This window comes from Pseudomonas sp. NPDC098740 (genome assembly GCF_044760065.1).
Classification (GTDB): Bacteria; Pseudomonadota; Gammaproteobacteria; order Pseudomonadales; family Pseudomonadaceae; genus Aquipseudomonas; species Aquipseudomonas rossensis.
In genome coordinates this window covers 57,029-113,590 of record NZ_JBIWAM010000016.1, presented here as the reverse complement: position 1 = coordinate 113,590, position 56,562 = coordinate 57,029, and the positions used below count along the sequence as shown (strand labels likewise).

The 56,562-nt window shown below is 60.1% G+C and carries 53 protein-coding genes and 1 pseudogene (1 of these 54 running past the window's edge); 27 read left to right on the top strand and 27 right to left on the bottom strand.

The genetic code is table 11. The features are described 5' to 3' along the window. Positions 1-155 precede the first annotated feature (155 nt). Genes ACIQU2_RS20170 through lnt form a run of 4 tightly spaced genes read left to right on the top strand, consistent with a single transcriptional unit; the run spans position 156 to position 4,024 of the window. Positions 156-1,160 (top strand): PhoH family protein, encoded by a 1,005-nt coding sequence (locus ACIQU2_RS20170; protein ID WP_347803390.1) that lies wholly within the window; start codon positions 156-158, stop codon positions 1,158-1,160. After that, positions 1,153-1,647, top strand: a complete 495-nt coding sequence (ybeY, locus tag ACIQU2_RS20165) for an rRNA maturation RNase YbeY (protein WP_403143550.1) — start codon at positions 1,153-1,155, stop codon at positions 1,645-1,647. The genes ACIQU2_RS20170 and ybeY overlap by 8 nt, the downstream gene beginning before the upstream one ends. Positions 1,648-1,652: 5 nt before the next feature. Next, entirely contained in the window at positions 1,653-2,492 is an 840-nt protein-coding gene (locus ACIQU2_RS20160; RefSeq protein WP_347803392.1) for an HlyC/CorC family transporter, read from the top strand. A gap of 8 nt (positions 2,493-2,500) precedes the next feature. Beyond that, positions 2,501-4,024 carry an apolipoprotein N-acyltransferase gene (gene lnt / locus ACIQU2_RS20155; RefSeq protein WP_403143548.1) on the top strand — a complete coding sequence of 508 codons (1,524 nt, stop codon included), beginning with the start codon at positions 2,501-2,503 and terminating at the stop codon, positions 4,022-4,024. A 113-nt stretch (positions 4,025-4,137) separates the two neighbouring features. Here the strand turns inward: lnt and ACIQU2_RS20150 are convergent, their stop codons facing one another. Together ACIQU2_RS20150 and ACIQU2_RS20145 are read right to left on the bottom strand one after the other, a co-directional pair. Beyond that, positions 4,138-4,899, bottom strand: a complete 762-nt coding sequence (locus tag ACIQU2_RS20150) for a YdcF family protein (protein ID WP_403143546.1) — start codon at positions 4,897-4,899, stop codon at positions 4,138-4,140. A gap of 108 nt (positions 4,900-5,007) precedes the next feature. Continuing rightward, on the bottom strand, positions 5,008-5,328 hold the full coding sequence (locus tag ACIQU2_RS20145) for a hypothetical protein (RefSeq protein ID WP_095130744.1): 321 nt from the start codon (positions 5,326-5,328) through the stop codon (positions 5,008-5,010). 279 nt (positions 5,329-5,607) lie between these two features. Here ACIQU2_RS20145 and leuS point away from each other — a divergent pair, with 279 nt between their 5' ends. From leuS to ACIQU2_RS20120, 5 genes are all read left to right on the top strand, one after another. Continuing rightward, positions 5,608-8,214: a leucine--tRNA ligase gene (gene leuS / locus ACIQU2_RS20140; RefSeq protein ID WP_403143544.1), complete on the top strand. Its 2,607-nt coding sequence runs from the start codon at positions 5,608-5,610 to the stop codon at positions 8,212-8,214. Between the two features lie 88 nt (positions 8,215-8,302). Beyond that, on the top strand, positions 8,303-8,908 hold the full coding sequence (lptE, locus tag ACIQU2_RS20135) for an LPS assembly lipoprotein LptE (protein ID WP_403143543.1): 606 nt from the start codon (positions 8,303-8,305) through the stop codon (positions 8,906-8,908). A gap of 39 nt (positions 8,909-8,947) precedes the next feature. After that, the gene (holA, locus tag ACIQU2_RS20130; protein WP_008152842.1) at positions 8,948-9,985 is read left to right on the top strand and encodes a DNA polymerase III subunit delta; all 1,038 of its coding nucleotides are present in this window, start codon (positions 8,948-8,950) and stop codon (positions 9,983-9,985) included. Positions 9,986-10,169: 184 nt separating this feature from the next. After that, entirely contained in the window at positions 10,170-10,334 is a 165-nt protein-coding gene (arfA, locus tag ACIQU2_RS20125; protein ID WP_403143540.1) for an alternative ribosome rescue factor ArfA, read from the top strand. 62 nt (positions 10,335-10,396) lie between these two features. Further along, positions 10,397-11,719: a lytic murein transglycosylase gene (locus ACIQU2_RS20120; RefSeq protein ID WP_403143538.1), complete on the top strand. Its 1,323-nt coding sequence runs from the start codon at positions 10,397-10,399 to the stop codon at positions 11,717-11,719. A gap of 125 nt (positions 11,720-11,844) precedes the next feature. Here ACIQU2_RS20120 and ACIQU2_RS20115 read toward each other — a convergent pair whose 3' ends face one another. The 13 genes from ACIQU2_RS20115 to ACIQU2_RS20055 form a co-directional block, all read right to left on the bottom strand. After that, complete coding sequence (locus ACIQU2_RS20115; protein WP_403143536.1) at positions 11,845-12,795, bottom strand: LD-carboxypeptidase; 951 nt, start codon at positions 12,793-12,795, stop codon at positions 11,845-11,847. A gap of 163 nt (positions 12,796-12,958) precedes the next feature. Next, positions 12,959-13,984: a lipoyl synthase gene (gene lipA / locus ACIQU2_RS20110; protein WP_010467371.1), complete on the bottom strand. Its 1,026-nt coding sequence runs from the start codon at positions 13,982-13,984 to the stop codon at positions 12,959-12,961. 1 nt (position 13,985) lies between these two features. Beyond that, on the bottom strand, positions 13,986-14,633 hold the full coding sequence (gene lipB, locus ACIQU2_RS20105) for a lipoyl(octanoyl) transferase LipB (RefSeq protein WP_403143534.1): 648 nt from the start codon (positions 14,631-14,633) through the stop codon (positions 13,986-13,988). Further along, entirely contained in the window at positions 14,633-14,908 is a 276-nt protein-coding gene (locus ACIQU2_RS20100) for a DUF493 domain-containing protein (protein WP_129440902.1), read from the bottom strand. Before ACIQU2_RS20100 ends, lipB begins: the two co-directional genes overlap by 1 nt. Before the next feature lie 80 nt (positions 14,909-14,988). Further along, entirely contained in the window at positions 14,989-16,146 is a 1,158-nt protein-coding gene (locus ACIQU2_RS20095) for a D-alanyl-D-alanine carboxypeptidase family protein (RefSeq protein ID WP_347803399.1), read from the bottom strand. A gap of 181 nt (positions 16,147-16,327) precedes the next feature. Continuing rightward, positions 16,328-17,341, bottom strand: a complete 1,014-nt coding sequence (locus tag ACIQU2_RS20090) for a septal ring lytic transglycosylase RlpA family protein (protein WP_347803400.1) — start codon at positions 17,339-17,341, stop codon at positions 16,328-16,330. Then, positions 17,341-18,351 carry a lytic murein transglycosylase B gene (gene mltB / locus ACIQU2_RS20085; protein ID WP_403143531.1) on the bottom strand — a complete coding sequence of 337 codons (1,011 nt, stop codon included), beginning with the start codon at positions 18,349-18,351 and terminating at the stop codon, positions 17,341-17,343. Before mltB ends, ACIQU2_RS20090 begins: the two co-directional genes overlap by 1 nt. Positions 18,352-18,368: 17 nt before the next feature. Continuing rightward, complete coding sequence (gene rodA / locus ACIQU2_RS20080) at positions 18,369-19,472, bottom strand: rod shape-determining protein RodA (protein WP_283184636.1); 1,104 nt, start codon at positions 19,470-19,472, stop codon at positions 18,369-18,371. 31 nt (positions 19,473-19,503) lie between these two features. Further along, positions 19,504-21,399 carry a penicillin-binding protein 2 gene (mrdA, locus tag ACIQU2_RS20075; protein ID WP_347803402.1) on the bottom strand — a complete coding sequence of 632 codons (1,896 nt, stop codon included), beginning with the start codon at positions 21,397-21,399 and terminating at the stop codon, positions 19,504-19,506. 10 nt (positions 21,400-21,409) lie between these two features. Beyond that, positions 21,410-21,877 (bottom strand): 23S rRNA (pseudouridine(1915)-N(3))-methyltransferase RlmH, encoded by a 468-nt coding sequence (rlmH, locus tag ACIQU2_RS20070; protein WP_007937439.1) that lies wholly within the window; start codon positions 21,875-21,877, stop codon positions 21,410-21,412. A 9-nt stretch (positions 21,878-21,886) separates the two neighbouring features. Beyond that, on the bottom strand, positions 21,887-22,381 hold the full coding sequence (rsfS, locus tag ACIQU2_RS20065) for a ribosome silencing factor (RefSeq protein ID WP_046055550.1): 495 nt from the start codon (positions 22,379-22,381) through the stop codon (positions 21,887-21,889). Positions 22,382-22,453: 72 nt separating this feature from the next. After that, the gene (gene nadD, locus ACIQU2_RS20060; protein WP_259696405.1) at positions 22,454-23,143 is read right to left on the bottom strand and encodes a nicotinate-nucleotide adenylyltransferase; all 690 of its coding nucleotides are present in this window, start codon (positions 23,141-23,143) and stop codon (positions 22,454-22,456) included. A gap of 1 nt (position 23,144) precedes the next feature. Beyond that, the gene (locus tag ACIQU2_RS20055) at positions 23,145-24,416 is read right to left on the bottom strand and encodes a glutamate-5-semialdehyde dehydrogenase (protein ID WP_403143529.1); all 1,272 of its coding nucleotides are present in this window, start codon (positions 24,414-24,416) and stop codon (positions 23,145-23,147) included. 189 nt (positions 24,417-24,605) lie between these two features. Here ACIQU2_RS20055 and ACIQU2_RS20050 point away from each other — a divergent pair, with 189 nt between their 5' ends. Further along, positions 24,606-25,301, top strand: coding sequence for a DNA-3-methyladenine glycosylase (locus ACIQU2_RS20050; protein WP_403143528.1), 696 nt, complete (start codon positions 24,606-24,608; stop codon positions 25,299-25,301). 123 nt (positions 25,302-25,424) lie between these two features. Then, positions 25,425-26,741 carry a bifunctional DedA family/phosphatase PAP2 family protein gene (locus tag ACIQU2_RS20045; protein WP_347803405.1) on the top strand — a complete coding sequence of 439 codons (1,317 nt, stop codon included), beginning with the start codon at positions 25,425-25,427 and terminating at the stop codon, positions 26,739-26,741. Between the two features lie 93 nt (positions 26,742-26,834). Here ACIQU2_RS20045 and ACIQU2_RS20040 read toward each other — a convergent pair whose 3' ends face one another. The 3 genes from ACIQU2_RS20040 to ACIQU2_RS20030 are packed head-to-tail and all read right to left on the bottom strand — an operon-like array spanning position 26,835 to position 28,511. Further along, positions 26,835-27,425, bottom strand: a complete 591-nt coding sequence (locus ACIQU2_RS20040) for an LON peptidase substrate-binding domain-containing protein (RefSeq protein WP_347803406.1) — start codon at positions 27,423-27,425, stop codon at positions 26,835-26,837. 10 nt (positions 27,426-27,435) lie between these two features. Then, a complete protein-coding gene (locus tag ACIQU2_RS20035) occupies positions 27,436-28,152 on the bottom strand; it encodes an LrgB family protein (RefSeq protein ID WP_403143525.1) in 717 nt (238 codons plus the stop codon). Further along, complete coding sequence (locus ACIQU2_RS20030; RefSeq protein ID WP_129440876.1) at positions 28,149-28,511, bottom strand: CidA/LrgA family protein; 363 nt, start codon at positions 28,509-28,511, stop codon at positions 28,149-28,151. The genes ACIQU2_RS20035 and ACIQU2_RS20030 overlap by 4 nt, the downstream gene beginning before the upstream one ends. A gap of 195 nt (positions 28,512-28,706) precedes the next feature. Here ACIQU2_RS20030 and ACIQU2_RS20025 point away from each other — a divergent pair, with 195 nt between their 5' ends. The 3 genes from ACIQU2_RS20025 to ACIQU2_RS20015 all read left to right on the top strand — a co-directional run bounded on the left by ACIQU2_RS20025 (position 28,707) and on the right by ACIQU2_RS20015 (position 31,662). Next, positions 28,707-29,162, top strand: a complete 456-nt coding sequence (locus ACIQU2_RS20025; RefSeq protein WP_008152797.1) for a MaoC family dehydratase — start codon at positions 28,707-28,709, stop codon at positions 29,160-29,162. A gap of 112 nt (positions 29,163-29,274) precedes the next feature. Next, positions 29,275-30,993 (top strand): C13 family peptidase, encoded by a 1,719-nt coding sequence (locus tag ACIQU2_RS20020; protein ID WP_403143524.1) that lies wholly within the window; start codon positions 29,275-29,277, stop codon positions 30,991-30,993. A 27-nt stretch (positions 30,994-31,020) separates the two neighbouring features. Then, positions 31,021-31,662 carry an oxidoreductase gene (locus tag ACIQU2_RS20015; RefSeq protein WP_403143522.1) on the top strand — a complete coding sequence of 214 codons (642 nt, stop codon included), beginning with the start codon at positions 31,021-31,023 and terminating at the stop codon, positions 31,660-31,662. An 85-nt stretch (positions 31,663-31,747) separates the two neighbouring features. On the opposite strand, the gene ACIQU2_RS20010 is transcribed toward ACIQU2_RS20015, so the two are convergent. The 4 genes from ACIQU2_RS20010 to ACIQU2_RS19995 all read right to left on the bottom strand — a co-directional run bounded on the left by ACIQU2_RS20010 (position 31,748) and on the right by ACIQU2_RS19995 (position 36,034). Continuing rightward, the gene (locus tag ACIQU2_RS20010) at positions 31,748-32,032 is read right to left on the bottom strand and encodes a YceK/YidQ family lipoprotein (protein ID WP_046055560.1); all 285 of its coding nucleotides are present in this window, start codon (positions 32,030-32,032) and stop codon (positions 31,748-31,750) included. After that, positions 32,025-32,657, bottom strand: a complete 633-nt coding sequence (gene ubiX / locus ACIQU2_RS20005; protein ID WP_046048695.1) for a flavin prenyltransferase UbiX — start codon at positions 32,655-32,657, stop codon at positions 32,025-32,027. The genes ACIQU2_RS20010 and ubiX overlap by 8 nt, the downstream gene beginning before the upstream one ends. After that, positions 32,654-34,003, bottom strand: a complete 1,350-nt coding sequence (gene mpl, locus ACIQU2_RS20000) for a UDP-N-acetylmuramate:L-alanyl-gamma-D-glutamyl-meso-diaminopimelate ligase (RefSeq protein WP_046055562.1) — start codon at positions 34,001-34,003, stop codon at positions 32,654-32,656. The genes ubiX and mpl overlap by 4 nt, the downstream gene beginning before the upstream one ends. 117 nt (positions 34,004-34,120) lie before the next feature. Further along, entirely contained in the window at positions 34,121-36,034 is a 1,914-nt protein-coding gene (locus tag ACIQU2_RS19995; RefSeq protein WP_403143520.1) for a sigma-54-dependent Fis family transcriptional regulator, read from the bottom strand. A 382-nt stretch (positions 36,035-36,416) separates the two neighbouring features. On the opposite strand from ACIQU2_RS19995, the gene ACIQU2_RS19990 reads away from it, so the two are divergent. The 13 genes and pseudogenes from ACIQU2_RS19990 to ACIQU2_RS19930 all read left to right on the top strand — a co-directional run bounded on the left by ACIQU2_RS19990 (position 36,417) and on the right by ACIQU2_RS19930 (position 47,712). Further along, positions 36,417-37,937 (top strand): aldehyde dehydrogenase family protein, encoded by a 1,521-nt coding sequence (locus ACIQU2_RS19990; RefSeq protein WP_033054129.1) that lies wholly within the window; start codon positions 36,417-36,419, stop codon positions 37,935-37,937. Positions 37,938-38,053: 116 nt separating this feature from the next. Then, positions 38,054-39,502 carry an ethanolamine permease gene (eat, locus tag ACIQU2_RS19985; protein ID WP_074871226.1) on the top strand — a complete coding sequence of 483 codons (1,449 nt, stop codon included), beginning with the start codon at positions 38,054-38,056 and terminating at the stop codon, positions 39,500-39,502. 51 nt (positions 39,503-39,553) lie between these two features. After that, on the top strand, positions 39,554-40,948 hold the full coding sequence (locus ACIQU2_RS19980) for an ethanolamine ammonia-lyase subunit EutB (RefSeq protein ID WP_403143517.1): 1,395 nt from the start codon (positions 39,554-39,556) through the stop codon (positions 40,946-40,948). 8 nt (positions 40,949-40,956) lie between these two features. Further along, positions 40,957-41,781 carry an ethanolamine ammonia-lyase subunit EutC gene (gene eutC / locus ACIQU2_RS19975; RefSeq protein ID WP_347803413.1) on the top strand — a complete coding sequence of 275 codons (825 nt, stop codon included), beginning with the start codon at positions 40,957-40,959 and terminating at the stop codon, positions 41,779-41,781. A gap of 118 nt (positions 41,782-41,899) precedes the next feature. Continuing rightward, complete coding sequence (locus ACIQU2_RS19970; RefSeq protein WP_347803414.1) at positions 41,900-42,361, top strand: GNAT family N-acetyltransferase; 462 nt, start codon at positions 41,900-41,902, stop codon at positions 42,359-42,361. Positions 42,362-42,594: 233 nt separating this feature from the next. Then, complete coding sequence (locus ACIQU2_RS19965) at positions 42,595-43,251, top strand: DedA family protein (protein ID WP_403143515.1); 657 nt, start codon at positions 42,595-42,597, stop codon at positions 43,249-43,251. Between the two features lie 6 nt (positions 43,252-43,257). Continuing rightward, entirely contained in the window at positions 43,258-44,070 is an 813-nt protein-coding gene (locus tag ACIQU2_RS19960; RefSeq protein WP_403143514.1) for a zinc-dependent peptidase, read from the top strand. A 113-nt stretch (positions 44,071-44,183) separates the two neighbouring features. After that, positions 44,184-44,711 carry an inorganic diphosphatase gene (ppa, locus tag ACIQU2_RS19955; RefSeq protein WP_028620880.1) on the top strand — a complete coding sequence of 176 codons (528 nt, stop codon included), beginning with the start codon at positions 44,184-44,186 and terminating at the stop codon, positions 44,709-44,711. A 222-nt stretch (positions 44,712-44,933) separates the two neighbouring features. Next, the gene (locus tag ACIQU2_RS19950) at positions 44,934-45,686 is read left to right on the top strand and encodes a S24 family peptidase (RefSeq protein WP_403143512.1); all 753 of its coding nucleotides are present in this window, start codon (positions 44,934-44,936) and stop codon (positions 45,684-45,686) included. Positions 45,687-45,854: 168 nt separating this feature from the next. Further along, a complete protein-coding gene (locus ACIQU2_RS19945; protein WP_403143510.1) occupies positions 45,855-46,073 on the top strand; it encodes a hypothetical protein in 219 nt (72 codons plus the stop codon). Between the two features lie 106 nt (positions 46,074-46,179). Next, positions 46,180-46,431, top strand: a complete 252-nt coding sequence (locus ACIQU2_RS19940) for a type II toxin-antitoxin system RelB/DinJ family antitoxin (protein ID WP_403143508.1) — start codon at positions 46,180-46,182, stop codon at positions 46,429-46,431. A 220-nt stretch (positions 46,432-46,651) separates the two neighbouring features. Further along, positions 46,652-47,061 (top strand): annotated as a pseudogene (locus ACIQU2_RS19935) (DUF1016 N-terminal domain-containing protein); the annotation flags it as partial. Between the two features lie 30 nt (positions 47,062-47,091). Continuing rightward, positions 47,092-47,712, top strand: a complete 621-nt coding sequence (locus ACIQU2_RS19930) for a YhcG family protein (protein ID WP_403143563.1) — start codon at positions 47,092-47,094, stop codon at positions 47,710-47,712. 63 nt (positions 47,713-47,775) lie between these two features. On the opposite strand, the gene ACIQU2_RS19925 is transcribed toward ACIQU2_RS19930, so the two are convergent. The 5 genes in view from ACIQU2_RS19925 to ACIQU2_RS19905 are tightly spaced (at most 3 nt apart) and all read right to left on the bottom strand, a layout consistent with a single transcriptional unit that may run on beyond the window. Continuing rightward, positions 47,776-48,579 (bottom strand): YfaP family protein, encoded by an 804-nt coding sequence (locus ACIQU2_RS19925; RefSeq protein ID WP_403143506.1) that lies wholly within the window; start codon positions 48,577-48,579, stop codon positions 47,776-47,778. 3 nt (positions 48,580-48,582) lie between these two features. Then, positions 48,583-50,202: a DUF2300 domain-containing protein gene (locus ACIQU2_RS19920; RefSeq protein ID WP_403143504.1), complete on the bottom strand. Its 1,620-nt coding sequence runs from the start codon at positions 50,200-50,202 to the stop codon at positions 48,583-48,585. Between the two features lies 1 nt (position 50,203). After that, a complete protein-coding gene (locus ACIQU2_RS19915; protein ID WP_403143561.1) occupies positions 50,204-54,778 on the bottom strand; it encodes an alpha-2-macroglobulin family protein in 4,575 nt (1,524 codons plus the stop codon). Beyond that, complete coding sequence (locus ACIQU2_RS19910; RefSeq protein WP_403143502.1) at positions 54,775-55,425, bottom strand: DUF1175 domain-containing protein; 651 nt, start codon at positions 55,423-55,425, stop codon at positions 54,775-54,777. The genes ACIQU2_RS19915 and ACIQU2_RS19910 overlap by 4 nt, the downstream gene beginning before the upstream one ends. Beyond that, positions 55,410-56,562: the 3' portion of a DUF2138 domain-containing protein gene (locus ACIQU2_RS19905; protein WP_403143501.1), read on the bottom strand. 560 nt of this gene lie beyond the right edge of the window; the window shows 1,153 of its 1,713 coding nt (coding positions 561-1,713); its start codon lies beyond the right edge, outside the window — the gene reads right to left on this strand; it ends in the stop codon at positions 55,410-55,412. Before ACIQU2_RS19905 ends, ACIQU2_RS19910 begins: the two co-directional genes overlap by 16 nt.

Here is a 56,562-nt window from a genome sequence, read left to right as displayed (position 1 = left end):
ACAACTTAAATGTTGAATGTCAGACCGTCATCGCGAGCAAGCTCGCTCCCCAGGGGCAGGTGTTCAACATTGGTCTGTATAAGACCTTTCGCACCCAGGCCACTGGCGTTATCCTTAATTTCATCTTAATTGCCCCAGGGCGGCTAAATACGACCTTGAACGCACCCATAGAACCACATCGTTTTATCCTCGAGCCTTTTGAAGCTCGCCGCTTCGCCAATCTGTGCGGGCAATTCGACGAGCATCTGCGCTTGATCGAACAGCGCCTGACCATCGAGATCCGTAACCGCGGAAACCAGTTCGAACTGATCGGCGACCCCAAGCACACCACCTCCGCGGAAAACCTCCTGCGCCGTCTGTACCGGGAAACCAAGGGTACCGAGCTGTCGCCGGACATGGTTCACCTGTTCCTGCAGGAATCGGCCGTCGAAGAGCTGGACAACGTCTCCCCCTCCGAACCTTCCGTCGCCCTGCGCACCAAAAAAGGCATGATTCGCCCTCGCGGCTTGAATCAGTTGCGCTACGTGAAGGAAATCCTCGGAAACGACATCAACTTCGGCATCGGCCCGGCCGGTACCGGCAAGACCTATCTGGCCGTTGCGTGCGCGGTAGACGCGCTGGAACGCGAGCAGATTCGCCGCATCCTGCTGGTGCGTCCGGCGGTTGAGGCGGGCGAAAAGCTCGGCTTCCTGCCCGGCGACCTGTCGCAGAAGATCGACCCGTACCTGCGCCCGCTCTACGACGCACTCTACGAAATGCTCGGCTTCGAACACGTCGCCAAGCTGATCGAGCGTCAGGTGATCGAAGTTGCACCGCTGGCCTACATGCGCGGTCGCACCTTGAACAACAGTTTCATCATCCTCGACGAAAGCCAGAACACCACCGTCGAGCAGATGAAGATGTTCCTGACCCGGATCGGCTTCGGCTCCACGGCAGTCATCACCGGTGACATCACCCAGGTCGACCTGCCGAAAGGCACCAAGTCCGGGCTGCACCATGTGATCGAAGTGCTCAAAGACGTGCCGGGAATCAGCTTCACTCATTTCAAGCCCAAGGACGTTGTGCGCCATCCGCTGGTGCAACGCATCGTCGAAGCCTACGAGCGTTACGAAAACCGGGTGACCGATGAAGCGCCAAAGGATAGCCGCCGCGATGCTTGAGCTTGATCTGCAACTGGCTACCGAAGCGCCTGCCCCAAGCGAAGCCGAGTTCCGCCAATGGTGCGAACTGGCGCTGCGCCAGCGCACAGCCGACTCCGAAATGACCATCCGTTTGGTCGATGAAGAGGAAGGTCGCGAGCTGAACCACACCTGGCGGCAAAAGGATTACGCCACTAACGTCTTGTCGTTTCCTGCCGATGTGCCCGACGAGTTTCTCGACATCCCGCTGCTGGGCGATCTGGTGATCTGCGTGGCGGTGGTCGAGCGCGAAGCAGCCGAACAAGGCAAGGCACTCAAGGCCCATTGGGCTCATCTGGTCATTCACGGCTGCTTGCATCTGTTGGGTTACGACCATATAGATGACGATGAAGCCGAAGAAATGGAAGCACTGGAACGAACGTTGCTTGCAGAGTTGGGCCATCCCGACCCGTATGCGGACGACGAAACAGACACATCCCCTATCGTTACAACAAAGGATTCAGAGTAATCGCTATGAGCGAAGATCGATCGAGCAACGGGCAAAAGTCATGGCTGGGTAAGCTCACCCAGGCTTTTGCCCACGAGCCGAAGAACCGCCAGGAGCTGCTGGAGCTGCTGCGCGATGCACACCAAAACAAGTTGCTGGACAGCGAAGCGCTGGCCATCGTCGAAGGCGCCATCCAGGTTGCTGACCTGCAAGTACGGGACATCATGGTCCCGCGCTCGCAGATGATCAGCATCAAGGCGACCCAGACACCCCGCGAGTTCCTGCCTGCCGTGGTCGACTCGGCCCACTCCCGCTACCCGGTGATCGGCGAAAGCCACGATGACGTGATGGGCGTGTTGCTGGCCAAGGATTTGCTGCCGTTGATCCTCAAGGAGAACGGCGACAGCTTCAACATCAAGGACCTGCTGCGCCCGGCCACCTTCGTGCCCGAGTCCAAGCGTCTGAATGTGCTGCTGCGCGAGTTTCGCGCCAACCACAACCACATGGCCATCGTCATCGACGAATACGGCGGTGTGGCGGGTCTGGTGACCATCGAAGACGTGCTGGAACAGATCGTCGGCGACATCGAAGACGAGCATGACGTCGAAGAAGACAGCTACATCAAGCCGCTGCCCAGCGGTGACTTCCTGATCAAGGCCCTGACGCCGATCGAGAACTTCAACGAGTTCTTCGACAGCCAATTCTCCAACGACGAATTCGACACCGTCGGCGGTCTGGTGATGAGCGCGTTCGGGCACTTGCCAAAACGCAACGAAATCACTGAAATCGGTCCGTATCGCTTTCGCATTTTGAACGCCGACAGTCGTCGAATTCATCTGCTGCGTTTAACACCTATTGCCCGTTAAGGATTGACATGCTCCGCGCAACCCGCCCCGGCTGGCCCGGTAACCTGCTGGCCGTGGTGGCCGGTGCAATCACCACCCTGGCCCTGGCGCCGTTCGATATCTGGCCGTTGGCGTTGCTGGCGGTCGGTTTCTTCTATGCCGGCTTACGCAAGCTGAACCCACGTCAGGCCCTGGGCCGTGGCTGGTGTTTCGGTTTCGGCCTGTTTGGCGCTGGTACCAGTTGGATCTACTACAGCATTCACCACTTCGGTGGTGCTTCGGTGCTGCTGGCCGGTTTCCTGATGCTGATCTTCACGGCGGCGATTGCCTGGTTCTTCGCCCTGCCCGCCTGGATCTGGGCGCGCTGGCTGCGCCGTAACGAAGCACCGTTGGCCGACGCCCTGGCGTTCGCGGCGTTGTGGGTCGGTCAGGAAGCCTTTCGCGGCTGGTTCCTGACCGGTTTCCCCTGGCTTTATTCCGGCTACAGTCAGCTCAACGGCCCGCTGGCCGGGCTCGCGCCAGTCGGCGGAATGTGGCTGATTTCCTTCACCCTGGCCCTGACGGCCGCGCTGATCTATAACGCTTTGCGTCTGGTGCGCACCGGCCGCAAAGGCTTCATCGCCGCGGGTGTGTTGCTGCTGGTCGGACCTTGGGTGGCCGGCATGGCGCTCAAGGAGCATGCCTGGACCAGCCCGGCGGGCGCACCGCTGAGTGTCGCGGCGATTCAGGGCAACATCGAACAGAGCATGAAGTGGGACCCGGCGCAGCTCAACGCGCAGTTGGCGCTGTACCGCGACATGAGCTTCAGCTCGAAACCGGTCGACTTGCTGATCTGGCCGGAAACGGCCATTCCGGTGCTCAAGGAGTCCGCCGAGGGCTACCTGAACATGATGGGAAACTTCGCCGCAGAGCGTAAGTCCGCGCTGATCACCGGCGTACCGATTCGCCAGGAAGTCCATCACGAGAAGCGCTTCTTCAACGGTATTACCGTGGCGGGTGAAGGCGATGGCACTTACCTCAAGCAGAAACTGGTGCCGTTTGGCGAATACGTTCCGTTGCAGGAAGTGTTGCGGGGGCTGATCGCTTTCTTCGACCTGCCGATGTCGGACTTTGCTCGTGGCCCTTCCGATCAGCCGATGCTGCAAGCCAAGGGTTATCAGATTGCGCCGTTCATCTGCTACGAAGTGGTTTACCCGGAATTCGCCGCCAGCCTTGCGGCGCGTAGCGATCTGCTGCTGACCATCAGCAATGACACCTGGTTCGGCACCTCCATCGGCCCGCTGCAACATTTACAGATGGCGCAGATGCGCGCGCTGGAGGCTGGTCGCTGGATGATCCGCGCCACCAACAACGGCGTGACCGGTTTGATCAACCCGTTCGGTCAGATCACCGTGCAGATCCCTCAGTTTGAACGTGGCATTTTGTACGGTGAAGTGGTGCCCATGCACAACCTGACGCCTTATCTGGAATGGCGTTCGTGGCCGCTGATCATTGTTTGCGTGTTGTTGTTTGGTTGGGCGCTGGTGGCTAGCCGGATGGCCAAGACCGTTTAGGTATTGCGGCGCCAGTAAAAAGATCGCAGCCTCGTTTCACTCGACAGCTCCTACAGAGTACGCAATCCCCTGTAGTAGCTGTCGAGTGAAACGAGGCTGCGATCTTTTGATCTTCAGCGGTAAAACAACGAATACCCCACCTGCCCCACCGCCTCATTCAACAACTGCCCGCTCTGCCAGATCGACTTGAATTCCGGCATCCAGCCGCCCAGTGGCCGGGCGTTGTCCACGCCTAAAAACCCCACCGGTGCTGGCACCACTTCAAATCCTGCCTTTTTGAAGCTCCAGACGGCTCGTGACATGTGCCAGGCCTGAGTCACGACGACCACGCGTTTGATCCCTTCCGGCAACAACACCTCGGCGCTGAACTGCGCGTTCTCCTGGGTTGTGCGGCTGCGCCCTTCCTGCCAACGCACGGCCACGCCGAAATCATCGCGCAACGAGTCCGCCATCAACTTCGCTTCGGTCGGCGGGGTGCCGTAATGCAGGCCTCCGCTGGTCAGAATCGGCAAACCGGAGGCCTTGGCCAGCCTCGCCGCATAGCGCTCGCGCTCCAGGCCCACGCCCGTTGGCTGGTCAGCGCCCCATGCCAAATCGCCCCGCTCACGTCCCGAACCGAGCACCACGATCGCATCGGCGCGCTGACTCAGCGTTGCCCATTCATCGCGAGCCAGCGGCGCTTCACGCTCCAGCGCCTTGGCGCCCCACTGCACCACCACCGGCAGACTCATCAGCCAGAAGCCGCCCACGCCCAACGCAAAGCAGAATCCGGCAAGGCGCGGCCTTGAGCGGCGCAACCACCAGGCAAGCACCAACAGCAGCAAAAGAATGCCGGGCGGCAACAGGAGTTGTTTAACGAAATATCGAAAAGGCATCGAGCATCTCCAAAAAGATGCCCGAAGCCTAAGTGGGTTGACGCAATGCGACAACAAATACGGAAGGACTATGCTTCACAAATACATCAGACATTGCTTCCAGTGTCCTTACTTGAATTGCAAAGACCGGACCTTTACCGCGTCCCTGCCGGGAACCTTGTCCTTGAGCCAGATGATCTTGGCCGAACGTGGTGCGTCGAGTTGCTTCACTGCTTCAGACAGGCATCCGTGTGTCTCACGTTCACTGCGATCGAGATACGCCTTGACCAGTGCAAACTCTGCGGGGCTCAGGCCACGCAATTCCAGCTCCAGCGGACGCTCATCGCGTAACCGGTCAGCGGTTTTGGCCGCGTCCAGGGCCATTCCCAGACGATCGATCAATCTTTCGTACAGCTCCGGTTTTGTAACTTTTTGCCGTGACTCAACCATCCCTCACCTCATTGAAGATAAGACTCACTCCCCATTTAGAGCTTAGCTTCCATGAACAAACCGGCTGAGCGCTGCGACCAACGGCCCTCGCAGCGGTTTTTGGGCGACCCGCAGCAGCAATCAGGGTTTCCCTCGGTAGAGTGCGGTCATGTATGCTACGGCGCTTCCTGTAACTCCACTTCCAGCTCGTCTGGGCACCGAAACGCCGATTTGGCGTGATCACCGTCCAGCGTTGCATTGAAGAGGATTAGGCCACCCCTATTCAGTTCAAAAGTAGCCATGCACGAACAATATCAGCCCCGTGAAATCGAAGCCGCCGCCCAGTCGTTCTGGGACGAGCAAAAGTCCTTTGAAGTCAGTGAACAGCCAGGCAAGGAGACTTTCTACTGCCTGTCGATGTTCCCTTACCCCAGCGGCAAGCTACACATGGGGCACGTGCGCAACTACACCATCGGCGACGTGATCTCCCGCTACCAGCGCATGCAAGGCAAGAACGTCCTGCAACCCATGGGTTGGGACGCCTTCGGCATGCCGGCGGAAAACGCCGCGATGAAGAACAACGTAGCGCCCGCCAAGTGGACCTACGAAAACATCGCCTACATGAAAACCCAGCTACGCAGCCTGGGTCTCGCGGTGGACTGGTCCCGCGAAGTCACCACCTGCAAGCCTGATTACTACCGCTGGGAACAATGGCTGTTCACTCGCCTGTTCGAAAAAGGCGTGATTTACAAGAAAAGCGGCACCGTGAACTGGGACCCGGTCGATCAGACCGTCCTGGCCAACGAGCAGGTGATCGACGGTCGCGGCTGGCGTTCCGGCGCGCTGATCGAAAAGCGCGAAATCCCGATGTACTACTTCAAGATCACCGCTTACGCGGATGAGCTGTTGTCGAGCCTCGACGATCTGCCGGGCTGGCCTGAACAGGTCAAGACCATGCAGCGCAACTGGATCGGCAAGTCCCGCGGCATGGAAGTGCAGTTCCCGTATAACGTCGATTCCATCGGCGAAAGCGGTGTACTGAAAGTCTTCACCACCCGTCCGGACACCTTGATGGGCGCGACCTACGTTGCCGTAGCCGCCGAACACCATCTGGCGACCCTGGCCGCGCAGAACAACCCTGAGCTGCAAGCGTTCATCGCTGAATGCAAGGGCGGCAGCGTCGCCGAAGCCGACGTCGCCACTCAAGAGAAAAAAGGCCTGCGCACTTCGCTGTTCGTCGAGCATCCGCTGACCGGTGAGAAACTCCCGGTGTGGGTCGCCAACTACGTGCTGATGCACTACGGCGACGGCGCGGTAATGGCCGTTCCGGCGCACGACGAACGTGATTTCGAGTTCGCCACCAAGTACAGCCTGCCAATCAAATCGGTAGTGCGCACCAGCTCCGGCGACACCAACCCGTCCCCGTGGCAAGACGCCTACGGCGAGCACGGCACGCTGATCAATTCCGGCGAGTTCGACGGCCTCGACTTCGAAGGCGCCTTCGATGCCATAGAAGTCGCGCTGATCAAGAAAGAACTCGGTGCCTCGCGCACTCAGTTCCGCCTGCGCGACTGGGGCATCAGCCGTCAGCGCTACTGGGGCTGCCCGATCCCGATCATCCACTGCAATGCCTGCGGTGATGTGCCGGTGCCGGAAGATCAGTTGCCAGTCGTATTGCCGGAAGACGTCGTACCGGACGGCGCTGGTTCGCCACTGGCGCGCATGCCCGAGTTCTACGAGTGCAGCTGCCCGAAATGCGGCGCACCGGCCAAGCGTGAAACCGACACCATGGACACCTTCGTCGAGTCCTCGTGGTACTACGCCCGTTACGCCTCCCCGCACTATGAAGGCGGTCTGGTGGAAAAAGCGGCGGCCGACCACTGGTTGCCGGTTGATCAGTACATCGGCGGTATCGAACACGCGATTCTTCACCTGCTCTACGCGCGCTTCTTCCACAAGCTGATGCGCGATGAAGGCCTGGTGAGCTCCAACGAGCCGTTCAAGAACCTGCTGACCCAAGGCATGGTGATCGCCGAGACTTACTATCGTCGCGAAGCCAACGGCGCCTATACGTGGTTCAACCCGGCGGACGTCGAACTCGAACGCGACAGCAAAGCCAAAGTAATTAGCGCCAAGCTGATCGCAGACGGCCTGCCGGTGGAAATCGGTGGCACCGAGAAGATGGCCAAGTCAAAGAACAACGGCGTCGACCCACAGTCGATGATTGACCAGTTCGGCGCGGACACCTGCCGCCTGTTCATGATGTTCGCCTCGCCACCCGACATGAGCGCGGAATGGTCCGACTCCGGAGTAGAAGGCTCGCACCGCTTCCTAAAGCGTGTCTGGCGTCTGGCTCAAGCGCACGTCACTCAGGGCCTGCCGGGCAAACTGGACGTCGCCAGCCTGAATGACGAGCAGAAAGCCATTCGCCGTTCGATCCACCAGGCCATCAAGCAGGCCAGCCACGACGTCGGCCAGAACCACAAATTCAACACCGCCATCGCTCAGGTGATGACGTTGATGAACGTGCTGGAAAAAGCCCCGCAAGGCACCGCACAGGATCGCGCGCTGGTTCACGAAGGTCTGGAAACCGTGGTCCTGCTGCTGGCACCGATCACCCCGCACATCAGCCACGAGCTGTGGAATCAACTGGGTCACGCTGACCCGGTGATCGACGCCGCTTGGCCGGTGCTGGACGAAAGCGCGTTGGTGCAGGACAGCCTGCAACTGGTCATCCAGGTCAACGGCAAGCTGCGCGGCCACATCGAAATGCCCGCCAGCGCCAGCCGCGAAGAAGTCGAAGCCGCCGCACGGGCCAACGAGAACGTGCTGCGCTTTGTTGACGGTCTGACCATTCGTAAAGTGATCGTAGTGCCCGGGAAACTGGTCAATATCGTCGCGAGCTAATTGGATCAGGCGCCAGGTCATGCCTGGCGCCGAGTAAAACCTTTCGGGCCGCAAGATCGGCCCACATGGTTTCAAGGGGAGCAACAAGATGATCAAACGCAATTTGCTGGTGATGGGCCTTGCGGTCCTGTTGAGCGCCTGCGGTTTCCAGCTGCGCGGCACCGGCACCAATGAACTGGCGATCAAGGAACTCGACCTGAGTGCCCGCAACGCCTACGGCGAAGTCGTGACGCAACTGCGCCAGGTGCTGGAAAGCAGCGGCGTCAAGGTCTACAGCGGCGCACCTTACAAGCTGGTATTGACCGATGAGCAGGAAAGCCAGCGCATCCTCAGCTACGCAGGTGCCGGTCGCACTGGCGAGTATCAGGTGAGCACAGTGCTGAACTACGACATCCGTGGTGAGAGCAATTTGATGCTGCTGAGCGACAAACTTGAAGTGCAAAAAATCTTTATCCACGACGGCAGCAACCTGGTGGGCTCCGACCAGGAAGCCAACGATGCCCGCAAGGAAACCCGTCGTGAACTGGTTCAACGGATGATGCTGCGCCTGCAACAGCTCACTCCGGCTCAGCTGGATCAGATGCAACAGACCGCCAACGCCAAAGCCAAGGCTGAAGCCGATGCATTGGAAGCGGCGCAGAAGGCTGAAGCGCAAACGCCGCGCCAGTCGCCAATCGAACTGCCGCAGCAGTAAGACTTACGGGGCGCTCAGGCGCCCCGTTCGACCTCTCCGATGAAACTCGCCCCCGCCCAACTCGCCAAACACCTGCAAGGTGCCCTCGCGCCGGTCTACATCATCAGTGGCGATGACCCACTGCTGTGTCAGGAAGCCGCCGACGCCATTCGTGCCGCCGCCCGCCAACAGGGATTCGACGAGCGCCAGGTCTTCGCCGCCGACGCCAGTTTCGACTGGGGAACGTTGCTGCAAGCCGGCGCGAGCATGTCGCTGTTCGCCGAAAAACGTCTGCTGGAACTGCGTCTGCCGTCCGGCAAACCCGGTGACAAAGGCGCTGCCGCGTTTATCGAGTACTGTTCACGGCCCGCCGAAGACACGGTGTTGCTGATCAGCCTGCCGAAACTTGATGGCAGTGCGCAGAAAACCAAGTGGGGCAAGGCGCTGGTCGAAGGTCAGCAGACCCAGTTCGTGCAAATTTGGCCGATAGAGGCCAACCAGTTGCCGAGCTGGATCCGTCAACGGTTGTCCCAGGCCGGGCTTTCCGCCAGCCAGGACGCCGTCGAACTGATCGCCGCACGGGTCGAGGGCAACCTGCTGGCGGCAGCCCAGGAAATCGAAAAGCTCAAACTGATGGCCGAAGGTGGTCAGATCACCGTCGAAACCGTGCAAGCGGCCGTCGCTGACAGTGCGCGCTTCGATGTCTTTGGACTGACCGACGCGATTCTCAACGGTGAAGCGGCTCATGCCCTGCGCATGCTCGAAGGGCTGCGCGGTGAAGGCGTCGAACCACCGGTGATTCTCTGGGCGCTGGCCCGGGAGCTGCGTCTGTTGGCCAACCTGTCGCTGCAGTACAGCCAGGGCGTGCCGCTGGACAAAGCCTTCAGCTCTGCCCGACCGCCGGTCTGGGACAAACGCAAACCATTGATGAGCAAAGCCTTGCAACGCTACTCGGCGCAACGCTGGGCGCAGCTATTGCTGGAAGCTCAGCGCATCGACGCACAGATCAAAGGCCAGGCCGCCGGTTCGCCGTGGATGAGTTTGAGTCGGTTGTCGTTGTTGATGGCCGGCCAAAGATTGTCGTTGCCTGCAGAATAAGATCAAAAGATCGCAGCCTTCGGCAGCTCCTACAGACGTACGCAATCCCATGTAGGAGCTGCCGCAGGCTGCGATCTTTTGATTTTTCTTCCTACAAATCACACCTGCATTTGCCCTATAGACAGAACCCTTGGTTCGGCCGATGATTTGCCCCGCAAAACCCACTCACTTGCGAGAAATCATCATGAGCAAAAAGCCATCGAAACATGGCCCCAACAAGGCCAAATCCATCATCGCCCAGCCTCTATTCCGCTGCCGTCAGGAACCAGCCGGCAAGGGCAAAGGCAGCTACCGCCGCGAAGCCTTCCAGTCTAATAGCTGGGAGGCTTCTTACTTTCTGGCGGCCTGAAAGGCAAGCGGTCGCTCAACATGTTAAGGTCTGCACCTGATTCGTACTCCCTGGACCCGTGCATGCCCTTTTGTATTTCCCGTCGTTGGCCCCTGCGCCAACTGATCGCTGCCTCCAGCCTCATTTTGCTTGTTGCCTGCGCGGAAAAACCCACCGCAGCCGACGCCAAGCCGCTTCAGACCCTCCCCGTCGCGACAGCCCCTGCGGTCATTCCGCCCGTGGTTCCGACCGGTGAAAACCTCGACATCCAGCCCACCCAGACCTTCGCCGAATGGCAGGCGGGTTTCCGCAAGGACGCTCTGGCCGCCGGTATCCGCGCCGACCTGTTCGACCGCGCTTTCGCCAATGTCAGCCTCGACACCAGCGTGATCCGCGCCGACCGCAGCCAGCCGGAATTCTCCCGCCCGGTGTGGGAATACCTCGACGGCGCCCTTTCGCCGCTGCGGGTACACAAAGGCCAGGCGCTGGTCAGCCAGTACGCCGACATCCTGCAAAGCATCGAACAGCGCTACGGCGTCGATCGTCAGGCACTGGTCTCGGTGTGGGGCATGGAAAGTAACTTCGGGCAGTTCCAGGGCAACAAGTCGGTGATTAATTCCCTGGCGACCCTGGCCTATGAAGGTCGGCGTCCCGGGTTTGCCCACGCGCAACTGATCGCCGCCCTGCAGATCCTGCAACAGGGTGATATCGAGCCTGAGAAAATGCTTGGCTCCTGGGCCGGCGCCATGGGCCAGACCCAGTTCATCCCAACCACCTACAACACCCACGCCGTGGACTTCGATGGCGACGGCCGCCGCGACATCTGGGGCAGCCCGGCCGACGCGCTGGCCTCGACGGCGCACTACCTGCAAAGCTCAGGCTGGCAGAAAGGCCAGCCGTGGGGCTTTGAAGTGCAGCTACCGGGCAGTTTCAACTACGTCCTGGCCGATGGCACGACTCGCAAGAGCGTCGCCGAATGGCTGCAACTGGGCGTCACCCTGCCCAATGGCGGCCAGGTTCCGCCAGGCTCCGAACACCTGTCAGCCGCCCTGCTGCTGCCGGCCGGTTACCGTGGCCCGGCGTTCCTGGTCCTCGACAACTTCCGCGCGATCCTCAAGTACAACAACTCGTCGTCCTACGCCTTGGCCGTTAGCCTGTTGTCCGAGCGTTTCAACGGCGCCGGCCTGATCAACGGCACATGGCCGAAAGATGATTTGCCGCTGAGCCGTACCGAGCGGATCGAACTGCAAAGCTTGCTGAGCGCGCAGAACTATGACGCGGGCAATGCTGACGGCATTATCGGCGCCAACACTCGCAAGGCGATCCGCAGTGCCCAGCAGACGTTTGGCTGGCCGGCGGATGGGTATCCGACGCACAAGTTGCTCGAAGGCCTGCGTAACCGATAGTCAGCCGTATGGCGGATGCCGCCTTCACGCGAGCAAGCTCGCTCCCACATCTGGATCTGTGTTCGACCTAAATCCAATGTGGGAGCGAGCTTGCTCGCGATGACTGACTAACAGGCGACCACACTCTAGCGTCTGATCACCACATCCTGCTCCAACACCAATTCCTTGATCCCCGCATCCAGCCTCACCAGCGCGCCCATCGGCAATGTCAGGTTCGGATCGCAATGCCCGCTGCGCCACCCGGCCAGCACCGGGATGCGCAACGGCTCAAAGGTCTGCTTGAGCAAACGCTCCAGCGCAACCCCATCTACCCCCGCCACATCCCCCACCAGAACCCCGCGCAGCTTGTGCAGCGTGCCGGCAAGACGCAGATGGGTCAGCAGTCGGTCTATTCGATACAACGGCTCGTTGATGTCCTCGATGAACAGAATGACGCCCTCGGCATCCATTTCGTAAGGCGTACCCATGGTCGCAGCGATCATCGACAAATTACCCCCAAGCAAACGCCCGTGAGCTATGCCTGGCCCAATCGTGGCCAGCGAGTAGGCCACCGGGTGCGCCAGCACGCTGCCCGCCTTCACCTGTCCTCTGAGCATGTTGAAAAACGAAGACTCGGTAGGTTTTTGCTTGTCACCCAGCAGGTCGGCGTTGAGCATCGGGCCATGAAAGGTCACGAAGCCCGCATAACGGTTGATCGCCAAGTGCAGTGCGGTGATGTCGCTGTAGCCGATGAACGGCTTGGCATTGTTGCGCAGCAATTCAAAGTCGATGCGATCGAGCAACCGCGGCGTACCGTAACCCCCGCGTAAGCAAATAATGGCGTCGACCTCACTGTCGGCGAACGCCCCGTGCAGGTCATTGAGCCGCACATCATCGCTTCCGGCCAGGTAATCGTCTTTCTCATACACGCCGGGAAAAACCCGCAGTGAATATCCGCGAGCGTGCATCCAGGCGATGGCCTTATCGGTGTCCAGCGCTGCGGGACCGGCGGGCGCGATGACGCCAATCAGTCCTTCCGACGGCAAAGCCGGAACGGGTGAGTGAGGAAACAGCGTGTGAGTCGGTCGAACGGTCATCCATGAATCTCCCTGCGCAGAAAAGCTTCAGCACACAGTAGTCAGGAACGGGGGCAAACAGAAGAGGATCAGTCGCCCCGCAGGTTGCAGGAAAAGACTGTAGTGGCCGTAGACACGGCCAACAAAAACGCCCGCAAGGCTGAAAAGCCTTGCGGGCGCTTTGTTACAAGGACGACATCAATTCAGCTTTAACCAGTTTCGCCTGCTCGTCGGCGTGGTACGAGGAACGTACCAGCGGGCCCGAAGCGACGTTCTTGAAGCCCATTTTGTAACCTTCCTCGGCGAACCAGGCGAAGGTATCCGGGTGCACAAAACGCTCCACCGGCAAGTGGCTGCGGGACGGTTGCAGGTACTGGCCCAGGGTCAGCATGTCGATGTCGTGTTCGCGCATGCGTTTCATGACTTCGATCACTTCTTCGTCAGTCTCGCCCAGACCCAGCATCAGGCCTGACTTGGTCGGAATGTGCGGCATCATCTGCTTGAAGCGTTGCAGCAGGGTCAGCGACCACTGGTAATCCGAACCCGGACGCGCAGCCTTGTACAGGCGCGGTACGGTTTCCAGGTTGTGGTTGAACACATCCGGCGGCTCGGCAGCGGTGATTTCCAGCGCAACGTCCATACGGCCACGGTAATCCGGCACCAGGGTTTCGAGCTGCACGTTCGGCGACAGCTTGCGGATCTCGCGGATGCAGTCGGCAAAGTGCTGGGCACCACCGTCACGCAGGTCGTCGCGGTCAACCGAGGTGATCACCACGTACTTGAGTTTCAGGTCGGCGATGGCGATGGCCAGGCTTTCCGGCTCGTTGACGTCCAGTGGCTTCGGACGACCGTGGCCAACGTCGCAGAACGGGCAGCGACGGGTGCAGATGTCACCCATGATCATGAAGGTCGCGGTGCCGCCGGAGAAGCATTCGCCAAGGTTCGGGCAGGACGCCTCTTCGCAGACACTGTGCAGCTTGTGTTTGCGCAACAGGGCCTTGATGCGGTCGACTTCCGGGGAAACCGGGATACGCACGCGAATCCAGTCAGGTTTCTTCGGCAGTTCGGTGGTCGGAATGATCTTCACCGGGATACGTGCAACCTTCTCGGCGCCGCGCAGCTTCACGCCGGCTTCAACCTTGGCACGCGGGGCCGGACGCTCGGTAACATCCAGCGTCGGGATCATGGTTTGCACTGCATCAGTAGTCATATCAGTCGATTCCGCCCGTTTGGGTGGTCTGCTCAGCTTTGTCGTTTTTTTTGTCGAGGTGCGCGCGCAGCCGGGCACTTACCTCGGCAAATTCAATCGATCCTGCGTGATCGCTCAGCTGGGTCATCGCCAGCCCGGCGTAGCCGCAGGGATTAATCCGTCGAAACGGTTCCAGGTTCATGTCCACATTCAGGGCCAGGCCATGAAAGGAGCAACCGTGGCGGATCCGCAGACCCAGAGAAGCGATTTTCGCCCCATTGACGTAGACACCCGGAGCATCCGGCTTGGCCACTGCGGTCACGCCATAGCTGGCCAGCAACTCGATCAGGCATTGTTCCATGCGGCTGACCAGGTCACGCACGCCGAAACCCAGCTTGCGTACGTCGAGCAACAGGTAGGCCACCAATTGGCCGGGACCGTGATAAGTCACTTGACCACCGCGATCAACCTTAACCACCGGAATATCCCCTGGGAGCAACACGTGCTCAGCCTTGCCGGCCTGCCCCTGGGTGAACACCGGTGGGTGCTCGACCAGCCAGATCTCGTCCGCTGCATCGCTGCCGCGTTCGTTGGTGAAGCGTTGCATGGCATGCCAGACCGGCTCGTAAGCCATCTGGCCGAGCTCGCGAAAGCCCACCGCGGCAGACATCACAGCACCATGTGCACGAAACCGGTAGCCCGCAACTCGCTGTTGATGTCGTACAGCTGTTCTTGACCGGTGGCGATGATGTGCAGCTGGATGGTCGTATATTTGCCGTTGGTGCTCTGGCGCTCGGCCAGGGTCTTGTGGTCAACGGTCGCGTGTTTCTCAAGGATTGCGATGATCTTGTCCTTGAAACCCACGCCGGTGTCGCCGATCACCTTGATAGGGTAATCCGCGCAGGGGAATTCGATTTTTGGCGCCTTTACTTCGTTGTCTGTCATGGCGTAACGGCCTCGTAAGCCGTGGCAACGGACATGGCCCCGTTCCGGATTGGAACAGGGCCATGCAAGTCCACACTAATTCAGTTGAACAAGCCGTAGAAGAATAGACGGATGCTATCCCACATGCGGCGGAAGATACCACCCTCGTCGACCGCGTCCAGAGCGATCAGGTCAGCGCTATGCACGACTTTGTCGTCCAGCTTCACTTCGACTTTACCGATTACGTCGCCCTTGGCGATTGGCGCAATCAGTTGCGGGTTCATGGTCATGCTGGCGGCGAGCTTTTTCAGCTGGCCTTTTGGCAGGGTCATGGTCAGGTCTTGGGCCAGGCCGGCCTTGACTTGATTGGTGGTGCCTTTCCAGACAGGAGCCTGAGCCAGCTCGGCGCCTTTCTGATAGAACGTCTGGGTTTCGAAGAAGCGGAAACCGTAGGTCAACAGCTTCTGGGTTTCGGAGGCGCGAGCCACTTCACTGTTGGTGCCGAACACCACAGCGATCAGGCGCATGCCATCACGTACTGCCGAAGACACCATGCAGTAGCCGGCTTCGTCGGTGTGGCCGGTTTTCAGGCCGTCGACCGTCTTGTCGCGCCACAGCAGCAGGTTGCGGTTAGGTTGCTTGATGCCGTTCCAGAAAAACTCTTTCTGCGAGTAGATCGCGTAGTGAGCCGGGTCTTCGTGGATGATCGCGCGAGCCAGCACCGCCATGTCGTGAGCCGACGAGTAGTGCTCCGGGTTCGGCAGACCGGTCGGGTTCATGAAGTGGCTGTTGGTCATGCCCAGATCGGCCACGGTTTTGTTCATCATGTCAGCGAAGGCGTCTTCGCTGCCGGCGATGTGCTCGGAGAGCGCAACGCTGGCGTCGTTACCCGACTGAATGATGATGCCGTGCAGCAGGTCGCTGACAGTCACCTGCGAGCCGACCTTGATGAACATCCGCGAACCGCCGGTACGCCAGGCGTTTTCGCTGACGGTCACCGGGTCGTTTTCGCCGATCTGGCCACGACGGATTTCCAGGGTCGCGATGTACGCGGTCATCAGCTTGGTCAGGCTGGCCGGAGGCAGACGCTGGTCACCATTGTTCTCCACCAGCACGTTGCCGCTGCTGGCGTCCATGAGTACATAGGCTTTGGCGGCCAGTTGCGGTGGCGACGGCATCATCTCGACCGCGAAAGCGGCAGGCGAGAGGAGCAGCGGGACTAGCAGACACAGGCATTTGGCAAAGGTGGTGATGTTCATCCGTCTCTCGAAATCGCTAATGGAAACTGCCCAAGGGCAAAACTAATCAGACAGCTTTCTAACGAGCTGTCGCGTGTTCAGTTGTTCACTCAGAACCCTTGCCGGGCTTTTGTTCTTTAACGAGCCAACAACCAGGTCCACCCCCCAAACCGCAAGCGAACCGTCAATCAAGTACTACGTATTACTCGGCAGTGACCAGGCTCGGCGAACCGAGATTGGCCATTCGCACGCTGTTCTGCACTTGCTGGATTTCACCCGGCGAGCCGATCGGCCCCAGGCGCACCCGATGCAGCGTCTGTTGATTGCGCACGATCGAGCTGATGAACACCGGAGCGCTCACCATCCCGCTGAGCTTCGATCTCAGGAGTTCTGCAGCGTCCGGGTTGGCGAACGCGCCCACCTGCAGATACTGGCCAGAGGCTGGTACAGAAGCGTTTTTTTTTGCATCGATCGGCACGGGCACGACAGCGGCGGCGTGTTGCTGCGGCGGTGGCGTCCATTGCTCGACGGTGCCGGCCGAAGCCGTAATCGTCGGGGCGCTATTTTGCGCGACTTGCGGCTCGTTAAGCATCAAAGGCGCCGGACGGCCTTTGGCTGCCCACCATTGCTGCGGATCGATGCCTTCGACCTTGACCCGCGCGGTGCCGGTTTCGGCATAGCCGAGCTTTTTGGCGGCCGCGTAGGACAAGTCGATGATTCGGTCCGAGTAGAACGGCCCTCGATCGTTGACCCGCAGAATCACAGTCTTGTTGTTGTCCAGGTTGGTCACCCGAACGTAACTGGGCAGTGGCAAGGTCTTGTGCGCGGCACTCATGCCGTACAGGTCGTAAACCTCGCCATTGGCGGTGTTCTGGCCGTGGAATTTGGTGCCATACCAGGAAGCCGTGCCGGAGGCGATGTAGGACTTGGATTCCTGCTGCGGGAAGTAAGTCTTGCCCAGCACGGTGTACGGATTGGCTTTATAAGGACCGCTGTGCAGGGTCGGCGTGGCATCCGGGATGCGCGAGACGTCGACATCCCACCATGGCGCGCCATCCTTGTGGGCGCGGTTGATGTCCAGGCCTGGCGTTGCGCGCACGGCGGTGGGAGAAGACTTTTGCGCCGGCGCGCGGCTGGTCGAACAACTGGCGACCAGCACCGCCAACGCGGCGAATGCCATCAGCTTCAGGGGTTTATTCATAGGCAATGCCCGCATTACTTGACGCCCCGTGCTTGGACCAGCTGTTCAGACAGTTGATGTACGGCCATGGCGTACATCACGCTGCGGTTATAACGCGTGATCGCGTAAAAATTCGTCAGGCCCATCCAGTATTCGGAGCCATTGTCACCTTCCAGGCGGAAAGCCGTGACCGGCATATCATCGCGCAGCGCATCATGACTTGACCACCCCAGCGCCCGCAACTCCCCGACGGTTTTAGTCGGTTCGATGCCCGTGGTCAAACCTGCGCCCACCTGATCGCCACGCACATCGGCGCGGCTGACCACCGGTTCGCCGGCTACCCAGCCGTGACGCTTGAAATAGCTGGCGACGCTGCCAATGGCATCGTCCGGATTGGTCCAGATATTAATGTGGCCGTCACCGTCAAAATCCACCGCATAGGCACGAAAGCTGCTCGGCATGAACTGCGGCAAGCCCATCGCGCCAGCGTAAGAGCCTTTAAGGGTCAGCGGATCGACCTGCTCTTCCCGGGCCAGCAACAGGAACTCACGCAATTCCTTGCGGAAAAATTCGGCACGGGGAGGATAGTCGAAACCCAGGGTCGACAAGGCGTCGATTACCCGAAAATTGCCGGTATTACGGCCAAAAAAGGTCTCAACACCAATGATCGAAACAATAACCTGCGCCGGGACGCCGTATTCCTGTTCGGCTCGGGCCAGCACCGCCTCGTGCTGACGCCAGAAGTCCACACCACGGGCGATGCGCGCGTCGGTGATGAACATCGGACGATACTCGTTCCACTGCTTGACCCGTTCGGCCGGTTTCGAGATCGCGTCCAGAATCGATTGCTTGCGCTCGGCTTCGCGGAACACGCCCATCAGTTGCTCACCGGCGAAACCGTAGTCGCGGGTCATTTCACCGACGAATTCGGCCACCTGCGGTGAGCCTTCGTAATCGCCGGCCAACGCTACCTGCGCTGTGCCAAGGATGCTTACCAGGCCGACCCATGGCGCATATCGAGTCGCCCAGCCACGCATTACTTGCATTGAAATCTTCACCTTATTCAAACCTGAGCGATCCACTTGCGATGGGTATGGATCGACATCAAAACCCCAAACGCTGACAGCAGCGTCACCAGCGAAGTTCCTCCGTAGCTAATGAACGGCAACGGCACCCCCACAACCGGCAACAGGCCACTGACCATACCGATGTTGACGAAAACATAAACAAAAAACGTCATGGTCAGGCTGCCCGCGAGCAATTTGCCGAACAATGTCTGGGCCTGGGCGGTAATCACCAGTCCGCGGCCGATCAACAGCAGGTAAATCAGCAGCAGTGCGCAGATACCCACCAGGCCGAATTCTTCGCCCATGACCGCAATAATGAAGTCAGTGTGGCTTTCCGGCAGGAAGTCCAGGTGCGACTGGGTGCCGAGCAACCAGCCCTTGCCGAACACACCGCCGGAACCGATGGCGGCTTTCGATTGAATGATGTTCCAGCCAGTGCCCAGCGGATCGCTCTCGGGGTCGAGGAAGGTCAGGATTCGCTGCTTCTGGTAGTCGTGCATGATGAAGTACCACATGCCGACCGCCACCGGCACAGCCGCGGCAATCACGCTGAGAATCCAGCGCCAGCGCAGGCCGCCCATGAACAGAACGAACGCGCCACCGGCGAGGATCAGCAGCGAAGTGCCGAGGTCGGGCTGACGCACAATCAGGATAAACGGCAAGCCGATCAGAAACAGACTGACGCCCACATGCTTGAGCTGCGGCGGCAAGGTGCGCTTGGACAAGTACCAGGCGATGGTCGCCGGCATCAGAATCTTCATGAATTCCGAGGGCTGGAAGCGGATCACCCCGGGAATGTTGATCCAGCGTGTGGCGCCCATGGCGTTGTGGCCCATGACGTCCACCACCACCAGCAACAGCACGCCGAGCACATAACCGACTGGCACCCAACGGGCCATGAAGCGCGGCTCAAATTGGGCGATGACGATCATCGATACCAGACCGATGCCGAACGAAGTGGCTTGCTTGGCCAGCAGATCCCAACTTTTGCCGCTGGCCGAATACAGCACGAACAGGCTGCCGGCGGCGAGGGTCAGCAGCAGGATCAGCAACGGGCCATCAATGTGCATGCGTTGCAACAGCGTCGCACGGCGACGCATCACATCTTCGCTTGAGAGGATGCGATCGAAATTACTCTTCACGGGCCGTAGCCTCCGCACTGATAGGGCTGGCGTATTCGGCCTTCAACCGACCGTCCTGGTCCAGAAGCCAGGCGTCCATGATTTGACGCACCACGGGCGCTGCGACGCCGGAACCGGACTCGCCGTTCTCGACCATCACCGACACCACGATTTGCGGGTTGTCGGCCGGCGCGAAGCCGACGAACAAGGCGTGGTCGCGATGGCGTTCCTGAACCTTGGAGCGGTCGTACTTTTCGCCCTGCTTGATCGCGACCACCTGGGCCGTACCACTTTTACCCGCAATGCGGTATTGCGAACCGATCGCCGCTTTGCGTGCAGTACCCCGGGCACCGTGCATCACCTGTTGCATGCCGTGATTGACCTTGGTCCAGTCGGACGGGTCACGCAGGACGATGTCCGGCATCGGGTTTTCGTCCTTCGGCTTCTCGCCTTCGACAGTCTTGGCCAGGTGCGGACGGTTCCAGACACCTTTGTTGGCGACCAGCGCGGTGGCCTGGGCCAGCTGCAACGGCGTGGACTGCATGTAGCCCTGCCCAATCCCGAGAATCAGTGTTTCTCCCGGGTACCAGGCCTGACGTCGGGTTGCACGCTTCCATTCCCGTGTCGGCATCAGCCCCGGTGACTCTTCGAACATGTCCAGCGAGACCTTCTGGCCGATGCCGAACTTGCCCATGTAAGCCGACAACCGATCGATCCCCAGCTTGTGGGCCAGGTCGTAGAAGTAGGTGTCGTTGGAACGCATGATCGCCATGTCCAGATCGACGTAGCCGTCGCCGGTACGGTTCCAGTTACGGTATTTGTGGTCGTAATTGGGCAACTGGTAATAGCCGGGATCGTAGACCCGACTCGACGCAGTCACGACACCCGCATCCAGCCCGGCAATCGCCACCGCCGGCTTGATAGTCGAGCCCGGCGGGTAGAGGCCGCGCAGCACGCGGTTGAACAGTGGCCGGTCGATGGAATCGCGCAGCTCGGCATAGGCTTTGAAGCCGATGCCGGTGACGAACAGGTTCGGGTCGAAACTCGGCGCACTGACCATCGCCAGCACTTCGCCGGTTTTCGGGTCCAGCGCCACCACCGCACCACGACGACCGCCGAGCGCTGCTTCGGCCGCTTCCTGCAATTTGATGTCCAGGCTCAGGACGATGTCCTTGCCGGGAATCGGATCGGTACGCTTGAGCACGCGCAATACGCGGCCTCGAGCGTTGGTCTCGACTTCTTCGTAACCCACCTGACCGTGCAGCTCGGGCTCATAAAAGCGCTCGATACCGGTTTTGCCGATGTGGTGGGTGCCGCTGTAATTGACCGGATCGAGTGACTTCAGCTCTTTCTCGTTGATCCGCCCCATGTAACCCACCGAGTGCGCAAAGTGCGCGCCCTGCGGATAGTGACGCACCAGCTGTGCGACCACTTCCACACCCGGCAGACGGAACTGATTCACCGCGATGCGGGCGATCTGCTCTTCGGTCAGCTCGAACAGGATCGGCACCGGCTCGAACGGCCGGCGCCCCTGACGCATGCGCTTCTCGAAGATCACCCGGTCCTCGGGCGTCAGCGCCAGCACTTCGACGATCACGTCGAGCACTTGCTGCCAGTCGCCCGAGCGCTCACGGGTCATGCTCAGGCTGAAGCTGGGCCGGTTATCGGCCACCACCACGCCATTGCGGTCGAAGATCAACCCGCGAGTCGGCGGAATCGGCTGCACATGGACGCGGTTGTTTTCCGACAGGGTCGAGTGGTACTCGTACTGAATCACCTGGAGAAAATACAGCCGCGCGATCAGCACACAGATCAGCAACACCACCGCAATTGCCCCGAACACGACGCGGCCACGCACCAGACGGGCGTCTTTTTCGTGGTCCTTGATGCGGATCGGCTGGGGCATGAGGGCAGAACTACTTGTGGTAAGGGTGGCCGGACAGGACTGTCCAGGCACGATACAGCTGTTCGCCGATCAGGATTCGCACCAGCGGGTGCGGCAACGTCAACGGCGAGAGCGACCAGCGCTGATCGGCCCGGGCACAGACTTCCGGCGCCAGCCCTTCGGGGCCGCCGACCATGAAATTCACCGTGCGCGAGTCCAGCCGCCAGCGATCGAGCTCGACCGCCAGCTGCTCGGTGCTCCAGGGCTTGCCGTGGACTTCGAGGGTCACAACGCGCTCGTTCGGCCCGACCTTGGCCAGCATGGCTTCGCCTTCCTGACGGATGAAGCGCGCCACGTCGGCGTTCTTGCCACGGGTGTTGAGCGGTATTTCCACCAGTTCCAGCGCCAGCTCGGACGGAAGACGCTTGGCATATTCATGCCAGCCTTCTTCCACCCACTTGGGCATGCGTGAACCGACGGCGATCAGTCGCAGTCGCACAGCGGTCCCTTATTGCTGGTCTTTGTTGAGCTTGACGAAGTGCTCATGGGTGTTTTCCGGGCTGTGGTGAGCCGCGTTCAGAGCACGGCTCTGTTCTGCACCGGACCACAGACGCTCCAGGTCGTAAAACTGACGAGCCGAAGCGGTCATCATGTGCACGATGACATCATCCATATCCAGCAGGACCCAGTCGCTGTCGCCCTTGCCTTCTTCACCCAGCGGCTTGACGCCCAGGGCTTTGACCGCCTCGCGGACCTTATCCAGCATCGCGCCGATCTGGCGGTTGGACGTACCGGTAGCGATGATCATGAAGTCAGTGATGCTCTGCTTTTCACGAACGTCGATCACCTGAATGTCCTGGCCCTTGACGTCTTCCAGGGCCGCTACGGCAACCTTGACCAGCTCTTCGCCGCGCAGCTCAGGGCCGGTTGGAACTTCTACTGGCAGCGGGGCGCTCTTGAACGTGCCTTTGCGCTTTACTTTAGTTACGTCTTTGTCAGTCATATAAAACTCGTTTTGCTCGTATGTTCGGGCGCTTCGGTACACGCGTTCACGTGTTTTGAAGCGCTCCCTTTTTCAGTTCGACGCACGGTAGAGACCGTGCGCATCGATGTAGGCCAGGACCGCGTCGGGCACCAGGAAACGTACCGACTTACCGCTGGCCAGCAGTTGACGGATCTGGGTGGCGGATACCGCGAGCGGTGTCTGCCAGACGAATGCAATCTGTCCGCTCGGCCCTTTAAGGGCCAGCGGGTCGCTCACCGAGCGTGCCGCCAACAGATTGCGCAAGGCATCCGGCGGTTCGCTGTCGGCATCCGGGCGTTGCAGCACCAGGATGTGGCAATGCTGGAGCAACTCTTCCCAGCGGTGCCAAGTGGGCAGGCCGCAAAATGCGTCCCAGCCCAAAAGTAGAAAAACCTGGTCTTCAGCGGCCAGTTCGGCACGCATCAGTTCCAGGGTGTCGATGGTGTAGGACGGTTTGTCCCGCTGCAATTCGCGGGCGTCCACCACCAGCGGCGCCACACCGGCCACCGCGCACTCGACCATCGCCAGACGGTCTTTCGCCGATACCTGCGGCGTACCGCGATGAGGCGGTCTGGCACTGGGTGTCAGACGCAGCTCATCGAGCGCCAGCGATTCGGCGACTTCCAGCGCACTGCGCAAATGGCCGATGTGCACCGGGTCGAAGGTCCCGCCCAGCATGCCAATGCGCCGAGGCGCAGGCTCGCTGGCGGTGACCGGGGCTGACAGGTCGAGGTCGCCCAAGTCAGTCCGACGCCTGGCCGCGCAACTGGCCATCACCGACCACGATGTACTTCTCGCAGGTCAGACCTTCGAGGCCCACCGGGCCGCGGGCGTGCAGCTTATCAGTAGAAATGCCAATCTCGGCACCCAATCCGTATTCGAAGCCATCGGCGAAGCACGTCGGGGTGTTGATCATTACCGACGATGAGTCGACTTCCGCGACGAAACGCCGGGTGTCAGCAAGGTTTTCGCTGACAATCGAATCGGTGTGATGGGAGCCGTACTTATTAATGTGTTCGATGGCCTGGTCCAGCCCGTCGACCACACGGATCGAGAGAATCGGTGCCAGGTATTCGGTGTTCCAGTCTTCTTCGCTAGCGGCAACAGCCTCGATGATCGCCCGGGTGCGTTCGCAACCGCGCAGCTCGACGCCTTTTTCGCGGAACTGTGCAGCCATCGATGGCAGGAAATCCTTGGCGACCGCCTGGTCCACCAGCAGGGTTTCCATGGCACCGCAGATACCATAGCGGTAAGTCTTGGCGTTGAACGCGATGCGCTGGGCTTTCGGCAGGTCGGCATGAGCACTGACGTAAACGTGACAGATGCCGTCCAGATGCTTGATAACCGGCACGCGGGCGTCACGGCTAACGCGTTCGATCAGGCCACGGCCGCCACGGGGCACGATAACGTCGACGTATTCTGGCATGGTGATCAGCGCGCCAACGGCGGCGCGATCAGTGGTTTCGACCACTTGCACCACGGCGGCAGGCAAATCGGCTTCGGCCAGACCGCGCTGGATGCAGGCGGCAATGGCACGATTGGAATGAATCGCCTCGGAGCCGCCACGCAGGATGGTCGCGTTGCCGGACTTCAGGCACAGGCTGGCGGCATCGATGGTCACGTTCGGCCGGGATTCGTAGATGATCCCGATCACGCCCAACGGCACGCGCATCTTGCCGACCTGAATGCCCGACGGCCGAAAGCTCATGTCGCGGATCGCGCCGACCGGGTCCGGCAGAGCCGCCACCTGACGCAAACCGACGATCATGCCGTCGATGCGTTCCGGGGTCAGCGCCAGACGCTCAAGCAATGCCGGTTCAAGACCATTGGCACGGCCAGCGGCCAAATCCAGTTCATTGGCAGCCGTCAGCTCGGCGCGTGCAGCGTCCAACGCATTGGCAGCAGCCTGCAAGGCGCGGTTTTTCTGCGCGGTGCTGGCACGGCCGATGACGCGAGAAGCTTCGCGGGCAGCGCGACCCAGGCGGGTCATGTAGTCAAGAACGGACTCAGTCATGGTCTGGAGTGGTCTTTGCTAAGGTCTTGGTAAAGAGTAAAGCGGCAGATTATAGCTGTCGCGTCCCGGGACTAACAGCGGTGACGGGCGGATGGTCGAAATGGAGGGCGATTTGCCGACGTTCAGCCGTGATTAAGCTGCAAATTGTTATCATCACGACTCAATCAGCCCTGATAAACGCCGTTCATCATGACCAACCTGACTGTTCCCACGTCCGCGACAAGCCCGCCCAAGGGGCTCGCGGATGCATTTTTCGACAGAGACGCCCAAACGCTGGCCCGGGATTTACTCGGCAAAGTCATCCGTCACCGGGTCGGCGACCTGTGGCTCAGCGCCCGGATTATCGAGACCGAAGCCTATTACTTCGAAGAAAAAGGCAGTCACGCCTCCCTCGGCTACACAGAAAAACGTAAGGCTTTGTTTCTGGATGGCGGCCACATCTATATGTACTACGCCCGTGGCGGCGATTCCCTGAACTTCAGCGCCAAAGGTCCCGGCAATGCGGTGTTGATTAAATCCGGTTATCCATGGGTCGATGAACTGAGCGGGCCGGCGAGCCTGGCGCAGATGCTGCTGAACAATCCCGACGCCCAGGGTCGCCCTCGCCCCTCGCAAAAGCTTTGCGCTGGACAGACGTTGCTCTGCAAGGCTCTGGGCCTGAAGGTGCCTGTCTGGGACGCCAAGCGCTTCGATCATGAAATACTGCTGGTGGAAGATGCCGGCCCAGCGCCTGTTCACATCATACAAACCACGCGTTTGGGCATTCCCCACGGCCGCGATGAGCATTTGATGTACCGTTTCGTCGATGCGGCTTACGCGCCGTATTGCACGCGCAACCCCATGCGACGGGGGCAGGTCGAAGGTCGCGATTATTTTTTGCTGTGAACACAATCCCCTGTAGGAGCTGCCGTAGGCTGCGATCTTTTGCCCTTAAAGGATAAAGATCAAAAGATCGCAGCCTTCGGCAGCTCCTACGCCGGGGTCAATTCATAAAATGGAGTTGTTTTTATGGGCCCATGGCTCGATAGCGTGACCGGTTGGTTGACGGTCAATCCGCAGTGGTTGGCCGCGGCAGTGTTCATAGTGGCTTGTGTGGAATGCCTGGCGATTGCCGGGCTGATCGTGCCCGGCACAGTGTTGCTGTTTGCGGTGGCGGTGCTGGCCGGCAGTGGCGCGTTGTCATTGGGTGAAACGCTGCTACTGGGTTTCCTCGGCGGCGTGCTGGGCGACATCGTTTCGTACTTTTTAGGGCGACATTTCCACCAGAACATCCGGCGCCTGCCAGGGTTGCGCCATCATCCGGAATGGATCGCCGGGGCCGAGGCATATTTCCAGCGTTACGGCATCGCCAGCCTGTTGGTCGGGCGTTTCATCGGTCCGCTGCGGCCGATGTTGCCGATGGTCGCGGGGATGTTCGACATGCCCTTCCCGCGCTTCGCCGCCGTCAGCCTGCTGGCCGCCGCTGGCTGGACCGTTGCCTATCTGCTGCCCGGCTGGGCCACGGGGGCGGCGATTCGCTTGCCGTTGCCGGATGGCTTCTGGCCTGAGGCCGGCGTCGTCGCCGGTAGCATCGCCCTCATGGTGGGCTTGAGCATCACCAGCAGCATACGCCGTCATCGCAAAGCGACGATGCTGATTACTGGAATGAGCTTCCTGATTTTGGCCGGACTGTTTATCGGCTATCCGCACCTGACCGCCCTCGATCAGGGCGTGATGACCCTGGTGCAGGAACACCGCAGCCCGCTGCTCGATGAAGTGGCGGTGACGTTCACGCTGATCGGCGAGTTCCGCAACATGCTGTTGTTCAGCGCCCTGCTGACGGGTTTGCTGTTGCTCACCCGGCAATGGCGCCAGGCGATTTTCGCCGGTAGCACCCTGCTGTGCACCGCGCTGGGCAACACCGTGACCAAACACTTTTTCGCCCGCGTACGCCCGGAAGTGTTGAGCGATCCTCTGACCAGCTACAGCATGCCCAGCGGCCACGCCTCGGGCTCTTTTGCGCTGTTTCTGACGCTGGCCGTGCTGGCCGGCCGCGGACAACCGCCGCGCATGCGCCTGACCTGGCTGCTATTGGGTTGCTTGCCCGCGCTGGCGATTGCCCTGTCGCGGGTGTACCTGGGCGCGCACTGGCCAACGGATGTGCTGGCCGGCGCCATGCTGGCAGCGTGCGTGTGTGCCGCGAGTTTGTGGCTGAATCAGCGCCCGGCGCCGCTAAACGCCATGCCACCCAAGGTCTGGTGGCTGGTGCTTCCGGCGCTGGTGGCGCTGTTCGGGTTCTTTGCGTTGCGGCACTTACCGCATGCGATGTTGCGGTATGCCTATTAGCAAAAGCAAAAGATCGCAGCCTTCGGCAGCTCCTACAGGATGTACACCGAACCCCAGTAGGAGCTGCCGAAGGCTGCGATCTTTTAGCGGGCGTCAGGCGAACAATTCGCCTTGCAACTCATCCAGCAGCGCCTGAATTGCATCCAGTCGCTGCTGCGGATCATCGAGTTGCAGCAGGTCGATCTTGTCCACTTCGGCAAACGGCAACAGGTACGCCAACTGATTGGCCAGCGATTGTTGCCCGCTCGCTTCAGTGCCCATGTTCAGCGCCTCGACCATCGGGTGTTCGGCCAACGCTTTAAGCAGCGCAACCAGGTCGGCATCCTCATCCTGCAACGGTTGCTCAGGCTCGTCCTCCAGCCACTCGACCTCGGCGACGGTCAGCTGATCGCGCTGAATCTCGGTGCGCAACACGTGGAAACGCCGTCCACCCTGCACCCGAATGCCCAGCAAGCCATTGTCCTGCTGTTTGAAATCGGTGATCAGCGCCTCGCATCCGACCAGCGCGTAGCCCGCCGGGGCGATGCCGACTTCTTCGCCGTCGAGGATGCACACCACGCCGAAGCCGCCGCCCTGTTTCATGCAGCGACTGATCATGTCCAGGTAGCGCGCCTCGAAGATCTGCAAATCGAGGATGCAACCCGGAAACAACACCGTATTCAGCGGAAAAAGCGGCAAGCTCATAGACATTTCCTTACACCACCATCGACACCGCCAACGGCAGGAAAACTGCCGTGGCCACGCCCATCAGACTCATCGCCAGCGCCGCGAAGGCGCCGCACTCATCATTTTCCTGCATCGCCACCGCCGTGCCGACCGCGTGAGCGGTCATGCCCAGCGCCATGCCGCGCGCCTCAGGGCTGTGCACACCCAGCCTGGTCAAAAGACTCGGCCCGAAGATCGCCCCGATGACCCCGGTAATCAACACGAACACTGCCGCCAGCGCCGCGACGCCACCGATCTGCTCTGCCACCAGCATGGCAATCGGCGACGTCACCGACTTCGGCGCCATGGTCATCAGGATCATGTGTTCGGCACCAAACGACCAGCCCAGCAATACACCCATGCCGGTAGCAACGACGCCACCTATCACCAGCGTAGTAAATATCGGCCAGAACAACTGCCGAATACGTCGCAGATTGAGGTACAGCGGCACTGCCAGCGCCACGGTCGCAGGCCCGAGCAGGATGCTGAGGATCTCGGTGCTCTTACGGTACTCGGCATAGGTCAGGCCGCAACCCACCAATACGCCAATCACCAGCAGCATTGAGACCAGCACCGGCTGCAGAAAGATCCAGCGGGTTTTCTCGAACGCCGCCAGCACCAGCTGATAAGCCCCCAGCGTAATACCGATACCGAACAACGGATGATGAATCACCGACGCCCAGGCGCCGTGCCAGTCGAGGATCATTGGCCGTCCTCACGATGAGCGTGACGCTTGACCATGCGCTGCATCAGCACGCCAGCGAAAGCCAGGGACAGCAACAGTGACAACACCAGCGCACCGACGATGGCCCAGAAATCCGCGGCAATGTCTTTGGCGTAGACCATCACACCCACGGCGGGCGGCACCAGCAACAACGGCAAGTAACGCAACAGACTGCTGGCCGCGAGGTTCAGCGGTTCGCCGACCTGGCCACGGCTGATCAGGAACACCAGCAGCAACAGCAGGCCGACAATCGGCCCCGGCAGCACCGGTAAAAACAAGTGGTTGATGGCTGTGCCCAGCAATTGGAACAGCACCAGCCAGGTCAGGCCACGTAACAACATTCGTCATCTCCCGCCAATATCATCCCGCACAAGCGGGCCGAGCATTATAAGCACGCCAACGCTATAGACCGGCATTCGCCAAAATCATGGTCAGTTGACCGGAGCCATTTGCCATGTTGATCTAAAGTGGTAATCCGGGAGGTCAAATCCCCCCACCTCAAAACTATAAAACCGATGAACCCAAGGAGAGTCTCAATGCCCTATGTTCCAGTTGCAGAGCTCAAAGATTATGTCGGCAAGGAACTCGGACGTTCCGAATGGCTCACCATCGATCAGGAGCGCATCAACCTGTTCGCCGAAGCCACAGGGGACTATCAGTTCATCCACGTCGACCCGGTCAAAGCCGCGCAAACGCCATTTGGCAGCACCATTGCACACGGTTTCCTGTCGCTGTCGCTGATCCCCAAACTGATGGAAGACATCCTGATCCTCCCTGAAGGGGCGAAGATGGTGGTCAACTACGGCTTGGATACCGTGCGTTTCATCCAGCCAGTGAAGGTCAATTCCAGGGTACGACTCAAGGTCGATATGAACGAAGTCACCGAGAAAAAACCGGGCCAATGGCTGCTCAAGGCCACCGCCACGCTTGAGATCGAAGGCTCGGACAAACCGGCCTACATCGCCGAGCCACTGTCTCTCTGCTTCGTGTAACCCATCCCGGAAGCGAAGCAGCTCACGCTGTTTCGCGCCCTCTCCTGTTTCCTGGCTATATAAGGTCAAAGAGCTGCGGCATACTCGGTCGCCTAATTGCCCGGATCCCGCTATGCGCCCACTTGCACTCCTCGCTCTGACCCTATTGCTCACCGCTTGCGGCGACGGCGAATCGCTGTTGCCCCCCGACGCCCGGTTGCCGGACGGCGGACGCTATCGCGGTGAACTGGTCAACGGATTGCTGCAAGGCCAGGGCCGTATCGATTACCCGAACGGCAGCTGGTACGCCGGCGATTTCGACAAGGGCCAATGGCATGGCCAGGGCGAATGGCACGGCAGTAACGGCGAAGTCTATCGCGGGGGATTCAATCTAGGGCTGTTCGACGGCAAGGGCTCACTGACCACCAGCGGCAGCAGCTTCACCGGCAGTTTCAAAGCCGGTCGACGGGACGGCGAAGGCACCCTCAAAGAAAACGGTATGACCTACCGCGGTGAATTCAAGGCCGATCAATATTCAGGGCTCGGTCGTCTCGAACTCGAAGACGGCAGCTCCTATCAGGGCCAGTTCGCCCACGGCAAACCCAACGGCGAAGGCCAGCGGGGCGACGCCAGCGGCAATCAGTTCACCGGGCATTTCGTTGACGGTCAGCTCGAAGGCAACGGGACTTTCAACAGCGCCGATGGCGATATCTATGTCGGCGGCTTCAAGAACAACCAACTGCACGGCAAGGGCCGCTACGAGAACGCCGACGGTGATGTCTGGCTCGGTCAATTCAAGGAAGGGTCGCTGAACGGCAAGGGCGAGTTGATCGGCGCCGACGGCAGCCATTACATCGGCCAGTTCAGTGACTGGCGCTTCACCGGCCAAGGTCGATTGAACCTGTCCGACGGCAGCTTCTACATTGGTCAATTCGACGGTGACAGTTACTCGGGGCACGGCACCCTGGTGCTGACTGACGGCACGGTGCAAAACGGTACGTGGGTCAATGGCCAGCGTGTTCGCGATGCCGGTGGCAAGCTGCTGCCCGATAGCCTGGAACTCGGTTTGCTGGCCCAGGGTCGTTTGCTCGACGATGCACTGTCCAACGTGCCGGCTTCGACCCCGACAGTCGAGTTGTACACCTTGACCCTGGGCGGTGACGGCAAGCAAAGCGTGTTCCTGCGCGAATCCGATTACGTCAGCAACATGCTCAGCAGCCGCTTTGGTGCGTTTGGCCAGATCCGCCTGGTGAACCATCGCGACCACCTCGTCGACCGGCCGATGGCCACCCGGGAAAACCTGCGCCGCGCCGCCGCCGCCCTGGCCGAACGCAGTGGTCCGGAAGACTTGATCTTCATCTACATGACCAGTCACGGCACCAGCGAACACGAACTGGTGCTCGACCAGCCGCGCATGGAACTGTCCGATCTGCCGGCCGACGAACTCGCCGCAGTTCTCTCTCCGCTGAAAAACCGCGACAAGATCATCGTGATTTCGTCCTGCTACTCCGGTGGCTTCATTCCCGCGCTCAAGGATGAACGCACCCTGATCATGACCGCCTCGCGCGCTGACCGAGTGTCCTTCGGCTGCTCGGAGGAAGCCAACTTCACCTACTTCGGCGATGCGCTGTTCGCCCAGGCACTGAACCAGACTGACGATCTGGAGCAAGCCTTCAAATTGGCCAGGGCCACCGTCGCCGAACGTGAACTGGCGGACAGCTTCGAAGCCTCTGAACCGCAGATCTGGGCGCCGAAAACCGTTCTCTCTCACTGGCAGCTGTTACGCAAACAGCAGGCACGAAAAGCACTACAAAGTGTCTCTATCAGCAACAAGGATGCAAAGAGCAACTAAGCTGAATAGTATCAAGGGGGAAACACTATGTACTTGACGCCTCAGCACGTATTGCTTGCCGGAGCTACCGGTTTGACCGGTGAACATCTTCTTGACCGTCTGCTCAATGAGCCCACGATCTCACGGGTATTGGCGCCCTCACGCCGGCCATTGGCCGAGCATCCCCATCTGGAAAACCCGGTCGGTGACCCTGCGGTGTTTCTGCCGCAATTGAATGGTCGCGTCGATATCGCCTACTGCTGCCTGGGCACCACAATCAAGAAAGCCGGCTCGGAACAGGCGTTTCGCGCGGTGGACCTGGACCTGGTGGTGGCGTTCGCCAAACGTGCACGGGAGATGGGTGCACGGCACCTGATCGTGATCAGTGCCTTGGGGGCCGATCGCAGGTCCCCTATTTTCTACAACCGGGTCAAAGGCGAGATGGAATATGCATTGCGCGCACAGGACTGGCCGCAACTGACCATTTGCCGACCTTCGTTGCTGCTGGGCGAGCGACTCGAACCGCGCATGGCCGAACAATTCGTCGGGCCTTTGTCCCGTTTGATCCCCGGCAAATACCGCGGCATCGAAGCCTGCCAACTGGCCCGCGCCATGTGGCGACTGGCGCTGGAAGAGCAGGATGGGGTGCGGGTGGTTGAGTCGGATGAGTTGCGCAAGTTAGGCAAATAAGATCAAAAGATCGCAGCCTTCGGCAGCTCCTACAGTGGAATGTGTACTCCTGTAGGAGCTGCCGAAGGCTGCGATCTTTTGCTTTTTACAATCCGCCCGTAGCCTGAAAACTTACCCCGATCACTGTGAGCACCGACAGCGGCAACAGCAGCGTGTCGAGCAACGCACTGGCCGGCAGGTCGACGCCGGGGTAGCTCGGGGCTTCGGCGCCGAAGCGGTCCATGGCGCAGCAGCCGCCATTCATGGCATACAAATCCAGACGCGTCCCCGAATACACCACTGGCGCCCCTGGCTTGGCGGCATCAAGCGTTCGCGCCGTGGCGCAGCCAGCCAATTGCAGCGCCAGCACAATCGCCAGCAGCTTATTCATCGCTGGTCAGATGGTGTTCGCCCCAGCGCGGCAGCATGTCCTGGGGAATGTTCAGTAGATTGAGAATTCGCGCCACGACAAAATCGATCAAATCGTCGATGGTTTGCGGCTGATGATAAAAACCGGGCGACGCCGGCAAAATCGTCACGCCCATGTTCGACAACTTGAGCATGTTCTCCAGATGGATGCTCGAATACGGCGCCTCCCGCGGCACCAGAATCAGCTGACGGCGCTCCTTCAACGTCACATCCGCGGCACGCTCGATCAGGTTGTTGCAGGCCCCCGTCGCAATAGCCGACAAGGTGCCCGTGGAACACGGCACCACCACCATCGCTGCCGGCGCGCCGGAGCCCGAGGCCACTGGCGACATCCAGTCTTCCTTGCCATACACCCGAATCTGCCCGGCGGCAGCGCCGGTGTATTCAGTGAGGAAGGCCTGCATCATCTGGGTTTTCGGCGGCAACGTAACGTCAGTCTCGGTGGCCATCACCAGTTGCGCAGCCTTGGAAATCATGAAGTGCACCTCGCGGTCTTCACGAATCAGGCAGTCAAGCAGGCGCAAACCATATTGGGCGCCCGAAGCGCCCGTCATCGCCAGCGTGATGCGTTCCGGGCCGTTGTTCATTGCAGCGCCTCGGCGAGTTTGCCGTGCAGGCCGCCGAAGCCGCCGTTGCTCATGATCACCACGTGAGTGCCGGGCTGGGCCTGGCTCTTCACGCGCTCGATGATGCCTTCCAGCGAATCGCTGACGATCGACGGCACCGTGCACAACGCAGCAGTAGCCCCCAGATCCCAACCGAGGTTGGCCGGCGCGTACCAGATCACTTGATCGGCATCGACCACGCTTTCCGGCAAGCCATCGCGGTGAGCACCGAGCTTCATGGAGTTGGAGCGCGGCTCGATGATCGCAATCAACGGTGCATCGCCGATGCGCTTGCGCAGACCGTCGAGGGTCGTCGCAATAGCCGTCGGATGGTGAGCGAAGTCGTCATAGATGGTAATGCCACGAACCTCCGCGACTTTCTCCATCCGGCGCTTGACGCTTTTGAATGCGCTCAGCGCAGCGATGCCCATGGACGGCACAACACCGACGTGACGGGCCGCAGCCAACGTGGCCAAGGCGTTGGCGACGTTGTGTTGGCCGGTCATGTCCCACTCGACCACGCCTTGGGCAACACCTTCGAACATCACTTCAAATTTCGAGCCGTCTTCGCTGAGCAGTTTGACCTGCCACTGACCGCCGGCGCCGGTGGTCTGCACCGGGGTCCAGCAGCCCATCTCGATCACACGCTGCAACGCAGGCTCGGTGGTCGGGTGGATCACCAGGCCTTCGCTCGGGATGGTCCGCACCAAATGGTGGAATTGCCGCTCGATGGCTGGCAGATCGGGGAAGATGTCGGCGTGATCGTATTCCAGGTTGTTCAGGATCGCCGTACGCGGGCGGTAGTGAACGAACTTGGAGCGCTTGTCGAAGAACGCGCTGTCGTACTCGTCGGCTTCGATCACGAAGAATGGGGTGTCACCCAGACGAGCGGACACCGAGAAGTTTTGCGGCACGCCGCCGATCAGGAAACCCGGGCTCATGCCCGCGTGTTCCAGCACCCAGGCGAGCATGCTGCTGGTGGTGGTTTTGCCGTGGGTACCGGCGACGGCCAGCACCCAGCGACCTTGCAGCACGTGATCCGCCAGCCATTGCGGGCCGGAGACGTACGGCAGGCCTTTGTTCAGCACGTATTCGACAGCCGGGTTGCCGCGGGACATGGCATTGCCGATCACTACCAGATCCGGTGCCGGATCGAGCTGCGCCGGGTCGTAGCCTTGGGTCAACTCAATGCCCTGAGCCTCCAGCTGAGTGCTCATCGGCGGATAGACGTTGGCATCGGAGCCCGTCACGTGATGACCCAGCTCTTTGGCCAGAACCGCCATCGAACCCATGAAAGTGCCGCAGATACCAAGAATGTGAATGTGCATTAGTCGACCTCGTAAAACATGGCCGCAGGTTAGCTTAGGGTGGGAAAATTCGCACTCTGTCTTTAATGATCGTCTCCACGCTGATCGTTCCCACTCTGGGCGGGAGCGATCAACGGCTTACCGCTCAATCCCATGTTTACGCAGCTTTCTATAAAGGGTGTTACGACTGACACCCAACTGTTCCGCTGTATGAGTCATATGCCAACGTGTCTGCTCCAGCGCATTCAGCAACGCCAAGCGCTCGGCATCGTCTAGCGGATGCTCGGACGCTTCCTCAACCGTCACTGCAACCACCGGCCGGATCTGACGAATCATCACCGGCAAATCCTCCAGCCCGATCCGCCCACCGTCGCACAACGCCGCTAACGTGCGCAGCACATTGCGCAACTGCCGCACGTTCCCTGGCCAGGCAAAGGCCAGCAACGCCTGGCGTGCCGGACCGTCAATCAATACGGTTTCCCCACCCGCCTCTTCGGCCAGCAAAAAGTCGAGCAGTTGGGATTTATCACTGCGATCACGCAATGCCGGCAGTGCAACTTCCAGCCCGTTGAGCCGGTAATACAAATCCTCGCGGAAGCTGCCGTCCTGCACCCGCTCCAGCAGATTGCGGTGAGTGGCGCTGATGATCCTTACGTTGACCGACTCCGGCTCGCCGCCGATCGGCACTACCTGACGATCCTCCAGCACCCTTAATAGCCGGGTCTGCAAAGCCAGGGGCATGTCGCCGATTTCATCGAGGAACAAAGTCCCGCCATCGGCCTGCTGCAACTTGCCACGCATGCCTTCCTTTCGCGCACCGGTAAAGCTGCCGCCGCGATAGCCAAACAGTTCGCTCTCGATCAGGCTTTCGGGGATGGCGGCGCAGTTGAGGGCGACGAAGGCTTTTTCTGCTCGCTGGCTGGCCTGGTGGACGGCTTTGGCAAACGCTTCTTTGCCGGATCCGGTTTCGCCGTTGATCAGTAGCGGTACGTCCCGCTCAAACACGCGTAAGGATTTACGGAAATCTTCCTGCAACCCCGTGTCACCCAGACAAATGCCCGATAGGCGCGAAGGTTCGGCGATCACCGCACTTGGCACCACCGGCACCGGAATGCTGCGTGGCTGCCCGCGCAACACCGCAAACAGGCTCCGCCCGTCGCGCGTGCGCAACGGCCAACTGGCGCTGGCATTGACACTGGCGCGGCCGAGCAATTCATCCAGCGAACAATCGAAAAACGCCTCCACCGGTTTGCCCAGCAACCCACCGCGAATATGCCCCAACAGGTTCAGCGCACTCTGGTTGACAGCGCTGATCCGCCCTTCTCCGTCAAACGCCAGTAACCCTTCGCTGAACAACCCGACGGATTCGGCCTGAAGATGAAAACGCAGCAACCACTGATTGTCGAAGTAGCGCAGGAAATAGCAGCTCTCGATCATCTTCGCCGAAAGATTGACCAGGGCCATGGTGTGGAATTGGCTCTGACGCGAGACCTCGTGACGCGCCGAGGACACGTCGAGCACCGCCAGCAGTTCGCCATGCGGGTCGAACACCGGGCTCGCCGAACAGGTCAGGCCGGTGTGACGGCCGCGAAAATGCTCGTCCTGATGGATGGTCAGGGACTGACGCTCCACCAGACAGGTGCCGATACCGTTGGTGCCTTCGCAGGCCTCGCTCCAGTCAGCACCAAGCCAGAGGCCGGCTCGCTCGAAAATCTTCCGCTCGGCAGGCGCGGTGACGCAATTGAGGATCACGCCGCGGGCGTCGGTCAGCAGGACCGCATGGCCGGCACCGGAGAGTTGCTGATGAAGGCTGGTCATTTCGCTGCCGGCGATGTGCAGCACCTGCTGCAAGCGCTCGCGGCTTTCCAGGACGCGACCATGTTCCAGCACCGTCGGCGCCATGGTCAGGGCCGGGTCGAGGTGATAATCCTCAAGACAACGCAGCCAGGAGCGGGCAATCGACGGATCGCTGCCGGGACCGCGCAGGTGGGATTTCCCCTGAGTGACGGTCAGGACCTGCTGGGCATGGCGACTCAAATGGTTGTCGTGCATTTCTTATTGTTCTCCCCGAAAGGTGTACACGGCCCTGTAGGAGCTGCCGAAGGCTGCGATCTTTTGACTTTGATGGTTCGAGATCAAAAGATCGCAGCCTTCGGCAGCTCCTACGGTCCATCACAGGCACCGAGCATCCTCCAGCCATCCATGCTTTGCAATGCTGGCGAGACCGCCCGGTCACAGGTTGCGCCAGAAGCGGTACAAAGTGTCACCAGGGCTGTACCGAAAGCGTCACAGGCAGCGTCCGTCGGTCCGGCAAAAACCGCGTAAGGCCTTGATTTGCCTGACCTGCAAGGCAGTGGCCCGACCTTTGCTCTACGCTTATAGCAAGCGCACATGCGCTCTCCCTTATAAGCACAAAAGCCAAGGAGAAATCACCATGCGTTACGCTCACCCCGGTACTGAAGGCGCTATCGTTTCGTTCAAGAGCAAATACGGTAACTACATCGGCGGCGAGTTCGTCGCGCCTGTTAAAGGTCAGTACTTCACCAATACCTCGCCAGTGAATGGCCAGCCGATTGCCGAATTCCCGCGCTCCACGGCCGAAGACATCGAAAAGGCCCTGGACGCTGCCCACGCGGCCGCCGATGCCTGGGGCGCCACGTCCGCCCAGGCTCGCTCGCTGGTGCTGCTGAAAATCGCCGACCGCATCGAACAGAACCTCGAAGTCCTGGCAATCACCGAATCCTGGGACAACGGCAAAGCCGTGCGTGAAACCCTCAACGCCGACATCCCGCTGGCGGCCGACCATTTCCGTTACTTCGCCGGTTGCATCCGCGCCCAGGAAGGCAGCGCTGCCGAGATCGATGGCAACACCGTGGCCTATCACATCCATGAACCGCTGGGCGTGGTCGGGCAGATCATCCCGTGGAACTTCCCGATCCTGATGGCCGCCTGGAAACTCGCCCCGGCCCTGGCCGCCGGTAACTGCGTGGTGCTCAAGCCTGCCGAGCAAACGCCACTGGGCATCACCGTGCTGATGGAGCTGATCGGCGACCTGCTACCGCCGGGCGTGCTGAACGTCGTGCAAGGCTTCGGCAAAGAAGCCGGCGAAGCGCTGGCCACCAGTAAACGCATCGCCAAGATCGCCTTCACCGGCTCGACCCCGGTCGGCTCGCACATCATGAAATGCGCTGCCGAAAACATCATTCCGTCCACCGTGGAGCTGGGTGGCAAGTCGCCGAACATCTTCTTCGCCGACATCATGCAAGCCGAAGAAACCTTCATCGAAAAAGCCGCCGAAGGCCTGGTGCTGGCGTTCTTCAACCAGGGCGAAGTCTGCACCTGCCCGTCCCGTGCATTGGTGCAAGAGTCGATCTACGACGACTTCATGAAAGTCGTGATGAAAAAAGTGCTGTCGATCAAACGTGGCGACCCGCTGGACACCGACACCATGGTCGGCGCCCAGGCGTCCGAGCAGCAATTCGACAAAATCCTTTCGTACCTGGAAATCGCCAAGGGCGAAGGCGCCGAGCTGTTGACCGGCGGCAAGGTGGAAAAACTCGAGGGCAACCTGGCGACCGGGTATTACATCCAGCCGACGCTGCTCAAGGGCACCAATAAAATGCGTGTGTTCCAGGAAGAAATCTTTGGCCCGGTGGTGAGCATCACTACCTTCAAGGACGAAGCCGAAGCCCTGGCCATCGCCAACGACACCGAGTTCGGCCTAGGTGCCGGCCTCTGGACCCGCGACATCAACCGCGCCTATCGCATGGGCCGCGCCATCAAGGCCGGCCGTGTGTGGACCAACTGCTACCACCTGTACCCGGCGCACGCCGCGTTCGGCGGTTACAAAAAATCCGGCGTCGGTCGTGAAACCCACAAAATGATGCTCGATCACTATCAGCAGACCAAAAACCTGCTGGTGAGCTACGACATCAATCCGTTGGGCTTCTTCTAAAGCGTCTGTCGCAGGCAAGCCACTCTCCTTGTGGGAGTGAGCTTGCTTGCACATTGGGCCTTCGCGCCCACCCGGCAACCACGCCAGTCAAAAACAATAAGAACAGGTGAACCCCTATGCCTAGCGATCAAGCCAGCGTGCAGCCGGCTACCTCCTCTGTCGACTTTGAAAAAGTCGGCTCCGACTATTTCCAGCAACGGGAACTGAAAAAAGGTGCAGCAGGCTGGGTCCTGCTAGTGGGCCTGGGCGTGGCCTACGTCATCTCCGGCGATTACGCGGGTTGGAACTTCGGCCTCGCCCAAGGTGGCTGGGGCGGTATGTTTCTCGCCACGTTGCTGATGGCGACCATGTACCTGTGCATGTGTTTTTCCTTGGCGGAACTGTCTTCCATGATTCCTACCGCGGGTGGCGGCTACGGTTTTGCCCGTAGCGCATTCGGGCCGTGGGGCGGGTTTCTGACCGGGACCGCGATCCTGATCGAATACGCAATCGCCCCGGCGGCGATCGCGGTGTTTATCGGCGCCTATTGCGAATCACTGTTCGGCATCGGCGGCTGGATGATTTACCTCGCGTTCTACATCATCTTTATCGCCATTCACATTTTCGGGGTCGGCGAAGCCCTGAAACTGATGTTCGGTATCACCGCCGTCGCCGCACTGGCGCTGGGCGTGTTCCTGGTGTCGATGGTGCCGCACTTCAACGTCGCCAATCTGCTCGACATCCCGGTGACTGACGCCAAGGGCGCCAGCAGCTTCCTGCCCTTCGGCTACGTCGGCGTGTGGGCGGCAATTCCTTACGCGATCTGGTTCTTCCTCGCTGTCGAAGGCGTGCCGTTGGCAGCAGAAGAAACCAAAAACCCGAAACGCGACCTGCCCCGCGGATTGATCGGCGCCATGCTGGTGCTGGTGAGCTTTGCCCTGCTGATTCTGGTAATCGGGCCAGGCGGTGCCGGCGCCAATGCACTGCTGACCTCGGGTAATCCGTTGGTCGAAGCATTGAGCAAGGCGTATGGCGGCTCGACCTGGATGGGCCACTTCGTCAATCTGGTGGGCCTGGCCGGGCTGATCGCCAGTTTCTTCTCGATTATTTACGCCTACTCGCGGCAGATCTTCGCGTTGTCCCGCGCCGGCTACCTGCCGCGCAAACTGTCGGAAACCAACAAGAGCAAGGCCCCCGTACTGGCGCTGATTATTCCCGGCATTATCGGGTTCGGCTTGTCGCTGACCGGTCAGGGGGACTTGCTGATTCTGGTGGCAGTGTTCGGCGCGACCATTTCCTACGTCTTGATGATGGCGGCGCACATCACACTGCGCATTCGGCGCCCCAAAATGGATCGCCCATACCGCACGCCGGGCGGTATCTTCACCTCGGGTGTAGCGCTGGTTTTGGCTTGCATCGCCGTGGTGGCGGGTTTTCTGGTAGACCCACGCGTGGTGATTGGCGCTGCGATCATCTATGGAGTGTTAATTGCTTACTTTGCTTTCTACAGTCGGCATCACTTGGTAGCAGGCACGCCCGAAGAAGAATTCGCGGCCATTCAGAACGCTGAAAAAGCCCTGCACTAACGGCCAGAAAACACGGCGCAGGCCCTGTCTGCGCCGTCACGGAGAATCTGTATGGCAAGTTTTGCTCACACGGTCGGCGCCCAGACCTACCGTTTCGACAGCCTCAAGGACGTCATGGCCAAGGCCAGTCCGGCGCGTTCCGGGGACTTTCTGGCCGGCGTCGCCGCCCTCAACGATGGCGAACGGGTTGCCGCGCAGATGGCCCTCGCCAACATCCCGCTCAGCCACTTCCTGCAAGAAGTACTCATTCCGTACGAGGCCGATGAAGTCACCCGACTGATCATCGACACTCACGACAAACAAGCATTCGCCGCCGTCAGCCACCTCACCGTCGGCGGCTTTCGCGACTGGCTGCTCAGCGATGCCGCCGACGAACAGAGCCTGTGCGCCCTCGCGCCAGGCCTGACTCCGGAAATGGCCGCCGCCGTGTCGAAGATCATGCGCGTGCAGGATCTGGTGCTGGTCGCGCAGAAAATCCGCGTGGTCACCCAGTTCCGCGGCACGATGGGCCTGCGCGGTCGGCTATCCACCCGCCTGCAACCCAACCACCCCACCGACGAACCGGCCGGTATCGCCGCGAGCATTCTCGACGGCCTGCTGTATGGCAACGGCGACGCGATGATCGGCATCAACCCGGCCACCGATAGCATCGCCTCGATCTGCGCCATGCTGGAAATGCTCGACGCGATCATTCAGCGCTACGAGATCCCAACCCAGGCCTGCGTGCTGACGCATGTCACCACGTCCATTGAGGCAATAAATCGCGGCGTTCCGCTGGACCTGGTGTTTCAGTCGATCGCCGGCACCGAGGCGGCCAATGCCAGTTTCGGTATCAACCTGAACGTGTTGCAGGAAGGTTACGACGCCGGATTGAGCCTGAATCGCGGGACGCTGGGCCAGAATCTGATGTATTTCGAGACCGGCCAAGGCAGCGCCCTGTCAGCCAACGCCCACCACGGCATCGATCAACAGACCTGCGAAACCCGCGCCTACGCCGTTGCGCGACATTTCAAACCGTTCCTGGTGAACACCGTCGTAGGATTCATCGGCCCGGAATACCTCTACAACGGTAAACAGATCATCCGCGCCGGCCTCGAAGACCACTTCTGCGGCAAGCTCCTGGGCGTGCCCATGGGTTGTGACATCTGTTACACCAACCACGCCGAAGCCGACCAGGACGATATGGATACCCTGCTGACCCTGTTGGGCGTGGCCGGGATCAACTTCATCATGGGCATCCCCGGCTCCGACGACATCATGCTCAACTACCAGACCACGTCGTTCCACGACGCCCTTTACGCCCGCCAGACGCTGGGCCTGAAACCGGCGCCGGAATTCGAACAATGGCTGGCGAGAATGGGCATTTTCACCCAGGCAGACGGCAAGATTCACTTCGGCGACAGCCTGCCGCCGGCTTTCCGCCAAGCGATGGGGCAACTGGGATGAGTGTTGAAATGGACAAACCACCTGCTGACCCAGAGAACCCGTTACTGGAACTGCGCCGCCTGACACCGGCACGGATTGCCCTTGGTCGTACGGGCACCAGCATGCCGACCAGCGCGCAGCTGGACTTCCAGTACGCCCACGCTCAGGCGCGGGATGCGGTGCACTTGCCGTTCGACCATGCGGGGCTCAGCTCACAACTGGCTGAACGCGGGCGTGCCAGTTTGCTGCTACACAGCGCCGCTACGGATCGGAACAGTTATTTGCAACGCCCCGATTTGGGGCGAAAGTTGAGTGGTGAGTCGGCGCAGGCACTGCGCGATTACGCAATGGCCAATCCCGGCGGTGTCGATCTGGCAATTGTCGTTGCCGATGGGTTGTCGGCGCTGGCCGTTCATCGCCATACCCTGCCGTTTCTGGCGCGGATGGAAGATCAGATTGTGAGTGACGGCTGGTCCGTCTCACCGGTCATTCTGGTGGAACAGGGTCGGGTCGCCGTCGCCGACGAGATCGGCGAACTGCTGGGTGCGAAAATGGTGGTAATCCTGATCGGCGAACGCCCTGGCCTCAGTTCCCCGGACAGCCTGGGGTTGTATTTCACCTACAATCCAAAGGTCGGGCTGACGGATGCCTATCGCAACTGCATCTCCAACGTCCGACTCGAAGGTCTGAGTTACGGCATGGCGGCACACCGTTTGCTGTATTTGATGCGCGAAGCCTGCCGGCGGCAGTTGTCAGGGGTCAATCTGAAGGACGAAGCCCAGGTTCTGACACTGGAGTCGGACGCTGGAGCAGACATGAAAGGTAATTTCCTACTGAGTCTGCCGGATGCCTGAACCGTTTCCGCATTGCGTTTCTGATTCAGTTTCAGGCAGGATCGAAACACGGCTGCCCGAGTGAGAACCGTTCGCCGTCACAGTACGTGAAGACAGCCACTTGAAGACGAGACCTACCATGCGGATTATTCAAGCGACCCTCGAACACCTGGACCTGTTGACCCCGTTGTTCGTCAAATATCGCGAGTTTTATGGCTCCCTGGCTTATCCGGACTCGTCCCGGGCGTTCCTTGAAAAGCGCCTGCGTCGCAAGGAGTCGGTGATCTACCTGGCCCTGGCCGATGACAACAGCAACAAACTGATGGGTTTCTGTCAGTTGTATCCGAGCTTTTCGTCCCTTTCGCTGAAGCGCGTGTGGATCCTCAACGACATCTACGTCGCCGAAGAGGCTCGCCGCCAGTTGGTGGCCGACAACCTCATCCGCACCGCGAAGAAAATGGCCAAGGAAACCAATGCTGTGCGCATGCGCGTTTCCACCAGCAGCAACAACGAAGTCGCGCAGAAAACCTACGAATCCATCGGATTCAAGGAAGACACCGAGTTCAAGAACTACGTGTTGCCGATCAGCGACGAACTCTGATCCGCATCGAACATTGTGGGAGCGAGCTTGCTCGCTCCCACAGGAATCGATTGCAACTCCAACCGGTATGGATCCATAGACATCCCCCGCTACAAACTCAACGCGCTTTTCACCTCTCAGCCCGTATAATGCCGACCTTTCCGGCTTGTAAGAAAAACTACACCCGTCTGTAGCCTTTCGCGAAGTCATCCGCACAGGCCTGCCGAGTCGGGCCGTCACCTCAGGTGCTCTCCATGGATTTCAACCCGCTCGACCTTATCCTGCATCTCGATGTTTACCTCGATTTGCTGGTAAACAACTACGGGCCATGGATTTACGCCATTCTGTTCCTGGTGATCTTCTGCGAAACCGGTCTGGTGGTCATGCCGTTCCTGCCGGGCGACTCCCTGCTGTTCATCGCGGGTGCCGTTGCGGCCGGTGGCGGCATGGACCCGGTGCTGCTGGGCGGCCTGCTCATGCTGGCGGCGATCCTTGGTGACAGCACCAACTATGTGATCGGACGAACGGCGGGTGAACGTTTGTTCAGCAACCCGAACTCGAAAATCTTCCGCCGCGACTACCTGCAGCAAACCCACGACTTCTACGACAAACACGGCGGAAAAACCGTGACCCTGGCGCGCTTTCTGCCAATCATCCGCACCTTTGCACCGTTCGTCGCCGGCGTGGCGAAAATGCCGTATCCGCGGTTCTTTGCTTTCAGCGTCCTCGGCACCATCCTGTGGGTCGGTGGCCTGGTGACCCTCGGTTACTTCTTCGGCAACGTACCGTTCATCAAGCAAAACCTGTCGCTGCTGGTCGTGGGCATCATCCTGCTGTCGTTGGTACCGATGATCATCGGCATCATCCGCAGCCGCTTCGGCAACGCCGCGTCCAAAACTCACTCGCGCTGATTCACCATGTGGTCCCTTAGCGCCTGGCGTCGCCGACGCATCCTGGCCAAGCATCCAATTGCCGACGACATGTGGCAGCGGGTGCGCCATCACTTGAGTTTTCTCGATGGCATCAGCGCCGCCGAAGACCAGTGGTTGCGCGAAGCCAGCGTGCTGTTCCTCGAAGACAAGCACCTGACCGCCTTGCCCGGCGTCGAACTTCACCAAGAGCAACGCCTGCTGCTGGCCGCCCAGGCGCAATTGCCATTGCTCCATCTGGGCGATCTGAACTGGTATCAGGGTTTCCACGAAATCGTCCTCTATCCCGACGACTTTCTCAGCCCCCAGCGCCATCGCGACGCCAGCGGTGTCGAGCACGAATGGGACGGCGAACACAGCGGCGAAGCCTGGCAGCAAGGCCCGATCATCCTCGCGTGGCCCGGCGTGATGGCCAGTGGTGGCTGGGAAGGCTACAACCTCGTGATCCACGAACTCGCGCATAAGCTCGACATGCTCAACGGCGACGCCAACGGCCTGCCGCCACTGCACGCCGACATGCGGGTCAGCGACTGGGCCAAGGTCATGCAAGAGGCCTACGACGACCTTGATCGGCAACTGGACCGCAATCCCGACGCTGACACCGCCATCGACCCGTACGCTGCGGAAAACCCCGCCGAGTTCTTCGCGGTCACCAGCGAATACTTCTTTAGCGCCCCGGATTTGCTGCACGAGGCGTATCCTCAGGTCTATGAACAGTTGAAGCTGTTTTATCGTCAGGACCCTCTGGACCGGCTGCGGCAACTTCTGGCCGAAGACCCGGTCTATCAGGCACGCGACTAAGGTCTCTACGACCCTTGGATCGTGGCATCGGCGGCGGAATATGCCTATAATCGCCGCCACTTTTTGGTCAATCTGGCCAAGTGTTTTTGGTCAACTAACGGGGGCACCGCCCAATGAGCTACAGCAAGATTCCGGCTGGCAAAGACCTGCCGAACGACATCTACGTCGCGATCGAGATTCCGGCCAACCACGCCCCGATCAAATACGAAATCGACAAAGACAGCGATTGCCTGTTCGTTGACCGTTTCATGGCCACCCCGATGTTCTACCCGGCCAACTACGGTTTCATCCCGAACACCCTGGCTGACGACGGTGACCCCCTCGACGTGCTGGTCGTGACCCCTTACCCGGTTGCTCCAGGTTCGGTCATCCGCGCCCGTCCGGTCGGCATCCTGCACATGACCGACGACGGCGGCGGCGATGCCAAAGTCATCGCAGTCCCACACGACAAGCTGTCCCAGCTGTACGTCGACGTGAAGGAATACACCGATCTGCCACCTCTGCTGCTGGAACAGATCAAGCACTTCTTCGAGAACTACAAAGACCTCGAAAAAGGCAAATGGGTGAAGATCGAAGGTTGGGGCGACGCAGAAGCCGCTCGCACCGAGATCATGAAGTCGGTTGCTGCCTATAAAGGCTGATAGCCGCTTCTCACGAACGGCTATAACGAAGAACCCCGGTTGATCCGGGGTTTTTTGTGGGCGTTTGAATATCATGTTCAACAGCACATTTAACTGGCGGGCAAGCCGGTTTTTCTTGTTTAATTTTTACAAAAGACGTCTTACATCAGGACTTAAATTTCACGCCAGATTTGAACGTTTTGTTGAATCAAAGCCTTATGCCGCACGGCTAGACTCGTGTTTATGAAAAAGAACAAAACCTGCGGCCCACGATTCAGAATGCTCCTGAAAGACTTACAAATCACGACAACGAGATTTGCCGAATTCCTGGGTATTTCCGACCCTCAAACTGTCCATAACTGGTATACCCGCGGAGTTCCTGACTACCGCATGGAAGATGTCGCCAGAAGACTGTCCGTGAACACTGAATGGCTGAAAACCGGCGAAGGACCGCAAGACGCCAGGGCATTGCATCTGATCGACGCATCCGGCAACACCTTCGACGCCCAGTCAATCCGGGGCACCTATCGGGTCATCGACCCGGTCGATATCGAACTACCCTTTTACAAAGAAGCGGCCACCGCCCCCGGCTCCGACAAAACCCATGTCATCAAAGACCCGAGCGAATCGATCCGCCTGCCGCGCAGCGATCTTGACTCCCTGGAAATCAACCACGCCGATGCCATTTGCGCCCGCATGGTGGGCAACAGCATGGCCGAAAGAATTGAAGATGGCTCCATCGTCGCCATCGACCGCGGGCTCACGCAAATTGTCGATGGAGAGATTTACGCAATCGAGCACGACGGCATGTTGCGCATCAAATACCTGAGCCGGGTACCAGGCAACGCGATACGCATGCGCAGCCACAACAGCTCCGAATACCCGGATGAAGTCTTCAGACCTCCACAAATCGAAGAACAAAACATAAGGGTTCTGGGATGGGTGTTCTGGTGGTCGACCCGGAATAAACGCAGGCCGCCCGTACCTTTTCTGTAAACACATAACTTTGTAGCAGCTGGCGAAGCCTGCGTCCGGCTGCGCAGCAGTCGTCAATCCTGCAGGCACGGTCTGTCTGATTCTCCGCGTTGCATGGTTTTACGACTGCTCCGCAGCCGAACGCAGGCTTCGCCAGCTGCTACAAGTCACGGGATAGCTCTACCCCGCATGCCACGCTGGGAATTCTGCAAAAAAATCAGTATGCTGCGCCCCACATTTGCGCTCGACCCGCCTCGCGGCTCAGATCGCACCGACAAGGCAGATGATTTTCTCGCCAAGTCCCACAGCCGGACGCAAGATCCGGGTGTACGTTTTGAAGGCTGGCGCGGTTTACCAAAAATGATCCAAGCCAGTCCCCGAGAAGCCGGCCACAAGCCGGCTTTTTAATGTCTGAAAGAAAGCATGCCTGTCATCTGAAACTCTGAACGAGGGGTTGTCGGGCCAGCGCCGCAATTGCCACCGTAACGACAAACGTCATTACAGGTATTTCACCATGGCTTCCCTCAACATCCGCATCGACGATGATCTGAAGCAGCGTTCATTTGCTGAGCTGGAAAAGCTCGAGGTAACGCCTTCCGAACTCCTGCGCCAAACTCTTCAGTACGTCGCCGAACGCGGGAAACTGCCTTTCAAAGCAGCACTAATCAGCGAAGAGGATGAAGCCCTTATCGCCGTGGTCACCGAACGTCTTGCCGCCCCTCAGCGAGTCAAGGTAAGCCTGGATGACCTATACCCTCGAATTTGATCGTCCCCCTTTGAAAGAGTGAAACAAGCCAAGCGAAAGATGCGCAGGATCAAATCAATCATCAATGCTGACCTATTCTTGCATTCGGCAACAGAAGCCTAAAAGTAAGCAACGTCCCTTTCTTCTGAAGGAAATATCCTTGAAAGCCCAACCTGCTTGCGCACGATAAATGCGCTGACTAATCTTCGCGCTCCACCGAAAAACCATAAGGGATAAAAGCATGAGCGACACCCCCGCTAGCCTGAGCATGCCCCCCGACGGCTACGGCGATTGGCTGATCGATCTTAAAAGCCGCATCCATAATGCCCAGCAGCGCGCCACTCTGGCGGTGAACCGCGAGCTGGTGCTGCTGTACTGGCAGATCGGTCAGGATATTTTGACCCGCCAAACACAGCAGGGTTGGGGGACTAAGGTCATCGACCGCTTGGCTCAGGATTTACGCGCGGCTTTTCCGGATATGAAAGGGTTTTCCCCACGCAACCTCAAATACATGCGCGCTTTTGCTGGCGCGTGGCCGGACGGGAATTTGTGCAAGAGGTGCTTGCACAATTGCCGTGGTATCACCAGATAGCGCTTCTGGACAAATTGTCCAGTCCTGAAACCCGCCGCTGGTATGCCGCCCAGGCCATCGAGCACAACTGGTCGCGCAACATCTTGGTAATGCAGATCGAGACCCGTCTGCTGGAGCGCAGCGACAAGGCCGTCAGCAACTTCGATAGCCAGTTGCCCAAACCGCAATCCGACCTTGCCCGCGAATCACTGAAAGATCCCTACCGTTTCGACTTCCTCGGCTTGACCCTTGATGCTCAGGAGCGCGAGATCGAGAACGCTCTGGTTAAGCATGTCACCGACTTCTTACTGGAACTGGGCGCAGGCTTTGCTTTCGTCGGCCAGCAAGTACTGTTGGATGTAGGCGGTGACGAGTTCTTCATCGATCTGCTGTTTTATCACCTCAAGCTACGCTGCTACGTGGTGATCGAACTCAAGGCTGGCAAGTTCAAACCTGAGCATTTGGGGCAACTGAGTTTTTACCTCACTGCAGTGGATGCGCAACTCAAACATCCGCAGGACGGCCCGACCATCGGCCTTCTACTATGCAAGAGCAAGAACAAGGTAGTGGCCGAATATGCGCTGCGAGATAACGCGCGCCCTATCGGCGTGGCCGAGTACCAGTTGGTGGAATCCTTGCCGGCAGAGCTTCAAACCAGCCTGCCCAGCATCGAACAGATTGAGCGCGAGCTGGCCAGTGATGACGCCTTCATGGAGGACGAATCGCAATAATGGGACAACCAAGGATCGGGGACTGCAGCTACGTAAAAACGCTGCGGTCGCTTTATTTCACGCTCACGGATAACTAAACCCCTTTACCAACGTCAACTCCCCCACCGCCCGCATCGGCACCAGGAATGTCTCCATCTTCTCGTTCGGCGTCCCTTCCTCCGTTATCACCGTCACCTGCGCCGTCGTCAGCGGCTGAACCGCCTCCTCCTGCCCCTCATCATCACTGCGATACCCGCCTCCAAAGTAATTCACATAGACGAGGTATTGCCCTTTGATCGGCGCCGGCATGGCGAAGATTTCCGGGCCGTACCCGGTCGTCACGTCAACATCGAGCGCAGCACCGTTAGGAACAACGCGGTCGCCGTACCAGATGTGGGCGCCGTCGGGTGTGATGAGGTGCAAGTCGAGGTCCGTGCCGTCACTGTCCCACGCCAGTAGCACCCGCAACTTCGCCGGAGTGGCCCCGCCACTGGCGTTCAGAAATTGCGTGCGATGCCGTTGCTGGCCATCGGGGCTGCGGACTTCGACGCTGTTGCTGCCATTGGGGAATGAGAACGGACGATCAAAGCGACCAGCGGGGTCAATTTTCAGTGGCATGCTAACGCCGTTGACGATCAACCGGCCCGGCTCACCAGACTTGGGCGTCGCGTTGATCTGACCGGTGATGCGTGCAGTGTTGGCCTGCCCCACCGGGGTGTTCACCGAGGAGGCCGGGTAGTTAACGATCTGGCGAAAGTTTTCGCCTTCGCCTTCAGGCGCGCCAGTGCGCCAGCCGCCAACGGGTGTATCGAGTTCGGCGGCGAACGTCGTCGGCCATACGCAAAAGGAGCAGAGGAACAGGAAGACCTGTGGATAACGGAGTTTCATGGCCTATTCCAGCAAGAGGTGGCGGGCGAGCCCTTCGATGTAGGTTTCATCCTGGCCGTTGGGGTGTGCTTCGAAGGCCAGGTGCAGGTATTCGTGGGTCAGGTCGAGGCGGTCTTGCAGCGACAACACGCCGCGCACGTAGAGGCGCTGGCGTTCGCGGTCGACATAGGGGCGGCCGAAGGCCAGGTGGCAGACGGCGAAGGTGCTGACTTCGTTGTAGCCAACCTCGCTTTCCAACCGAGGACGCCAGCCTCGGCGTTGGTTCAGCAGCCAGTCTTGCGCGGCGGGGAGCGCTTCGCAGGAAGCGACTGGATTGTCCCAGCGGCTGAGGCTGGCGCGGGGATAGGCGTGGAGCAGGATGGCGTCGTAGCGTTGGCCGGCGTTGGCTTGTTCGACGGCTTGCTGCCAGGAGAGTTTGTCCGGGCCGGGCTCGTCGGAGTGGTAGGTGACAGTGCTGCCGGCGAGGACCAGGTCGCTGGTCCAGGCGGCGATGTTGCGTGATTCGGCGGTGGCTGGACGTGGGGCGACACGTTGCCGGCTGCTGCTGTCGTCGATGCTCAGGCAGTCGCCGTTGCGGGTAGCGTTTTGCAGCAGGTACGTGCGGATGGCGATGGCCAAAGCTTTGGCGGCTTCGGCGGGTTCGGGTCTGGCTTCGCGCTGGAGGACGCGGGCGACGTATTCTTCGCGGTCCAGACGGGCGATCAGTTTGTCTTTCACCAAAAACAGTTCGCCGTCGCTGTGGATATCGAGTTGGTTGCCGTTGGTGAATTCCACGCGGTAATCGCCCAGCAAGGGCCCGGACTCAACAACACGATCCCCCGCCAGAACGCGCCCGATGGGATAGCGTGAAAACAGCCCCACCTCGACACAGCGTCCCGCATTCAAAGGCCAATCCACCGGCAACACCGAAGCCAACGCCCCACCGTAGTTACGCAAGACCATTTGACTGGTCCCACGCCCACCAGCCCAAACCGGCGTGCCATCCACCGTCCACCCGGCAAAACCACCCTGACGCGACGAAGGGTCCTGATCCCCCAACCAGCTCCAGGTTTTCACCCGCAACCGGCCACCGAGTTCGCCCACGACATTGCCGTCAGCCGCATTCAACACCACATCCAGCAACACCCGCCGCGCTTGATCCTGCGCCGGCATCACAGCCAGCATTCGCAGCAACTCAGTCACTGAAACGCGCGTGGAAGGCTGCAACGAAGCCAAGTCCAGCAACCACTCCGGTGCCTGCCGCGCCTGCCAATACGCGCGCCAGTCAGCGCCATCAATGCCCAGCCGCTGCGGTTCAAAGTACAAACCGCACGACTGCACCAAGGCCTGATCGCGCTCAATCTTGCCGCCCGCCGTGCAGCAGTAAACCTCCTCTTTCGACTGACCCCGACATTCGTAAGCCGGCTCATGGGCATTGGTATCCAACAGCCAGCCGTACACAAACAACTTCCACACACTGCCCAGCGGAGTCTGCACATCAGTAGGCAACGGCTCGCGCGCGATCACCTGAGTCCGGCTCAACGACAGCAACTCACCTTTAAAAGCCAGCCGCAGCGGCTCCTCCTGCGCTGTCGCCAGCGCAGGGATCAAGCACAGCAGCCACCAGACCAGAGGTCGGGTCATGTCAGTTGACCGTGACCTGGCCGAGGGCCGGTTTCTGTTCCTGAGCCTGATGCTGCGGCGCGTAAACCTGAGTGAAACGCACCGGCGGCAGGTTGAACTGGCCTTTCTGCGAGAAGCGCACCAAATGACGCAGACGCAACTCGCCACTCAAGGCATCCACCGGAATCGCGTAAGCCATTTGCCCCGGCTCGAAACGCGCCTTCTCCAAAGCGGACGGTTCGGTGCCGGCCTTGCCCATGAGCTTGATGCCCCACGTGGTGCGTTCGACATCGGCACCTGGTGGCAGCGGCACTTCGAGCATGCCGTAGCGCAGCGGTTTGGCGACTTTGCTGGTGATGATCACTTCGTCCAGATACAGGCTGTCGCTGGACAACGGCTTGGTACCGACCGCTTCCAGTTTGAAGGTGAAGGCTTCGTCGCCCGGCACCAGACGCGACAGGCGACGGGTGATGGTCACGGCCATCGGATCAACCAGCGGTTGTTTGGTCTGGAAGCTCAAAGCCGCTCGCAACGGACGCTCTTGCGCACCTGTCAGCGACAACACTGCTGGCACTGGCGAAGCCCCCTGCCACGTCCAATAAGTCTCACCGGTATCACCGAACTTTTTCTTCCAGCCCTCACCCGGTGCCAGAGCGACGGTGGGCGAAGCCTGCTCGATGCTGCGTTGCAACCAGCTCAGCGCCAATGCGCGTTCCAGGGTCGATTGCTGTGGCAACAGACGTTGCAACAACGCTTGCGCGTGAGCCTGATCAAAGGCTTGCAGCGACAGGTTCAAGGCTTCGGCAAACGGCTGCGAACTGACCGCCAATCGTTGCTGCGCGTCTGGCAATTGACGATTGAATGCGTCCGGCAGAGTCACCTTCGATTGCTTCGCCAAAGAGGCCGTCAGCGCACGAGCGGCCGCCACACCCAGCGCCGAATCTGGATCGCTCATGACGATGCTGTCTTCGCCATCGTCCATCAGGTTCGCCGCATTGCCCTCGCCCGCTTTCGACAGATCATCCATCAAACCGCTGAGCAAAGTGTTCACCGGTAATTGCATCTGTTTGGCGAACGACAGGATCAGCGCTCTCTGCAACAACGGCGTGTTTTTGGCCTGTTTCGAATAGACCTCCAGCACCCGCTGCCAATGCTCCGGCGGCAGGCTCAGCTCCAGCGCTTTGCTGGCGTGCCAGTCGGCGTAGTAAGCGTAAGCCGTGAGGAACGCATCCGGTTCACCGTCCATGCCCCACCAGGTGAAGCTCGCCGAAGGCCCGGCCATTTGCACCAGCCGCAGACGGCTGTTCTGCATGATCAGGCGCAAGCGATCGCGGATCTGCGGATTCGACGACAAGGTCGGATACGCGATGCTCAGCGGCAGCAAACGACTGGCCGTTTGTTCGACGCCGCCGTACGGATAACTCAACAGATCGTCGAGCGCCGAGCGGAACAGCGCTTGCGGACTGTCGTCCAGACGCAGGCGAATATCCGTGGCATCTGCCGGCAGAGTCAGCGGCGTATCACCGCTGGCCACGTCCAGGCTTTGGCTCTGGGTCACCTGCCAACCTTCGCCGGTCGCGGTCAGCCGCACAGCCAAGGCATCAGCCGTTTTACCGTCCTGCACCAGCTCAGCCGACCACTCGCCACTGGCCAGCGCGAACGCCGGCAGCGCGATGTAGTTGATGCCGTTATTCAGCGTCACCGGCACCCTCTGTTCGGTACCGCCGAAATGAATTACCAGCTCAGCCTTGACCGGTTTTTCCGCTTGGCTGAAAGCAAACACACCCAGATCAGGTTTGTCGCCAGCGCGGAACTTGGTGGGTCCGCTCCACTTCAGGTACAGCGGTTTTTCCGAGCGTACGAATTGCTTCTTCTGCCCGACCTGACCGTCATCGGCGATGGCCCGGGCGGTGATGCGCCAGCGGGTCAGCGAGTCCGGCATCTTGAAGGTGAAGCGGGTTTTGCCGTTGGCGTCGGTGATCAATTCCGGCTGCCACGCGGCAGTGTCGACGTCTTCACGACGCGGCCGCTCCAGCACTTTCACGCCCCGCTCGCTGCGATTGGCTTTGCCCGGCGCGCCTGGGCTGCCCGGCAATGCCACGTCGTAGCTGATGAACGACAGACTGGCGCTGGTGCGCACGTTGTTGCGGCGCGGGTGGTAGAAAAACTGGTCGATGGTCGGCGCAACTTCCGGTTGCAACGCGTAGACCATTTCGTCCACCACGCTGACCGTCAGGTGCGCTGGAACAGGCTTGCCAGCGAACTGCGTGGTCAAGTCCACCGACACGGTATCGCCCGGCTGATACGACTCTTTGTCGGTGGCAATCGCCACGTCGATCTGCGGCGCGATCACCTTGATGCCGGCGTTCTGGAAGCTGTACTGACCACCCTTGGTGTAGAGCACGGAGAAGGTCAGGTTAGGTGCGAAATTGTCCTTCACCGGAATCCGCGCGCGGTATTGGGTCTCGCTGAGTTTTTCCATCTTCAGCCAGTCGCCGCCCTTGGACAGCAGCGCTGTGGCCTCAACCTTGTCGCGCTCCAGCGACAGCAGTGCGTCGATGATCGGCTCAGGGAACGTGATCAATGCGAGGGCTTCGTCGCCGGCCTTGTACTCGGGTTTATCGAGGACGACTTCCACGGTGCCCGGCACGGCTTTGACGCCGTCGCCAGTGACCGAATGACCGGTGGCACCCACCACGCGGCCATGGTCATCCTTCAACGTCAGGTTGTAAGTACCCGGACGGTCGAAGGCCAAGGTGAAGCCTTTGTCTTTCGCAGCGAGTTTGCCCTCGCCGGTGGTCTGGTCTTCCAGGCGCACCCAGCTATAACTGCTCGGCGTGACCCCTTTGCTTTGCTCGCTGCCGCCTTCATTCAAATAATTGAACGCAACCTTGTCGCCCACCGCGCTAAAGCGCTGAGGCGCGCGCAGGCTGAAACTCGCCGCGCCGCGGTCGATGAGGATTTCCTTGGTGGTCTTGACCCGATACGCCGCGCCGTCGCTGGCAAACACGGTGAGCATGTAACGGCTCGGCTTCTCGGCAGCTGGCAGATCCAGCGTCGCGTTGCCCTTGGAGTCGGTGGTCAGTTCGGTGCTGGTCAGCTCCACCGGGAATTGCCCGAGGTATTGCAGCTCGTTGTCGACCATCGACAGTTGTTGGGCCCGCAGGCTCAGGGTCAACTTGGCGTTGGCCACCGGTTTGCCGTCCGGGTACAGCAGCACGAGGCTGCCCTTCACGGGTTCGCCGGTGCGGTAATCCTGCTTGGCCAGGTTCAGGGAAATCTCGAAGTGCGGCTTGATGTACTCGGCGACACGGAAGGCGCTGCTGTAGGTCTGATCCTTGTAGCTGAAACGCAGCTCATAACCGCCCGCGACCGCGTTGTCCGGCAACTGAAAGCGGCCTTGAGTGCCAGCCTTGGAATCGAGTTTCAGCGCCAGCGATTGCAGCGCCGTGCCAGTGGCATCGAGCACGGTCACGTTGACGTCGGCAGCGGTCGGCAGCACAGAGTCGCGGGCGTTCTTGAACTCGCGCCCGACGATCTTCAGCGACACCCAATCCCCCGGCCGGTACAGCGGCCGGTCGGTGAAGGCATAGAGTTTGGTGTCGTAGATTTCGCTGTCGTAATAGAAGTTCTCGGAGACAAACACCCCGCCCTCTTCGTCCTCGCCAATCACGAACGAACGCTCCGGGCTGACGTGTTTCAGACGCAGCAAACCATCGGCATCGGTGGCGCCACTGCTCATCACGCCGAGGCCATCGGTCCACAGCACATTCACCTTCGGCACCGAACTGCCTTCGTGTTTGCGCGCGGCCCACACCAGCAAATCATCACCGGCAATCTTGCTCACGGCTACGGTGTTGGAGACGAAGACCATGGTGGTCGCACGGTATTTCCCAATCAGTGCTTCGACCAGGTACAGACCCGGCTTCAGGTTGCCCAACGGGATGTAAACGTTACCCGGCGCAACGCTGACGAATTCGCTGGAAGAACCGGCGAGGTTCACGCCCTCGGGCGGCTGGATCGGTTTGGCTTGCCACAGCGGATAACGGAATTGACTGACCACCGGCAAGCCCGGAATCAGCGCGAATTGCGGCTGAGCATCGTAGGGCGTTGGCGCGGCCATCGCGGTGCCCATCTTCAGTTCTGGCACTTCCTCGGTGACTTGCTTACGCGATTCGTAGGAGAACGCTCGCTGCATCACACGACGGGATTTGCGGTACCAGTTGTCCCACAGGTACGCGAGGGTGTTCGACAGGCCTTCGCCCTTGAACTGGCCGTCGCTGACCACGCGGTGCAGGTTCTTCTGGCGCTTGAGGAAATCCAGCGGCTTGTCGATGCGGTACACGCGAATGTCGGCGCCGCCGTAAGGCTCCATGCGGAACCGACGATAATCGCGGCCCGGTGCTTCGAGGCGAACCATCGCCTGTTCGTCGCTGGCAAAACTGCTGTCGGCCAGCAGGAAAAAGCTTTCACCGGCCACCGGCGTGTAACCGCTCGGCTCGACGGTGTCTTCGGCGTTCACCGCCGACAGAGGCAGAAGCAGCGCCAGCAACAGAGGCAGTTTTGAACAGATACGCAACATGCGGGCACCGATCATTGGGAGAGAAAGTTCAGTCGATAGACGCCGATGAAGTTGGGGTTGGCTGCGTCGGGTATCCATCGGGTGTCCTTCCATGTCATGAGTTGCTGCAGGCTCGCGGAGCGCATGCCGTTATCAGTGGGGGTGGTGGTGCCGGTGTGATAGGCGATGAAGCGACCCATCCAGATCATCAGGTGCTGGTCGTCGCCCTGATCGAAAAACATCAGGTCGCCGGGCCGGGCTTGCGCCAGATCGCGGCCGACCAAATGGCTGTTGAACTGGATCAGTTTGATCGCGTTGACGTACGGCCCGACCTTGCCACCGCCCTGCTGCCATTGCTGGGCGAGGCCGCGTTGCGCCTCGCTCAGTTGCAGCTCTGGCGGCAGGTAACGGTTGGACAGGCCATTGCTGCGCAGCCATTTATCGTCATGGACTTTCAGCGCTTCGTTGGCGGCGAAACGGACCAGGCCGGCGCAATCCTGCTGATACCAGCGCGGGCTCGGGCCTTGGGTCAGTTGTTCCTGAGCGATGCGCACGAACCAGGCGCGGAACACCTGGGATTGCTGCACGTCCAGTGGCGGCGCCTCAGTGGCAAATGCCCGGGTGCCCAGCAGCAACGCCAGCAGGCCAAGGCCTCGGATAAGTGCGGTCACAGGGCTTTCCATTCCAGCGGCAGCCATTGCCAGTGGCCATCGGGTTCGCTGCCTTCCGGAAGCGTCAGTGCGTACTTGCCGTAACCGCCGAGCTTACGCAGTTTGGGGATCAGGTTGGTTTGCGCCGCGTTGTAGAACACCGGTTCCATGTCTTGCGGCAGGCTGTCGAGGGTTTCCTGTTGCATCAGCTGCGCCATGGAATCAGGGCCGAAGTAGACCGGCATCAGCAGGTCTTTTGGCACCACGTCGGCCATCGGCGGGAAGCGTTTGTCGAGGGTGCCGAGGGCCTTGTCGACCAGTTTGTCGTCGAGGGAGAACAGCAGCGTCGAGCCGTGGCGCGCGAGGCTGACTTTCATGAACGCTTTGCCGGTGATCGCGTCCGGGTTCTCGGCATTCTTGGCTGCGTAAGGGCCGAAGTTGGAGCTGACCTGACGCTGCCATTGGTGGGTTGGGCCTTCCTGTTTCTCGACCACCGGGAACGCGTGTTCTTCGACGTTGCCTTCGTAGGCGCCGACCATCGAGCCGAACAGATTGCCCAGGTCGACGTCGAGTTTGGCGCTGTCGTCATCGTTCAGGCTGGCCACTAACAGCGGCGTGTACAACCGCGAATCAGCGTACCAGCAGAGGCCAGCGGCACCGGCCATGTGTTCGGTCAGAGCCTGGGCCACCGACTCTTCGGCACCGAGTTTCACCAGCAGCGGTTTTTGGTGTTCGGCAGCGAGCGGCAAGGCTACGCAGGCGCTGGCGCCCATCGGCATGGCTTGCCAGATCGGCTTGAAATCGAAGTCCGGCTGGTCGTCCAGTTCGTCCATGGCGAGGAAGCTGTGCCAGCCCTTGTCGTCCATGTCGAAGCGCAGCCCGGCGAAGTTCGGGATGAAACGCTGATACCCCATGGCCAGGACGCTGGAATTGACCGACAGGCGTTGTTTCACCTCAGGCGTGCGCGGTTGCAGGCCGAAGGCTTCGGGGAAGAGTTTGTCGCCGTTGAGCAACGCGGCGATGGCCTTGGTCGAAACGCTGCCTGGCTCTTGCGATGAGCCGCTTTGCGGATCGTAGAGTTTGGTCGGGTTGGACAGCACCACCAGTTTGTCGCCGTGGGAGGCGAACACCAGGGCTTTGCTGGCGTTGTAGTTGAGTTGATAAAGCGCC

What these genes read in the sequence shown, in the direction of transcription:
- ybeY (WP_403143550.1), top strand. Translation starts at nt 1,153, where the DNA reads ATGCTTGAGCTTGATCTGCAACTGGCTACCGAAGCGCCTGCCCCAAGC.
- ACIQU2_RS20160 (WP_347803392.1), top strand. Translation starts at nt 1,653, where the DNA reads ATGAGCGAAGATCGATCGAGCAACGGGCAAAAGTCATGGCTGGGTAAG.
- lnt (WP_403143548.1), top strand. Translation starts at nt 2,501, where the DNA reads ATGCTCCGCGCAACCCGCCCCGGCTGGCCCGGTAACCTGCTGGCCGTG.
- ACIQU2_RS20150 (WP_403143546.1), bottom strand. Translation starts at nt 4,899, where the DNA reads ATGCCTTTTCGATATTTCGTTAAACAACTCCTGTTGCCGCCCGGCATT.
- ACIQU2_RS20145 (WP_095130744.1), bottom strand. Translation starts at nt 5,328, where the DNA reads ATGGTTGAGTCACGGCAAAAAGTTACAAAACCGGAGCTGTACGAAAGA.
- leuS (WP_403143544.1), top strand. Translation starts at nt 5,608, where the DNA reads ATGCACGAACAATATCAGCCCCGTGAAATCGAAGCCGCCGCCCAGTCG.
- lptE (WP_403143543.1), top strand. Translation starts at nt 8,303, where the DNA reads ATGATCAAACGCAATTTGCTGGTGATGGGCCTTGCGGTCCTGTTGAGC.
- holA (WP_008152842.1), top strand. Translation starts at nt 8,948, where the DNA reads ATGAAACTCGCCCCCGCCCAACTCGCCAAACACCTGCAAGGTGCCCTC.
- arfA (WP_403143540.1), top strand. Translation starts at nt 10,170, where the DNA reads ATGAGCAAAAAGCCATCGAAACATGGCCCCAACAAGGCCAAATCCATC.
- ACIQU2_RS20120 (WP_403143538.1), top strand. Translation starts at nt 10,397, where the DNA reads ATGCCCTTTTGTATTTCCCGTCGTTGGCCCCTGCGCCAACTGATCGCT.
- ACIQU2_RS20115 (WP_403143536.1), bottom strand. Translation starts at nt 12,795, where the DNA reads ATGACCGTTCGACCGACTCACACGCTGTTTCCTCACTCACCCGTTCCG.
- lipA (WP_010467371.1), bottom strand. Translation starts at nt 13,984, where the DNA reads ATGACTACTGATGCAGTGCAAACCATGATCCCGACGCTGGATGTTACC.
- lipB (WP_403143534.1), bottom strand. Translation starts at nt 14,633, where the DNA reads ATGTCTGCCGCGGTGGGCTTTCGCGAGCTCGGCCAGATGGCTTACGAG.
- ACIQU2_RS20100 (WP_129440902.1), bottom strand. Translation starts at nt 14,908, where the DNA reads ATGACAGACAACGAAGTAAAGGCGCCAAAAATCGAATTCCCCTGCGCG.
- ACIQU2_RS20095 (WP_347803399.1), bottom strand. Translation starts at nt 16,146, where the DNA reads ATGAACATCACCACCTTTGCCAAATGCCTGTGTCTGCTAGTCCCGCTG.
- ACIQU2_RS20090 (WP_347803400.1), bottom strand. Translation starts at nt 17,341, where the DNA reads ATGCGGGCATTGCCTATGAATAAACCCCTGAAGCTGATGGCATTCGCC.
- mltB (WP_403143531.1), bottom strand. Translation starts at nt 18,351, where the DNA reads ATGCAAGTAATGCGTGGCTGGGCGACTCGATATGCGCCATGGGTCGGC.
- rodA (WP_283184636.1), bottom strand. Translation starts at nt 19,472, where the DNA reads ATGCGTCGCCGTGCGACGCTGTTGCAACGCATGCACATTGATGGCCCG.
- mrdA (WP_347803402.1), bottom strand. Translation starts at nt 21,399, where the DNA reads ATGCCCCAGCCGATCCGCATCAAGGACCACGAAAAAGACGCCCGTCTG.
- rsfS (WP_046055550.1), bottom strand. Translation starts at nt 22,381, where the DNA reads ATGACTGACAAAGACGTAACTAAAGTAAAGCGCAAAGGCACGTTCAAG.
- ACIQU2_RS20055 (WP_403143529.1), bottom strand. Translation starts at nt 24,416, where the DNA reads ATGACTGAGTCCGTTCTTGACTACATGACCCGCCTGGGTCGCGCTGCC.
- ACIQU2_RS20050 (WP_403143528.1), top strand. Translation starts at nt 24,606, where the DNA reads ATGACCAACCTGACTGTTCCCACGTCCGCGACAAGCCCGCCCAAGGGG.
- ACIQU2_RS20045 (WP_347803405.1), top strand. Translation starts at nt 25,425, where the DNA reads ATGGGCCCATGGCTCGATAGCGTGACCGGTTGGTTGACGGTCAATCCG.
- ACIQU2_RS20040 (WP_347803406.1), bottom strand. Translation starts at nt 27,425, where the DNA reads ATGAGCTTGCCGCTTTTTCCGCTGAATACGGTGTTGTTTCCGGGTTGC.
- ACIQU2_RS20035 (WP_403143525.1), bottom strand. Translation starts at nt 28,152, where the DNA reads ATGATCCTCGACTGGCACGGCGCCTGGGCGTCGGTGATTCATCATCCG.
- ACIQU2_RS20030 (WP_129440876.1), bottom strand. Translation starts at nt 28,511, where the DNA reads ATGTTGTTACGTGGCCTGACCTGGCTGGTGCTGTTCCAATTGCTGGGC.
- ACIQU2_RS20025 (WP_008152797.1), top strand. Translation starts at nt 28,707, where the DNA reads ATGCCCTATGTTCCAGTTGCAGAGCTCAAAGATTATGTCGGCAAGGAA.
- ACIQU2_RS20020 (WP_403143524.1), top strand. Translation starts at nt 29,275, where the DNA reads ATGCGCCCACTTGCACTCCTCGCTCTGACCCTATTGCTCACCGCTTGC.
- ACIQU2_RS20015 (WP_403143522.1), top strand. Translation starts at nt 31,021, where the DNA reads ATGTACTTGACGCCTCAGCACGTATTGCTTGCCGGAGCTACCGGTTTG.
- ACIQU2_RS20010 (WP_046055560.1), bottom strand. Translation starts at nt 32,032, where the DNA reads ATGAATAAGCTGCTGGCGATTGTGCTGGCGCTGCAATTGGCTGGCTGC.
- ubiX (WP_046048695.1), bottom strand. Translation starts at nt 32,657, where the DNA reads ATGAACAACGGCCCGGAACGCATCACGCTGGCGATGACGGGCGCTTCG.
- mpl (WP_046055562.1), bottom strand. Translation starts at nt 34,003, where the DNA reads ATGCACATTCACATTCTTGGTATCTGCGGCACTTTCATGGGTTCGATG.
- ACIQU2_RS19995 (WP_403143520.1), bottom strand. Translation starts at nt 36,034, where the DNA reads ATGCACGACAACCATTTGAGTCGCCATGCCCAGCAGGTCCTGACCGTC.
- ACIQU2_RS19990 (WP_033054129.1), top strand. Translation starts at nt 36,417, where the DNA reads ATGCGTTACGCTCACCCCGGTACTGAAGGCGCTATCGTTTCGTTCAAG.
- eat (WP_074871226.1), top strand. Translation starts at nt 38,054, where the DNA reads ATGCCTAGCGATCAAGCCAGCGTGCAGCCGGCTACCTCCTCTGTCGAC.
- ACIQU2_RS19980 (WP_403143517.1), top strand. Translation starts at nt 39,554, where the DNA reads ATGGCAAGTTTTGCTCACACGGTCGGCGCCCAGACCTACCGTTTCGAC.
- eutC (WP_347803413.1), top strand. Translation starts at nt 40,957, where the DNA reads ATGGACAAACCACCTGCTGACCCAGAGAACCCGTTACTGGAACTGCGC.
- ACIQU2_RS19970 (WP_347803414.1), top strand. Translation starts at nt 41,900, where the DNA reads ATGCGGATTATTCAAGCGACCCTCGAACACCTGGACCTGTTGACCCCG.
- ACIQU2_RS19965 (WP_403143515.1), top strand. Translation starts at nt 42,595, where the DNA reads ATGGATTTCAACCCGCTCGACCTTATCCTGCATCTCGATGTTTACCTC.
- ACIQU2_RS19960 (WP_403143514.1), top strand. Translation starts at nt 43,258, where the DNA reads ATGTGGTCCCTTAGCGCCTGGCGTCGCCGACGCATCCTGGCCAAGCAT.
- ppa (WP_028620880.1), top strand. Translation starts at nt 44,184, where the DNA reads ATGAGCTACAGCAAGATTCCGGCTGGCAAAGACCTGCCGAACGACATC.
- ACIQU2_RS19950 (WP_403143512.1), top strand. Translation starts at nt 44,934, where the DNA reads ATGAAAAAGAACAAAACCTGCGGCCCACGATTCAGAATGCTCCTGAAA.
- ACIQU2_RS19945 (WP_403143510.1), top strand. Translation starts at nt 45,855, where the DNA reads ATGCCACGCTGGGAATTCTGCAAAAAAATCAGTATGCTGCGCCCCACA.
- ACIQU2_RS19940 (WP_403143508.1), top strand. Translation starts at nt 46,180, where the DNA reads ATGGCTTCCCTCAACATCCGCATCGACGATGATCTGAAGCAGCGTTCA.
- ACIQU2_RS19930 (WP_403143563.1), top strand. Translation starts at nt 47,092, where the DNA reads ATGCAGATCGAGACCCGTCTGCTGGAGCGCAGCGACAAGGCCGTCAGC.
- ACIQU2_RS19925 (WP_403143506.1), bottom strand. Translation starts at nt 48,579, where the DNA reads ATGAAACTCCGTTATCCACAGGTCTTCCTGTTCCTCTGCTCCTTTTGC.
- ACIQU2_RS19920 (WP_403143504.1), bottom strand. Translation starts at nt 50,202, where the DNA reads ATGACCCGACCTCTGGTCTGGTGGCTGCTGTGCTTGATCCCTGCGCTG.
- ACIQU2_RS19915 (WP_403143561.1), bottom strand. Translation starts at nt 54,778, where the DNA reads ATGATCGGTGCCCGCATGTTGCGTATCTGTTCAAAACTGCCTCTGTTG.
- ACIQU2_RS19910 (WP_403143502.1), bottom strand. Translation starts at nt 55,425, where the DNA reads ATGGAAAGCCCTGTGACCGCACTTATCCGAGGCCTTGGCCTGCTGGCG.